Annotated in this window: 46 protein-coding genes, 2 rRNA genes, 1 other RNA gene and 1 pseudogene (1 of these 50 running past the window's edge); 34 read left to right on the forward strand and 16 right to left on the reverse strand. The window is 35.5% G+C overall.

Annotation, left to right across the window (positions count from 1 at the left end):
- The 10 genes from ABE34_RS14185 to ABE34_RS14225 all read left to right on the forward strand — a co-directional run.
- Window positions 1-2,477: ribosomal RNA gene (locus ABE34_RS14185) — 23S ribosomal RNA — on the forward strand; the annotation flags it as partial.
- Between the two features lie 182 nt (window positions 2,478-2,659).
- Window positions 2,660-2,775 (forward strand): 5S ribosomal RNA (rrf, locus tag ABE34_RS14190).
- Window positions 2,776-3,154: 379 nt separating this feature from the next.
- Window positions 3,155-3,277: a hypothetical protein gene (locus tag ABE34_RS25455; protein ID WP_263297453.1), complete on the forward strand. Its 123-nt coding sequence runs from the start codon at window positions 3,155-3,157 to the stop codon at window positions 3,275-3,277.
- A gap of 607 nt (window positions 3,278-3,884) precedes the next feature.
- Window positions 3,885-4,916, forward strand: coding sequence for a sugar-binding transcriptional regulator (locus ABE34_RS14195; protein WP_197143192.1), 1,032 nt, complete (start codon window positions 3,885-3,887; stop codon window positions 4,914-4,916).
- A 124-nt stretch (window positions 4,917-5,040) separates the two neighbouring features.
- Window positions 5,041-6,057, forward strand: coding sequence for a type I glyceraldehyde-3-phosphate dehydrogenase (gap, locus tag ABE34_RS14200; RefSeq protein ID WP_197143193.1), 1,017 nt, complete (start codon window positions 5,041-5,043; stop codon window positions 6,055-6,057).
- A gap of 482 nt (window positions 6,058-6,539) precedes the next feature.
- On the forward strand, window positions 6,540-7,724 hold the full coding sequence (locus tag ABE34_RS14205) for a phosphoglycerate kinase (RefSeq protein ID WP_197143194.1): 1,185 nt from the start codon (window positions 6,540-6,542) through the stop codon (window positions 7,722-7,724).
- Between the two features lie 31 nt (window positions 7,725-7,755).
- Window positions 7,756-8,517 carry a triose-phosphate isomerase gene (gene tpiA / locus ABE34_RS14210; RefSeq protein WP_197143195.1) on the forward strand — a complete coding sequence of 254 codons (762 nt, stop codon included), beginning with the start codon at window positions 7,756-7,758 and terminating at the stop codon, window positions 8,515-8,517.
- Window positions 8,510-10,051, forward strand: coding sequence for a 2,3-bisphosphoglycerate-independent phosphoglycerate mutase (gene gpmI / locus ABE34_RS14215; protein WP_197143196.1), 1,542 nt, complete (start codon window positions 8,510-8,512; stop codon window positions 10,049-10,051). The genes tpiA and gpmI overlap by 8 nt, the downstream gene beginning before the upstream one ends.
- 2 nt (window positions 10,052-10,053) lie before the next feature.
- Window positions 10,054-11,346: a phosphopyruvate hydratase gene (gene eno / locus ABE34_RS14220; RefSeq protein ID WP_197143197.1), complete on the forward strand. Its 1,293-nt coding sequence runs from the start codon at window positions 10,054-10,056 to the stop codon at window positions 11,344-11,346.
- Window positions 11,347-11,666: 320 nt separating this feature from the next.
- Window positions 11,667-12,203 (forward strand): DUF6241 domain-containing protein, encoded by a 537-nt coding sequence (locus tag ABE34_RS14225; RefSeq protein WP_197143198.1) that lies wholly within the window; start codon window positions 11,667-11,669, stop codon window positions 12,201-12,203.
- 244 nt (window positions 12,204-12,447) lie between these two features.
- Here ABE34_RS14225 and ABE34_RS14230 read toward each other — a convergent pair whose 3' ends face one another.
- Window positions 12,448-13,068: a hypothetical protein gene (locus ABE34_RS14230; RefSeq protein WP_197143199.1), complete on the reverse strand. Its 621-nt coding sequence runs from the start codon at window positions 13,066-13,068 to the stop codon at window positions 12,448-12,450.
- A 294-nt stretch (window positions 13,069-13,362) separates the two neighbouring features.
- Between ABE34_RS14230 and ABE34_RS14235 the strand changes: the two genes are divergently transcribed.
- Window positions 13,363-13,872, forward strand: coding sequence for a GNAT family N-acetyltransferase (locus ABE34_RS14235; RefSeq protein WP_197143234.1), 510 nt, complete (start codon window positions 13,363-13,365; stop codon window positions 13,870-13,872).
- A 556-nt stretch (window positions 13,873-14,428) separates the two neighbouring features.
- Here ABE34_RS14235 and dltD read toward each other — a convergent pair.
- From dltD to ABE34_RS14275, 7 genes are all read right to left on the reverse strand, one after another.
- Complete coding sequence (dltD, locus tag ABE34_RS14245) at window positions 14,429-15,604, reverse strand: D-alanyl-lipoteichoic acid biosynthesis protein DltD (protein WP_197143201.1); 1,176 nt, start codon at window positions 15,602-15,604, stop codon at window positions 14,429-14,431.
- Window positions 15,601-15,834 (reverse strand): D-alanine--poly(phosphoribitol) ligase subunit 2, encoded by a 234-nt coding sequence (gene dltC, locus ABE34_RS14250; RefSeq protein ID WP_079561390.1) that lies wholly within the window; start codon window positions 15,832-15,834, stop codon window positions 15,601-15,603. Before dltC ends, dltD begins: the two co-directional genes overlap by 4 nt.
- Before the next feature lie 44 nt (window positions 15,835-15,878).
- Window positions 15,879-17,042, reverse strand: coding sequence for a D-alanyl-lipoteichoic acid biosynthesis protein DltB (gene dltB, locus ABE34_RS14255; RefSeq protein WP_197143202.1), 1,164 nt, complete (start codon window positions 17,040-17,042; stop codon window positions 15,879-15,881).
- Complete coding sequence (gene dltA / locus ABE34_RS14260) at window positions 17,039-18,511, reverse strand: D-alanine--poly(phosphoribitol) ligase subunit DltA (protein ID WP_197143203.1); 1,473 nt, start codon at window positions 18,509-18,511, stop codon at window positions 17,039-17,041. Before dltA ends, dltB begins: the two co-directional genes overlap by 4 nt.
- Before the next feature lie 18 nt (window positions 18,512-18,529).
- Window positions 18,530-18,667 carry a teichoic acid D-Ala incorporation-associated protein DltX gene (locus ABE34_RS14265; RefSeq protein ID WP_079561393.1) on the reverse strand — a complete coding sequence of 46 codons (138 nt, stop codon included), beginning with the start codon at window positions 18,665-18,667 and terminating at the stop codon, window positions 18,530-18,532.
- A 1,238-nt stretch (window positions 18,668-19,905) separates the two neighbouring features.
- Complete coding sequence (locus ABE34_RS14270) at window positions 19,906-21,546, reverse strand: alkaline phosphatase (protein ID WP_197143204.1); 1,641 nt, start codon at window positions 21,544-21,546, stop codon at window positions 19,906-19,908.
- 175 nt (window positions 21,547-21,721) lie between these two features.
- The gene (locus tag ABE34_RS14275) at window positions 21,722-22,978 is read right to left on the reverse strand and encodes a transglutaminase domain-containing protein (RefSeq protein WP_197143205.1); all 1,257 of its coding nucleotides are present in this window, start codon (window positions 22,976-22,978) and stop codon (window positions 21,722-21,724) included.
- Window positions 22,979-23,372: 394 nt separating this feature from the next.
- Between ABE34_RS14275 and secG the strand changes: the two genes are divergently transcribed.
- From secG to ssrA, 6 genes are all read left to right on the forward strand, one after another.
- Entirely contained in the window at window positions 23,373-23,600 is a 228-nt protein-coding gene (gene secG, locus ABE34_RS14280; RefSeq protein ID WP_197143206.1) for a preprotein translocase subunit SecG, read from the forward strand.
- Window positions 23,601-24,049: 449 nt separating this feature from the next.
- Window positions 24,050-24,796, forward strand: a complete 747-nt coding sequence (locus ABE34_RS14285) for an alpha/beta hydrolase (RefSeq protein ID WP_197143207.1) — start codon at window positions 24,050-24,052, stop codon at window positions 24,794-24,796.
- Window positions 24,797-24,831: 35 nt separating this feature from the next.
- Window positions 24,832-27,330: a ribonuclease R gene (gene rnr / locus ABE34_RS14290; protein ID WP_197143208.1), complete on the forward strand. Its 2,499-nt coding sequence runs from the start codon at window positions 24,832-24,834 to the stop codon at window positions 27,328-27,330.
- Between the two features lie 101 nt (window positions 27,331-27,431).
- Window positions 27,432-27,896, forward strand: a complete 465-nt coding sequence (gene smpB, locus ABE34_RS14295) for an SsrA-binding protein SmpB (RefSeq protein ID WP_079561397.1) — start codon at window positions 27,432-27,434, stop codon at window positions 27,894-27,896.
- A 165-nt stretch (window positions 27,897-28,061) separates the two neighbouring features.
- Window positions 28,062-28,790 carry a hypothetical protein gene (locus ABE34_RS14300; protein WP_197143209.1) on the forward strand — a complete coding sequence of 243 codons (729 nt, stop codon included), beginning with the start codon at window positions 28,062-28,064 and terminating at the stop codon, window positions 28,788-28,790.
- A gap of 186 nt (window positions 28,791-28,976) precedes the next feature.
- Window positions 28,977-29,332: a transfer-messenger RNA gene (gene ssrA / locus ABE34_RS14305) on the forward strand.
- A 135-nt stretch (window positions 29,333-29,467) separates the two neighbouring features.
- Here the strand turns inward: ssrA and ABE34_RS14310 are convergent.
- Both ABE34_RS14310 and ABE34_RS14315 read right to left on the reverse strand, forming a co-directional pair.
- Window positions 29,468-30,631 carry a site-specific integrase gene (locus ABE34_RS14310; protein WP_197143210.1) on the reverse strand — a complete coding sequence of 388 codons (1,164 nt, stop codon included), beginning with the start codon at window positions 30,629-30,631 and terminating at the stop codon, window positions 29,468-29,470.
- A gap of 107 nt (window positions 30,632-30,738) precedes the next feature.
- A complete protein-coding gene (locus ABE34_RS14315; protein WP_197143211.1) occupies window positions 30,739-31,041 on the reverse strand; it encodes a helix-turn-helix domain-containing protein in 303 nt (100 codons plus the stop codon).
- A 341-nt stretch (window positions 31,042-31,382) separates the two neighbouring features.
- Here ABE34_RS14315 and ABE34_RS14320 point away from each other — a divergent pair, with 341 nt between their 5' ends.
- The 4 genes from ABE34_RS14320 to ABE34_RS14335 all read left to right on the forward strand — a co-directional run bounded on the left by ABE34_RS14320 (window position 31,383) and on the right by ABE34_RS14335 (window position 36,512).
- The gene (locus ABE34_RS14320) at window positions 31,383-32,873 is read left to right on the forward strand and encodes a CAP domain-containing protein (RefSeq protein WP_197143212.1); all 1,491 of its coding nucleotides are present in this window, start codon (window positions 31,383-31,385) and stop codon (window positions 32,871-32,873) included.
- 721 nt (window positions 32,874-33,594) lie between these two features.
- Window positions 33,595-34,362, forward strand: a complete 768-nt coding sequence (locus tag ABE34_RS14325; RefSeq protein WP_197143213.1) for a hypothetical protein — start codon at window positions 33,595-33,597, stop codon at window positions 34,360-34,362.
- The gene (locus tag ABE34_RS14330) at window positions 34,355-35,203 is read left to right on the forward strand and encodes a hypothetical protein (protein ID WP_197143214.1); all 849 of its coding nucleotides are present in this window, start codon (window positions 34,355-34,357) and stop codon (window positions 35,201-35,203) included. Before ABE34_RS14325 ends, ABE34_RS14330 begins: the two co-directional genes overlap by 8 nt.
- A gap of 499 nt (window positions 35,204-35,702) precedes the next feature.
- Window positions 35,703-36,512, forward strand: coding sequence for a hypothetical protein (locus ABE34_RS14335; RefSeq protein ID WP_197143215.1), 810 nt, complete (start codon window positions 35,703-35,705; stop codon window positions 36,510-36,512).
- Window positions 36,513-36,776: 264 nt separating this feature from the next.
- Here ABE34_RS14335 and ABE34_RS14340 read toward each other — a convergent pair whose 3' ends face one another.
- Window positions 36,777-37,748 carry a hypothetical protein gene (locus ABE34_RS14340; RefSeq protein ID WP_197143216.1) on the reverse strand — a complete coding sequence of 324 codons (972 nt, stop codon included), beginning with the start codon at window positions 37,746-37,748 and terminating at the stop codon, window positions 36,777-36,779.
- 714 nt (window positions 37,749-38,462) lie between these two features.
- Between ABE34_RS14340 and ABE34_RS14345 the strand changes: the two genes are divergently transcribed.
- The 4 genes from ABE34_RS14345 (at window position 38,463) to ABE34_RS14360 (ending at window position 42,698) form a co-directional block, all read left to right on the forward strand.
- Window positions 38,463-39,176: a hypothetical protein gene (locus tag ABE34_RS14345; protein ID WP_197143217.1), complete on the forward strand. Its 714-nt coding sequence runs from the start codon at window positions 38,463-38,465 to the stop codon at window positions 39,174-39,176.
- A 121-nt stretch (window positions 39,177-39,297) separates the two neighbouring features.
- Window positions 39,298-40,176, forward strand: coding sequence for a hypothetical protein (locus ABE34_RS14350; protein ID WP_197143218.1), 879 nt, complete (start codon window positions 39,298-39,300; stop codon window positions 40,174-40,176).
- A gap of 276 nt (window positions 40,177-40,452) precedes the next feature.
- Entirely contained in the window at window positions 40,453-41,052 is a 600-nt protein-coding gene (locus ABE34_RS14355) for a hypothetical protein (protein WP_197143219.1), read from the forward strand.
- A 410-nt stretch (window positions 41,053-41,462) separates the two neighbouring features.
- Window positions 41,463-42,698, forward strand: coding sequence for a DNA adenine methylase (locus tag ABE34_RS14360; protein ID WP_241747189.1), 1,236 nt, complete (start codon window positions 41,463-41,465; stop codon window positions 42,696-42,698).
- A gap of 127 nt (window positions 42,699-42,825) precedes the next feature.
- On the opposite strand, the gene ABE34_RS14365 is transcribed toward ABE34_RS14360, so the two are convergent.
- On the reverse strand, window positions 42,826-44,715 hold the full coding sequence (locus ABE34_RS14365) for a DUF2357 domain-containing protein (RefSeq protein WP_197143220.1): 1,890 nt from the start codon (window positions 44,713-44,715) through the stop codon (window positions 42,826-42,828).
- A 1-nt stretch (window position 44,716) separates the two neighbouring features.
- Entirely contained in the window at window positions 44,717-46,468 is a 1,752-nt protein-coding gene (locus ABE34_RS14370; protein ID WP_197143221.1) for an McrB family protein, read from the reverse strand.
- A 563-nt stretch (window positions 46,469-47,031) separates the two neighbouring features.
- On the opposite strand from ABE34_RS14370, the gene ABE34_RS14375 reads away from it, so the two are divergent.
- From ABE34_RS14375 to ABE34_RS14415, 8 genes are all read left to right on the forward strand, one after another.
- A complete protein-coding gene (locus ABE34_RS14375; protein ID WP_197143222.1) occupies window positions 47,032-47,658 on the forward strand; it encodes a recombinase family protein in 627 nt (208 codons plus the stop codon).
- Between the two features lie 30 nt (window positions 47,659-47,688).
- A complete protein-coding gene (locus ABE34_RS14380) occupies window positions 47,689-48,201 on the forward strand; it encodes a hypothetical protein (RefSeq protein WP_197143223.1) in 513 nt (170 codons plus the stop codon).
- Window positions 48,202-48,390: 189 nt separating this feature from the next.
- The gene (locus ABE34_RS14385; protein WP_197143224.1) at window positions 48,391-48,573 is read left to right on the forward strand and encodes a hypothetical protein; all 183 of its coding nucleotides are present in this window, start codon (window positions 48,391-48,393) and stop codon (window positions 48,571-48,573) included.
- A gap of 310 nt (window positions 48,574-48,883) precedes the next feature.
- On the forward strand, window positions 48,884-51,046 hold the full coding sequence (locus ABE34_RS14395) for a DEAD/DEAH box helicase (protein WP_197143226.1): 2,163 nt from the start codon (window positions 48,884-48,886) through the stop codon (window positions 51,044-51,046).
- Window positions 51,039-51,797 (forward strand): DUF2290 domain-containing protein, encoded by a 759-nt coding sequence (locus ABE34_RS14400; protein ID WP_197143227.1) that lies wholly within the window; start codon window positions 51,039-51,041, stop codon window positions 51,795-51,797. The genes ABE34_RS14395 and ABE34_RS14400 overlap by 8 nt, the downstream gene beginning before the upstream one ends.
- A gap of 330 nt (window positions 51,798-52,127) precedes the next feature.
- The gene (locus tag ABE34_RS14405; protein WP_197143228.1) at window positions 52,128-53,489 is read left to right on the forward strand and encodes a hypothetical protein; all 1,362 of its coding nucleotides are present in this window, start codon (window positions 52,128-52,130) and stop codon (window positions 53,487-53,489) included.
- Window positions 53,490-53,521: 32 nt separating this feature from the next.
- Window positions 53,522-54,181, forward strand: a complete 660-nt coding sequence (locus ABE34_RS14410) for a hypothetical protein (protein WP_197143229.1) — start codon at window positions 53,522-53,524, stop codon at window positions 54,179-54,181.
- Between the two features lie 9 nt (window positions 54,182-54,190).
- Window positions 54,191-55,288: a hypothetical protein gene (locus ABE34_RS14415; protein WP_197143230.1), complete on the forward strand. Its 1,098-nt coding sequence runs from the start codon at window positions 54,191-54,193 to the stop codon at window positions 55,286-55,288.
- 128 nt (window positions 55,289-55,416) lie between these two features.
- Here the strand turns inward: ABE34_RS14415 and ABE34_RS14420 are convergent, their stop codons facing one another.
- From ABE34_RS14420 to ABE34_RS14430, 3 genes are read right to left on the reverse strand one after another with little or no spacing between them, the layout of a single operon-like run.
- Window positions 55,417-55,908, reverse strand: a complete 492-nt coding sequence (locus tag ABE34_RS14420; protein ID WP_346655567.1) for a site-specific integrase — start codon at window positions 55,906-55,908, stop codon at window positions 55,417-55,419.
- A complete protein-coding gene (locus ABE34_RS14425; RefSeq protein WP_197143232.1) occupies window positions 55,908-56,105 on the reverse strand; it encodes a hypothetical protein in 198 nt (65 codons plus the stop codon). Before ABE34_RS14425 ends, ABE34_RS14420 begins: the two co-directional genes overlap by 1 nt.
- Before the next feature lie 34 nt (window positions 56,106-56,139).
- Window positions 56,140-56,430 (reverse strand): Arm DNA-binding domain-containing protein, encoded by a 291-nt coding sequence (locus ABE34_RS14430; protein ID WP_197143233.1) that lies wholly within the window; start codon window positions 56,428-56,430, stop codon window positions 56,140-56,142.
- A 910-nt stretch (window positions 56,431-57,340) separates the two neighbouring features.
- On the opposite strand from ABE34_RS14430, the pseudogene ABE34_RS14435 reads away from it, so the two are divergent.
- Window positions 57,341-57,671: pseudogene (locus ABE34_RS14435) on the forward strand (IS110 family transposase); it runs 945 nt beyond the window's last position.

Genomic DNA, 57,671 nt, shown 5'->3' on the forward strand with positions numbered 1-57,671 from the left:
GGGAGGACCATCTCCCAAGGCTAAATACTACCTAGTGACCGATAGTGAACCAGTACCGTGAGGGAAAGGTGAAAAGCACCCCGGAAGGGGAGTGAAAGAGATCCTGAAACCGTGTGCCTACAAGTAGTTAGAGCCCGTTAATGGGTGATAGCGTGCCTTTTGTAGAATGAACCGGCGAGTTACGATTACGTGCGAGGTTAAGCTTTAGAAGGCGGAGCCGCAGCGAAAGCGAGTCTGAATAGGGCGAATTAGTACGTGGTCGTAGACCCGAAACCAGGTGATCTACCCATGTCCAGGGTGAAGGTGAGGTAACACTTACTGGAGGCCCGAACCCACGCACGTTGAAAAGTGCGGGGATGAGGTGTGGGTAGCGGAGAAATTCCAATCGAACTTGGAGATAGCTGGTTCTCTCCGAAATAGCTTTAGGGCTAGCCTCGTGATGAGAATACTGGAGGTAGAGCACTGTTTGGACTAGGGGGCCATCCCGGTTTACCGAATTCAGACAAACTCCGAATGCCAGATATTTATACACGGGAGTCAGACTGCGAGTGATAAGATCCGTAGTCAAAAGGGAAACAGCCCAGACCACCAGCTAAGGTCCCAAAGTAATCGTTAAGTGGAAAAGGATGTGGCGTTGCACAGACAACCAGGATGTTGGCTTAGAAGCAGCCATCATTTAAAGAGTGCGTAATAGCTCACTGGTCGAGTGACGCTGCGCCGAAAATGTATCGGGGCTAAACGATTCACCGAAGCTGTGGATTGACATCTACGATGTCAGTGGTAGGAGAGCGTTCTAAGTGCGTTGAAGTCAGATCGGAAGGACTGGTGGAGCGCTTAGAAGTGAGAATGCCGGTATGAGTAGCGAAAGACGGGTGAGAATCCCGTCCACCGTATGACTAAGGTTTCCTGAGGAAGGCTCGTCCGCTCAGGGTTAGTCGGGACCTAAGCCGAGGCCGATAGGCGTAGGCGATGGACAACAGGTTGATATTCCTGTACCACCTCCTCACCGTTTGAGAAATGGGGGGACGCAGTAGGATAGGGTAAGCGCGCTGTTGGTTATGCGCGTCCAAGCAGTAAGGCGTGTGTGTAGGCAAATCCGCACACTGTAACGTTGAGCTGTGATGGCGAGTCCGTATGGACGAAGTTCCTGATTTCACACTGCCAAGAAAAGCCTCTATCGAGGTGAGAGGTGCCCGTACCGCAAACCGACACAGGTAGTCGAGGAGAGAATCCTAAGGTGTGCGAGAGAACTCTCGTTAAGGAACTCGGCAAAATGACCCCGTAACTTCGGGAGAAGGGGTGCTCTTGAGCGTGCAAGCGCATGAGAGCCGCAGTGAATAGGCCCAGGCGACTGTTTAGCAAAAACACAGGTCTCTGCAAAACCGTAAGGTGACGTATAGGGGCTGACGCCTGCCCGGTGCTGGAAGGTTAAGAGGAGTGGTTAGCGCAAGCGAAGCTGCGAATTGAAGCCCCAGTAAACGGCGGCCGTAACTATAACGGTCCTAAGGTAGCGAAATTCCTTGTCGGGTAAGTTCCGACCCGCACGAAAGGCGTAACGATCTGGGCACTGTCTCAACGAGAGACTCGGTGAAATTATAGTACCTGTGAAGATGCAGGTTACCCGCGACAGGACGGAAAGACCCCGTGGAGCTTTACTGTAGCCTGATATTGAATTTTGGTACAACTTGTACAGGATAGGTAGGAGCCAGAGATCTCGGAGCGCCAGCTTCGAAGGAGGCGTCGGTGGGATACTACCCTGGTTGTATTGAAATTCTAACCCATGCCCCTTAGCGGGGCAGGAGACAGTGTCAGGCGGACAGTTTGACTGGGGCGGTCGCCTCCTAAAAGGTAACGGAGGCGCCCAAAGGTTCCCTCAGAATGGTTGGAAATCATTCGTAGAGTGTAAAGGCACAAGGGAGCTTGACTGCGAGACCTACAAGTCGAGCAGGGTCGAAAGACGGGCTTAGTGATCCGGTGGTTCCGCATGGAAGGGCCATCGCTCAACGGATAAAAGCTACCCCGGGGATAACAGGCTTATCTCCCCCAAGAGTCCACATCGACGGGGAGGTTTGGCACCTCGATGTCGGCTCATCGCATCCTGGGGCTGTAGTCGGTCCCAAGGGTTGGGCTGTTCGCCCATTAAAGCGGTACGCGAGCTGGGTTCAGAACGTCGTGAGACAGTTCGGTCCCTATCCGTCGTGGGCGTAGGAAATTTGAGAGGAGCTGTCCTTAGTACGAGAGGACCGGGATGGACACACCGCTGGTGTACCAGTTGTCTTGCCAAAGGCATCGCTGGGTAGCTATGTGTGGACGGGATAAGTGCTGAAAGCATCTAAGCATGAAGCCCCCCTCAAGATGAGATTTCCCATTACGCAAGTAAGTAAGATCCCTCAAAGACGATGAGGTAGATAGGTTCGAGGTGGAAGTGTGGTGACACATGGAGCTGACGAATACTAATCGATCGAGGACTTAACCAAAATGTTTGAAACATTCAATGCACTGTTTATCCAGTTTTGAAAGAACAATTCTTTCAAGGGTTTCAAGATACGAGTAGTTCGAGGAAGCGATGAAGAGAGGGAAGGAGCGTACTCAAGTACGTGACTGACTTAGCGACAGAAGCTGACGAAGAAATACGATGTATATTGAAAGCCGACAATAGTCTAGTGATGATGGCAAAGAGGTCACACCCGTTCCCATACCGAACACGGAAGTTAAGCTCTTTAGCGCCGATGGTAGTTGGGGGCTTCCCCCTGTGAGAGTAGGACGTCGCTAGGCACCTTAAAAAGTCGAGGATTTATTCCTCGGCTTTTTTTTTGCAGTTTTTTAGTAAATGTTAACCCAAACGATACTATTATGGCTCCTGCCAATTTATGTAGTCTTCAGGCGATGAATGTGGGGGCGTAACACGTAAGGAGTAGATGAATTTTTACTTTACTCAAATTTTTAGCGGTAATAACCACAATTCACAATTTGTTCAATGAAAACGTTTAGAATTTGAACAGTTTGTGAAGACCTTCACATTAGGCTTTATTTTTTTAAAAAAAGGAGTAGAATAGGAATCAGTAAGAAGTTGTTATAAAACAGTTTATCAAAAGTATCACATTTTTAGTGGTTGTTATAATACAAAAACGTATATTTGAAGGGAGATTTTACAATGTGGGTTATTACAGTATTTGAGAAAAAGGACGTTCGTATTTTTGAATACACAAATAAAAATGAAGCAACAAAAGCTTTAGGCGGATTTAAGAAAAACGCAATTTTATCTTTCACAAAATAAGCTAACAAAAAAAACTCGTAACCATGACAAATTTGGTTACGGGTTTTTATTATGGTGAAAATGATTAAGAGATCTATGAAAACGTTGTGGCTCTTTAAATGAGGGTGATTTCCGTTCCAGGCTACTCGCTTTGTTGTTGCTGACGCTTCGCTTTCGCACAGATAAAACATTTGCTGCCGCTACGCTTTCGCACAAAGTAGAGCTTCCTGTTGGCGAGCGTCGAGCCACTTCCTCCGCTGTTGTTCTTGCTTTCGCTACGTTAGCACTACGCTTTCGCACTGAAAACATCTGATCGGTGCAGGGTCTCTCTTCTGTCTCGCTTACCCACGGGAGTCGAGTAGCCTTCCACTCCAATCAGTCCAATCAGCAATAGCGAAGAATTTTTATTAATTTATCCGCATAACAGAGCGGTAAGAACCCCACATTCCAATGAAGCCCAACACAGGCGTAATTAGGCCACTATGCTTAAAATAATTTTTAATGCCAATACATAGCATTTACTTGCTCTTTATTTTAAAGCGTATTATAATAAAGTTGTAAGTGGGACATAATTTTATATAGTGGGACAAAAAGTAACCCACAACTATTAAAAAGGGAGTAGGTTAATATGTTATCTGTACCTGAGGCACAGCAAAGGCTACTTCCAGAAATGTATCCGCTTCTACAATCGAGATATCGTATTTTGCAAACAGTTCAGCTTATGCAGCCAATTGGGCGTCGAACACTTGCAGATTCACTTAAAATGACCGAACGAGAAATTCGTAAAGAAACGGATATTTTACGTGAGCAAGGGTTATTAGATTCTCAAAAGTCGGGTATGGTATGTACAGACGAAGGTGAAGAAGTTATTGATAAGCTACGAGCACTAGTTTATGAATGGTCTGGTCTGACACAGTTAGCTAAATTACTGGAAAACCATTTTGGCTTACAGCATGTAATTGTTGTTCCAGGTGATTACAACGAAGACGATACGATATTAACATTGCTTGGAAAAGAGGCAGCACAACAATTTATGGCAACTAGCTTTGATGGTCAAACAGTAGCTGTTACAGGTGGAAAGTCGGTTGCATCACTTGCGCAATTTTTACATCCAACTGATACACACAACATCACATTTGTTGCTGCTCGTGGTGGAATTGGACATGAAATGCAAATGCAAGCCAATACACTTGTCTCAACATTTGCCATGCAAATGAATGCGCAGTATCGCACTTTGTTTTTACCGGAGCATTTAAGTGAGCAGGCTTATCAAGCAATGTTAACAGAGCCAATGGTAACTGAAATGATGAATTATTATGATCATGCAGATTGTGTCATCCACGGTATTGGCTCGGCAGAGGAAATGGCTGTTCGTCGAAATTCATCGCCTGAAGATTTACGGATACTCGAAGAAAAGGGTGCAGTTAGTGAAGCATTTGGCTATTATTTCAATGCAGAAGGTGAAATTGTACATCGAATTCGAACAATCGGTATTCAGTTTGAGCAAGTTCAAAGAAGTAAGCAAGTTATAGCAGTTGCTGCTGGTAAACAAAAAGTGAAGGCAATGCTATCGTACTTTAAGGTAGCGCCAAAGCAAACCATTTTTATAACGGATGAGGTAGCCGCAAAAGCGATCGCTGAAGGTTTACCATCTTTATAGATGACAATGGAACTCGTATTTAAGCGGGTGTTAAAAACCCTTGAATGAGAATAAAGCCAATTGCGGATATTATATATGTCCGAGGCAAAAATAAATTATTTAAACAATATTGGAGGAATTGACAATGGCATTAAAATTAGCGATTAACGGATTTGGACGTATTGGACGATTAGTATTTCGTGAAGCTATGAAACACGATGAAATCGAAGTGGTTGCAGTAAATGATCTAACAGATGCAGGTCAACTTGCACACTTATTAACTTATGATTCAGTACACGGTATCTACGATGCTGATGTTTATGCAGAAGGCGATTCTTTCGTAGTAAATGGAAAGAAAATTAACGTGTATGCAGAAAAAGATCCTGCTAATTTACCTTGGGGTGAACTAGGTGTTGATGTAGTACTTGAATGTACAGGTAGATTCCGTTCAATGGAAGAAGTAGGGAAACATGTTCAAGCAGGTGCAAAAAAAGCTATCCTTTCCGCTCCAGCGAAGGGCGAAATGCCAACGTTTGTAATGGGCGTTAACCATGAAGATTATAACCCTGAAACAGATGATGTTATTTCAAACGCTTCTTGTACAACAAACTGTCTAGCGCCAGTTGCAAAAATACTTGATGAAAAATTTGGTATTGAACGTGGTATGATGACGACAATTCACTCATATACAAACGATCAACGTATCCTTGACTTCCCGCACTCTGATCCACGTCGCGCACGTGCTGGTGCAGTGTCAATGATTCCAACAACAACAGGGGCAGCAGTAGCAGTTTCAAAAGTATTACCTCAATTAAAAGGCAAATTAGACGGCTTCTCTATGCGTGTACCAACACCAAACGTGTCATGTGTTGACTTAGTAGTGGAGCTAAAATCAGAAGTAACAAAAGAATCCATTAATGCTGCATTAAAAGAAGCTTCAGAAAAAGAGCTTAAAGATATTTTAGGATACAACGAGCTACCATTAGTGTCAATTGACTACAATGGTAACCATAACTCTTCAACTGTAGATGGTCTTTCTACAATGGTATTAGAAAATAGTATGGTAAAAGTTCTAGCATGGTATGATAACGAAATTGGTTACTCTACTCGTTTAATGGACTTAGCTTTATATATCGCAGAAAAAGGATTTAACAATAAATAAGTGTCATAATTCGATAACTAAAGTAAAAAGTGTGACATAATACTGCTTTTTGCGCACAAAAAGTATAGCCTTTATAATATCTAACAGATATAATATACAAGGGTAATGGAGTAAGGGAAATTTACCCTTACTCCTTTTTTATACGTAATATAAGATCGACGTGCAGGTTATGCAATTGCAAGACATAGAACGTTACTTTTGCTACTATAAAGGCAAGTAAAGGGTACTCTCCATAATATGGGGTGATGTCCGTTCCGACTGGGCGACTCCTTGAGTACATATTTTAACAAATGCCATGTCTAACTTTTGGTGATAAGTCAGAAAAAGAGTATTTCATTAAAGGTTTGGATGATACTAGCTGAAAAGGCTTGTTATAACTTTATGTGTTGATGGAACAATAAAACAGTTACGTGAATGATGTGAGGAGCCAAGATGGGTGAATCCAGGAATTTCATGACTAAAACTTTGAAGGGGGTTTCTTCATGTTAAATAAAAAGACGATGAAAGATATTGATGTAAAAGGGAAGCGCGTATTTGTACGTGTTGATTTTAATGTACCGATGGCAGATGGTGCAATTACTGACGAAACTCGTATCCGAGCAGCAATCCCGACAATTGAATATTTAGTGGAGCAAGGTGCCAAAGTCATTTTAGCCTCTCATTTAGGACGTCCAAAGGGTGAAGTAAAAGAGGATATGCGCTTAACTGCAGTAGGTGTACGTTTAGCGGAATTAATGGGTAAGCCTGTTACTAAATTAGATGAGTCAATTGGTAATAAAGTAGAAGAAGCTGTTGCAAACATGCAAAATGGTGACATGATGTTACTTGAAAATGTTCGCTTCCACGCTGGTGAAGAGAAAAATGATGCTGCATTAGCAGAGCAATTTGCAAAATTAGCGGACGTTTACGTTAATGATGCGTTCGGCGCAGCTCACCGTGCTCACGCGTCAACTGAAGGAATTGCTAAGCATGTACCTGCAGTATCTGGTTTCCTTATGCAAAAGGAATTAGATGTGCTAGGTAAAGCGTTATCTAAGCCTGAGCATCCATTTACAGCCATTATCGGTGGTGCCAAAGTAAAAGACAAAATTGGCGTAATTGAAAGTTTATTAGAAAAAGTAGATCACTTAATTATCGGTGGCGGTTTATCATTCACATTCATTAAAGCGCAAGGCTATGATATCGGTAAATCTTTATTAGAGGAAGATAAAATCGACTTAGCAAAATCCTTTATTGAAAAGGCAAAGGCAAAAGGCGTGCAATTACATATGCCAATCGATGCAGTTGTCGCAAACGAATTTTCAAAAGATGCTGAAACACAAATTGTTGATGTAGACGCTATTCCAGCAGATTGGATGGGCTTAGATATTGGTCCGAAAACAGCTGCTAAGTATGCAGAGGTTATTAAAGAATCTAAATTAATCATTTGGAATGGACCAATGGGTGTCTTTGAAATGGATAAATTTGCTAATGGTACAAAAACTGTAGCTGAAGCTATGGCAACAACAACTGGTTATACAGTAATCGGTGGCGGGGATTCTGCAGCAGCAGTAGAAAAATTTGAAGTTGCCGATAAAATGGACCATATTTCTACAGGTGGCGGTGCATCACTTGAGTTGATGGAAGGGAAAGAACTTCCGGGAATTGTGGCATTAAACGATAAGTAAAACGGAATAAAAAATATAGGAGGCAAAAACAATGCGTAAACCAATTATTGCAGGTAACTGGAAAATGTATAAAACATTTGAAGAGGCTATTCAGTTTGTCGATGCAGTACAGGACAAAATTCCTTCAAACGATAAAGTAGACGCTGTTGTTTGTGCACCAGCACTTTACCTACCTACGCTTGTGCAAGTTGCGAGTGAATCTGAGTTAGCCATTGGTGCACAAACGATGCACTATGAAAACGAAGGTGCATTTACTGGAGAAGTTAGTCCAGCTCAGTTAGCAAGTGTGGAAGTAGACTATGTTATTTTAGGACATTCTGAACGACGTGAATATTATAACGAGACAGATGAAGCCATCAATAAAAAGGTTGCTGCAGCACTTGCACATAATATCGTACCAATTATTTGCTGTGGAGAAACGCTTGAGGAACGTGAAGCGGGAACTACTGAGCAAAAGGTTGCTCATCAAATTACAGCTGCACTTGCTGGATTTGGGGCACAAGAAGTAGAGCATATGGTAATCGCCTACGAGCCTATTTGGGCAATTGGTACAGGTAAAACAGCTACAGCAGAAGATGCTAACCAAGTATGCGGTGCAATTCGCGCAGTCATTAAGGAATTATATAATGCTGAAACAGCCGCTGCTGTACGTATTCAATATGGTGGTAGCGTAAAACCTGAAAACATTCAGGAATTATTATCAAAAGAGCATATCGATGGCGCTTTAGTTGGCGGTGCAAGCTTACAACCAGACTCATATTTAAAATTATTGGAGGCGGCAGCAAATGCCTAAAAAGCCAGTAGCATTAATTATTTTAGACGGCTTTGCATTCCGCGATGAAACGTTCGGAAATGCAGTAGCTCAGGCAAACAAACCTAATTTCGATCGTTTTTGGAATGAGTTCCCGCACTCAACATTAACGGCAGCAGGTGAAGCGGTAGGGTTACCCGATGGTCAAATGGGGAACTCTGAAGTTGGACACCTGAATATCGGTGCTGGACGTATTGTCTATCAAAGCTTAACACGCTTAAACAAATCAATTCGTGAAGGAGATTTCTTTACGAATCAAGCATTCTTGGATGCAATGGCACATGTGAAAGCACATCAATCTAAGCTTCATATTATGGGCTTACTATCAGATGGTGGCGTACATAGTCACTATGAGCATATGTTTGCACTATTAAAGCTTGCAAAGCAACAAGGCTTAGACAAAGTCTTTGTACATGGTTTCTTAGATGGTCGTGATGTTGGACCGACAACAGCTTTAGACTATATTAAAGAAACTGAAAAACAAATGGAGGAAACTGGCGTAGGTCAATTCGCTTCCATTCATGGTCGTTATTACGCGATGGATCGTGATAAACGTTGGGATCGTGTAGCTCTTACGTACAATGTACTAGTTGATGGTGTTGGACAAACAGCCGATAGTGCAACAAGTGGTGTAGCTGAATCATATGAACGTGATGTAACAGATGAGTTTATTATTCCATTTAGCGTTCAAGAGCATGGTGAAGCAGTGGCAACGATTGACGATAATGACGCAGTTATTTTCTTCAATTTCCGCCCTGACCGTGCAATTCAACTATCTAAAGTGTTTACAAATGATGAATTTGATGGCTTTGCAATATCAGCTAAACATCCAAAGAATATAAAATTTGTATCCTTCACACATTACAGTGATGAAGTAAATGCACAAGTTGCGTATGAAAGCGACAACTTGAAAAATACGATTGGTGAAGTGTTAGCTACTAATGGTAAAACACAGCTTCGTATTGCAGAAACAGAAAAGTATCCGCATGTTACATTCTTTATGAGTGGTGGTCGTGAGGATAAATTTGCCGGTGAAGAACGTATTTTAATTGCATCACCAAAGGTTGCAACATACGATTTAAAACCTGAAATGAGTGCTTATGAGGTAACAGAAGCATTGCTTGCAGAGATTGCGGCCGATAAATTTGATGGCATTATTCTTAATTTCGCTAACCCTGACATGGTGGGGCATAGTGGAATGTTAGAGCCAACAATCAAGGCCATTGAAACAGTCGATGAATGTCTTGGGAAAGTAGTAGATGCACTCCTTGCAAAAGGTGGCACAGCTATTATTACAGCTGACCATGGGAACTCTGATGAAGTACTTACTTTAGAAGGGGCTCCGATGACAGCTCATACAACAAATCCTGTTCCAGTAATTGTGACAAAACCAAATTTAATGTTAAGAAATGGTGGCATTTTAGCCGATTTGGCGCCAACCATGTTAGAATTATTAGAGGTGTCACAACCTTCTGAAATGACAGGTCAATCATTAATTGAAAAAGAGGAGAATTAATTATGCCATTTATTACACAGATTTATGCGCGCGAAGTTTTAGACTCACGTGGGAACCCAACAGTAGAAGTTGAAGTATTTACAGAATCAGGCGCTTTTGGACGCTCTATCGTACCATCAGGTGCATCTACAGGTGAATATGAGGCAGTAGAATTACGCGATGGTGACAAATCACGTTACCTAGGCAAAGGTGTATTAAAAGCAGTTGAAAATGTAAACACAATTATTGCTCAAGAGCTAGAAGGTAACTACTCAGTTCTTGATCAAGTAGTCATCGACAAAGCTTTAATCGAGCTAGATGGCACAGAAAACAAAGGTAAGTTAGGTGCCAACGCTATTTTAGGTGTATCAATGGCAGTTGCACATGCTGCGGCAGATTATTTAGATGTACCTCTTTATCAATATCTTGGTGGATTTAACGCAAAACAACTACCAGTACCAATGATGAACATCATAAATGGTGGTGCTCACGCTGATAACAACGTAGACATTCAAGAATTCATGGTAATGCCTGTAGGAGCAGAATCATTCCGTCATGCATTACGTATGGGTGCTGAAATCTTCCACAACTTAAAAGCAGTACTTAAAGCGAAAGGCTATAATACAGCTGTAGGTGATGAAGGTGGTTTTGCACCAAACCTTGGTTCTAACGAAGAAGCAATTACTGTAATTTTAGAAGCAATCGAAAAAGCTGGCTATAAACCAGGTGAAGAAGTGAAACTTGCAATGGACGTTGCTTCATCTGAATTATTCAATAAAGAAGATGGCAAATATCACTTAGAGGGTGAAGGTGTTGTCAAAACTTCTGAAGAAATGGTTGACTGGTACGAAGAGTTAACTGCTAAATACCCAATCATCTCAATTGAAGATGGCTTAGACGAAAACGACTGGGCAGGACACAAATTATTAACAGACCGCATTGGCGCTCGCGTACAATTAGTAGGCGACGATCTATTCGTAACAAATACGAAAAAATTAGCGGCTGGTATTGAGCAAGGTGTTGGTAATGCAATCCTTATCAAAGTTAACCAAATCGGTACGTTAACAGAAACATTTGAAGCGATTGAAATGGCAAAACGCGCAGGTTACACAGCAGTTATCTCACACCGTTCTGGTGAATCTGAGGATGCAACAATTGCTGATATCGCAGTTGCTACAAACGCTGGCCAAATTAAAACAGGTGCTCCATCACGTACAGACCGCGTAGCTAAATACAACCAACTTCTTCGAATCGAAGATCAACTTGGTTCAACAGCTGAGTATCTTGGTTTAAACTCATTCTATAATTTAAAATAAGCTATCCCTTGAATGAAAAATGGCTTGAACTATGTCATACATTTAAGTGAATTTAGCAATACTTATGTATTGTTTCAACCTCTGATTTATGAGTGTGATAAACACTTGTAGATTGGAGGTTTTTTCGTGCTTATTCAAGATTTGTTGAAAGAATTTACATTCGTGAACTTTGGTTATGCACCATTAGCATGACTGAAACAATCGAGAGTGGAGGCGGTTAAATATATTTCCATTGAACTTAATCTGTTATTATTAAACTAATTACATAAAATAAACCAAATTGCATAATTACATACAAATTATAAGTGAGGTTTAATAATATGCAGAGAAAAACAAAATCGGCAATCATTATCATTGCAGTATTAGCCATCATCGCTGGAGCTTATGCTTACACTCAATTCACAAATCAAATAGAAAAACCTACTCCCGAAAAAGAAAAAGCAACTGTTGAACATGGGGGAGTAACGCTTGAAAATAAAATTGTTACAAAAGAAGAATTGCTTTATCCTGACAACTTAATAGAACATAAAGTGAACGAAGCCATTCATAGTATGTCTCACCAAAAAGTTGAAGCTAAAGTAAAATGGGGTCACACGCAAATAACACAGGCCAAAGTTGACCGATTGTTGAAAATTTCCAAAGAAAGCAATTATAAATTTAAAGAACTTTACATTGAGATATTGGAAAGATGGTCGAAAGGTGATTTTTCTCATGCTGTAGAAGATCATAACGCAATTTGGGAGATGCAAGGAGGCGACGAGTCAAGAAATTCAGGGAAAGCAATTCGTTTGTTGACTCAAGCTGAAGAGCAAGCTTATATTGAAAACAATTTAACATATGACTTATATGATAAATAGCACTCAGTAATGACACCATTTTTTATTTGTCCGCCACCGAGTACAAACGCAAGCTTTCGGAATCTCATATTAAAATAAGCTATTCTTTAGTAGCTTCACTAGTATCGCCTCAAAAGTATTTATTTACTTTAGGGGCGATTTTTAGTTGCTTAGGAGGGGTATTGAGAGTAGCTTTTGGGTCCCTAAGAAAACCGCTCAGGCAGGATAAAAATCCGGCTCTTAATGCCCTTGAAATGGGGTTAAATCAATTAGATTCATTATGAATTTTTAGTTTTAATAAATATACAACATGGACATCATCTATCATTTTTTTTACTTCATTCTCGTCCTGCAAGTCATATGTTCGTAAAGAGTTTCCTTTTGATTCACTGTAGACACCCAATACATAAGTTTCATTTAATTTTAATTTAACTGTTTCATCTCCAAATGCATAATACCATCCACTAACACTATTTTCAGTGGAAGGAATTTTGCCGATTTTTTGAGGAGTTGATTTCATACCCGGCCCATAAAGAAAGGCAAAAGATTCATCATCAGTATTGAGTATCCCAAATCCTATATGACCTTTTTCTACTTCGGTTGGACTTTGCCCATAGGATAGTTTAGTTAATGAATTAGAATCCAACTTTCCATCTTTGTAACGTTCAACCCAAAGATCAACCCAATTTTCATCGGCATTATTTAATTTGAAATTGTAGTCGAATAAGATGCCTAAATTTAAATCTTTGAAAGTATTAGCATATTTAGAATCAGTGTTAGTTGAAATAGTCGCTAATTCTGTGTCTTCTTTTTGATCAGTACAACCTGAAAGAAATAACAAGAATAATGTTGATAGGATACTAAAAATAAAATACTTATTTCTCAAACAAATACCTCCATTTTTAATGAATTTACCGCATTTAACAAAAATGGTGACTATCTTATAGATTATTATACGGCAAATATTGTAAAAAATAGTGTAATTCTTTTAATGGAATGAATACACATGTTGCGATTATTTGGATGAGCTCGAGAGATTGGATTTACTCTTTTCTCAGTATGAGAGCTATGCAAGTGCAGTTGTTAGTCCGTTATTGTATATTAAATTCATAAGTGAAGCATAAGTTACAAAAAAGCTTAGGCAGTGGAGAATAAAATGCTGAAAGGAAAGGGAATTACGATGACAATTATTGAAACAGAACGACTTACCCTTCGCCTACAAACAACAGATGATGCGAGTTTTATACTTGAGCTAATGAATGAACCTTCATGGCTAGAGTTCATTGGTGATCGCGGTGTGAGAACCGTAGAGGATGCGCATGAATATATAGTGAATGGAGCGATTCGCACATATGAACAATTTGGCTTTTGTTTTTATTTAGTTGAAAGAAAAGAAGATCAAAGCCCGATAGGAATTTGTGGTTTTGTTAAAAGAGAGTCGCTAGAAGATATGGATATAGGCTTCGCTTTTCTTCCTAAGTATTGGGGAAAAGGATACGCCTATGAAGCAGCATCAGCGACATTAGCATACGGTTTAAATACACTAGGTCTAAATCGTATAGTAGCCATCACAACTCAAGAAAATCACGCTTCAGCCAAACTACTCGAAAAAATAGGTTTGAAGTTTGAAAGAGTAGTCCAATTTTCCAATGATGCAGAAAAGCTTAGACTGTTTTCGTTTGATAAATGAACAGAGTAGGGAGCGGGGGCATTAATTTTAATATGGAGGAAGCTATTGCAATATACAGTTGATGCAACAACATAGAGTGAATACGTAGGCATATAAATAAAGAATTAAGTATTAATCCCATAACGCGAGGAACGAAAAGCGTCACATTCTGTGATAACGCCTTCGTGACCAACATCGTGCTGTTGCCGCTGCCGCTTCGCTTTCGCGCAGATAAAACCCTTTTGCTGTCGCTGCGCTTTCGCACAAACAAAACCAAAACCCTATGCTGCCGCTACGTTGCACTCACACTTTCGCGCAAAAGACATCTGTTGGCCCGAGACCCTGCAGCGAAGCGGAGCGGCTCATCGGACGCAGCCAGGACGCCCAGTCGGAACGGAAATCAACCTCCTCGTTTTGCCGAAGAGACGTACTTTAAACAATATATGAAACCTTTATTTCTTTTTTCGAGAATGAGCAAACATTAAACATTCATTTACCCTCAAAGATAATCCGCATAAAAAAAGAGACAGCCTAAAGTGAGCTACACTTTAGACTGCCTCTACGTTTGTAAAACGATCTATTTCTCCGCCCAGTATTTATCTAGCTCTTGATCCAGATATACCCAGCCTTTCCAAGCGATATGAATCGTATCCATAATGAAATAAGGATCATAGTCATGGTCTGAGAAATCAACAAAAGGAACTTCATTATCAGTCAAAATCTGCTCCATTTTATCGTAATACTTTTGTCGACGTTCCTCAGGATATTCCGTGTAGTCATACCAATGACCATTTACTGGAATTGAAACAAATAGTGGCTTTGCACCAGCGTCCTTTAAAACATCGATAACTAGCTGTAAATCCTCATATTCAGGTGAAGTTGTATAATCTTCGTTTTTGCGCATACCTTTAAACTTATTAATATTAGCGTTTTTAAGTCGCTTATAAAACTTGTTTTCAATCATTAAATCATTGGATACACGTTTCTCGCCGTATTTCTCGGCGTTTTCCAGTTGTTGCTCAAATGTTTGGTCAACAACTAGCTTGTCATTATTTTTTAATTTATGCGGCTCTCGAGGGAATAAAGAGTAATACAAATCTTTTTTCTCTAAAAGTGCCTTTTGGACATGGCCTGCAATCATGGCAAGTCGTCCAATGATTGGTTTTTCTTTACCGCCAGATATTTTATATTCGTAAATTGTTTTTAACAAATCATCACGATTGACAGTATCGAAGGCAAGAAGGCGTTCCATTCCTCGATTTCGAAGATCCTCGTCAATGTCCTTATTGTATGCTAAATCATAAGCATGCAACATCGAATAGTTAGGAGAAAAATGTAACTCATTCATTCCCTTTTTCGTAAACCATTGAGGCGAAATGATGAAGACAATTTTCTTATCCTTTAAATTCTCTTCCTGTGCAGCAAAGTTTAAAAAGTGTGTAATAGACTGCATTCCACCACGTCCGACCATAAATGTCGTATACGGAGCATTTGTAGCTCGAGCATAATTATAAGGGTGGAAAGGGTCAAAACGATTTAATTCAGAGGAGCCGTATAAAGGCATAGTACTAGGCTCCTGCAACATCCGCTCTTGGAAATACATTCCTTGGAATACTAACGGAGACATACTCGTCTTTGCCTGCTCTACATCTTCATCTGAAATCCAAGCTTCTATCCAAGAATTAGGGAAGAATATAACGCCAGCAAAAAGAACAAAAGCAATTAATAATGATAGAAAGCCTTTCTTAATCATTGTCTTTCAGCTAATTCCGCTACAATACGATTTGGCGTGTTCCATTCCTCACGGTTGAAATCAGTAATTGGTACTGAAATATTAAAGCGGTTTTCAATTTCCACTAATAAATTAATTGTACCGAATGAATCAAGAAGACCTTCTTCAAATAAATCGATATCTGGATTTTCTAAAACGATTTCATCCTCACATAACTCTACTAGCATTTCTAAAACTTGTTGTTTATCCATTGTATAAATCTCCTTTATTGTTTAGGCTACGTTAGAGCCGTTAATTAAAATAATGTTCCTGAGAAAATATAGAAACCAAAGCAAACGGCATTAAAAGTAATAAATACGCCAATTGCATGAGTCCATTTATTTTTCGGCCAAAGTTTACGCTTTTTATTCCAACGTTCAAATTTATCGAAGCTGATAATTAACAGGGCATGGTAGAGACCATAGACAACAAAGTGCAATTCTAATCCGTGCCAAATCCCCATTAAAAAGAACAGTAAAAAGAAGCCGATATAAGAAACTGTATATTTGTTTTTAATCCATTTTTTCTTTGTCATCCAAAGCACGAAACGCATATAAACATAATCCCTGAACCAGAAGGAAAGACTCATATGCCAACGGTTCCAAAAGTCTTTAATATTGCGACTCGAGAATGGACGGTTAAAGTTAATAGGCGTTTGAACACCCATAATGCGACTGACACCAACGGCAAACGCACTATAACCCGCAAAATCGAAAAATAAATAAAAACTATACATATACATATACGCTATTTGCCCTTGGAAAGGTGTCAAATAGTTATATGTTTGGCTTGGTAAATAAATAAGAGTGTAATTGTAGATTAAATAAGCCAAAATAAACTTATATAAAAAGCCTACAAATATATAATTGATCCCGCTTAACAGCAGCTTTTGATAGTCTTGCCCAGACGGCGCTGTGTGCATATCTTTATAAAAGCGTCTCCAACGATCAATAGGTCCTGATGATACCGTTGGGAAGAACAGTAAGAAATAAGCAAGCTCAACTGGTGAAATTTTATCCTTAATTAAGCCATCTCGCGTTTCTAAAATCATCTGTACTGATTTAAAGGTAATATAGGATACCCCTAAGAATCCAAATAAATTCTGAAGGCCAAGCATTGGCAGAACCTTCACAAGCACAAGTGGCAAAATGGACAGTAGTACAGCAATGACGAATACAGAAGTGTTATTCTTCTGGAAGCGATATTTTTGGTAACCGATAATTAATAATAACTGAAATACTGTAAACAGTATAAGAGAAATGGAACCGTTAAGGGAGTTACCAAAAATAAGAGCTAAAACGACGATCGAAATAACGATATTATAACCTTTAGCTGATTTCCCGCGTAGTCCTAAAATAATTGTTGGTAGCAACAAAATACCAATGATGATGAAAAAAACTATATTTCCATAAGGCGTCATACTGTTTCCATAACCGCCAATCCTTTACGATCAACTTTACCGTTTGTATTTAAAGGTAAAGTGTCAATGTATTTGAATGTTTTCGGAATCATATAGGATGGTAAATACTCCGATAACAATGCTTTAAGCTGCTTCGTCATTTTGAAAGCAGAGTCCGTCAACGGTTCTCGAAGAACAATATACGCACTTAATGATACAATCTCACCATTTTTTGAAACAGGTATAATAACACAGCTAGATACAGGTGGAAGATTGCCCATTTGTTTTTCAATTTCCTCAATCTCTAGACGATAACCGTGTAGCTTCACCTGGAAATCTTTTCGTCCAGAGAAGAACAGATAGCCATCTTTTTCATAACCAACGTCTCCAGTTTTATAAATACGTTGATCCCCTATTGTAGGAAATGCTTTAAGCGTTAAATCAGGCGCACCAAGATAACCTGCACTTACAGTCGGTCCAGAAATAATAATCTCGCTATCTTCTAATAAGGATAGATTAGGCTCAGATATAGGGGCGATTGGTAGTTGGTCAAACTGCTCCAAAAGCTCCTTTGTTACTTCTACATAAGAAACGGCAACAGTTGTTTCTGTAGGGCCGTATAAATTAAAAATAGAAGCTTGAGGGAAGCGCTGCATTAATTCCGAAGCTACAGATACTGGTAACACTTCTCCGCAGAATAAAAATGTATCTAAAGAAGGCATTAACGCTTGATCCCACTCCTTGTTCATTAAACAGATCTTCGCGAAGGAAGGTGTGGAAGTCCAAACGCGAACATTAGATGAAGCTAATGACTCAAATAACGCTTTTGGATTAGCAATTTGCTCTTGCTTAATCGCGTAAAGTGTTTGCCCGCTCACTAGTGCAGGATATAAATCCATTACAGATAAATCGAAGGAATAAGGCGCTTGATTTAGAAACACTCCAGATTCCTGTAAAGGGAAGTGTTCATGCATCCAAGCAACAAAATGCGCTAAATTATCAGCTGTAATTTGAACACCTTTTGGTTTACCAGTAGAACCAGATGTGTAAATAATATAATAAATTTCTTGATCTTTAACCCAAGTTGAAGGCTCAGTCGAAATGCTAGTAGGTTGAGCTACTAAATCACTTACCTCTACTACAGGGACATGTAAGTTTAAGCTTAACGTTTCAGTTTTTAGTAGCAAGCAAGCCTCAGAAGCTTCTATAATAATCTGTAACCTTTCAGACGGTGTAGAAGAGTCAACAGGCACGTACGGGTGACCCGCCTTTACAGCACCTAAAAAGGCAACGATTTGTAAAGGTGACATATGCCCATAGACGACGATAGGTTGTTGTCTTTTTAAATCAAGAGCCATTAAATATTGTGCTACACAATCAGACAGATGCCAAAGCTCACCAAACGTTAAGGAATCACTATCGGTTTGATAGGCAGTGCGATGTGGATGCTGTTGTGCCACTTTTTGAATAGCCTCTAAAATACTTAACATAGTTTATATCTCCTTTTCTTAAAATTCCGTATATATAAATGGTCCTGCGTTCATATCATGGAAGCCATGAATAAGAAACAAGAGCACTAAAATCATGAAATAAAATAACGTAAAGCCTATAAAACGAAAAAGCTCATTATTTTTAATGGATTGCATTAGTCCACCTCCAATTAAAAATGAAAAAAGATTATAACTTTGTAAATATACTAAATAAATTGATATTTTTTCAAGTTATTTCTAAATTATTTTTACCTTACTTAAATTTTTAACATTGATTTGACGGATTGTAGAGAAGATTGTTGCTAAATTTCTGTTTATTCATGAAATCATAAGATTAATTTAAGGTAAAATTAAGGTTTCGACAATCATGACTATTATTATGGTAAGAAAGTGATTTTTTTTGATTCACCGCAACTTGAATTTTTCTAAACGTGATCCTTATTCATTATCGCTGATTTTCCGCTTCATTTGTACTTAAGAAATCCTTAAATTTCGTGACAGAACATTCGAAAATATTTTCATCAATTTCCGACAGAAACCCCCAACTAATGAATAAGCCGGAGATGAATGTCGGTTGGCGACAATCAAAACGAGAGTGGAAGTTGATCATTTCGTTACATTAAGCATAATCAATGAAAGTAAAATCAAAGTAAATTTGAGGAAAAATGTTGGTATAAAATATGAAGAGATACTAAGGGATTAATGAAAAAAGAAGCCACAAGCCAAACATACGAAGGATTAAGAATCTTAGGAGACTGTTGTAAAGGATATTTGAGCAAAAAGAAAAGCGCCATTATCAGTTGATTATCTCAACTATGATAGCACCTTTGTTGTCCCGCTTTAACGGGCAGTAATTTATTTGTATCCAAAGCGAAGTAAGATACAAAGGGTTTCGCCTCATAATTATAGAGAGAAACTGCCCGTAGAAGCCCAGTAATTTTATCTGTATTAAAGTGAAGCAAGATCAAAGTGCTTTGCCTCAAAATATATATAGAAACTGCCCGTAGAAGCCCGATTGGTGAAAGCTAATAATCAGTGGTGGAAAAGAACCCACCACTGATTAAGTTTCACTTTATCCCGCTTTAACGGGCAGTAATTTTATCTGTATTAAAGTGAAGCAAGATCAAAGTGCTTTGCCTCAAAATATAGAGAGAAACTGCCCGTAGAAGCCCGATTGGTGAAAGCTAATAATCAGTGGTGGAAAAGAACCCACCACTGATTAAGTTTCACTTTATCCCGCTTTAACGGGCAGTAATTTATTTTGTACCTAAAGCGAAGCAAGATTAAAGCGTTACGCCTCAAAATATATAGAGAGAAACTGCCCGTAAAAGCCCGATTGGTGAAACTAATAATCAGCGAGGATGAAGAGACTCCTCGCTGATTAAAGTTTCACTTTATTTGAGAAGCTTTAATACTTTATTGGAAACGTAAAAGTCAGTGCCGTTGTAGACATTGATTGTGTCAAACGTATGTGTTTTTGCGGTTTTGTCTTGTTCGTATACTACTGTGTTCTTATTAACTGGGATTGTGATGGTTACATTCTTTTTTTGTGCAATAAACTTAGGGTTTTCTTTATCACTTAAGTCAATTTTAGAAGTGTAGCCTTTTTCTGTGAACGCTTTTGTTGCGGGTATATATAAATCATCTGAAAGCGTATTTAAATCAAAGCCCATAAACTTTGCCATCGTATGTGCTAAATCCGTATTTTCGACAAGGCCTGTAATTTTAGATGGTCCGAATGAGTATAAGAATACATCTTCACCCGTGTGCCCACCAGTTGTATAACCGATATTGGCGCGATTCGCGAGCATTTTTACCATTTCTTTGCCCAGATCTTTAGTCGATTTTAACGTTGCAAGCTCATTCTCAGATAGATTATCTAAGCCATAAAGTGCAGCAACTTCTACAATATTTGATTTATCTTCTTTTAATTGGCTTAATGCACCTTCAATTGTCATTTTAGCCTTCTTCAGAGGATCAATATAAGCAGATACAGGTGTGTAGGAATAAGTACTTGTCGTGTTAACATTACCCATTGTAATCCCACTATTGCCGTGGTCTGTAACAGCAATGACCATTGTATTGCCATCTTTTTTTGCAAAATCAACGGCTTCTTTGACTGCAGCATCAAACGATAAAATATCGCTAATGATGCCAATCGTGTCATTTGCGTGTGCCGCCCAGTCTACCTTACTGCCTTCTACAAATAAGAAGAAACCATCTTCATCCTTTTTAAGCGTATTAATCGCTTTATTTGTCATCTCAGCGAGTGTAGGCTCAGATGCTCTTGTTGTAGCACGATCTAAATCGTAGGCAAGATCACTTGGAGCAAAGCTTCCCCAAATTTTTGACGATTTACTTTTGAAGAGCTCATCACGCGTCTTAACAAGGTCATAATTTTTTTCTTTTAAGACATCCACTAAATGCTCGCCATCTTTACGAGCATTTTTAGTAGTGCCCGGAGCCAAAGACTCTAAGCCGCCACCTAACACGACATCTATGTTTTGATAAACTTGCTGCTCAGCAATGTCATCGTATTGGCTTCTATTTTTCACATGAGCAGAAAAGCCAGCTGGAGTAGCATGCTGAATTTCTGAAGTAGAAATCAATCCAGTTGCCTTGCCTTGTTGCTTAGCTCCTTCCAACACATTAGCTACAGGTCTGTAAGCATCTTCTTTAGCAATTGGATCTAATCCTGGCGAATTAATAACGGCTGGTAGCACACCTACAAATTTATCGTTTGATTTATGACCAGTTGCTAACGCAGTAGCGGCAGGGGCTGAGTCAGTAATGGCTGAATCGGCAGAGTATGTACGTACTGCCCCTGATAAAATTTCATCCATAGCCAAGCTTTCCCCTTTGTACCAACGAGAAAGGGTAACAGCATTATTACTACTACCATCCATCACGAGCATTATTACATTTGTTGGCTTCTTCACTTGAGCTGCTTGTACTTGCGGCTGAGCGATACTAATCGACGATAAAGCAATAGCACTTGCTAAAAATAATGAACTCCATTTTTTTGAGACTTTCATGATTTTCCTCCTTTTGGTCAATTCACAAGTAAGTGTAAAGGAAGTTTGTAAAGCTAGGATGAAATTATTGTTATAAATTGTGGGGGATTGTTAAATATATGATGAGCACTTAAGGGGAAAATAGAATCTGCTTACGATCCATTGATTGATGGAAGCTTGCAGATTCTAGAATTCGCTATAAAGTTTGTGAATGTTTTTCACCGTCAATGGTTTCGTAAAATAATACCCCTTTGTCATCAACGAACAAGTTTAAAACCTCTTCCTCTACTAACACTTCTTCTGAACCATCGTTTATAAATATTTTCGTTAAAAAGCCTGCATTATCATAATCACTGCAATAAATAGCATCTTCAAAAGCCGCCAAGTAATAGCAGGCTGTTTCTGTAACTTGCCTATTTTGATTTGTTGCTAAGTCGTAGGCGTATACCTTGTCATCGTCCAAGCTATTATAATAAATAACATTTCCAATAGTATCTGCGTACCACATATCATGCATGAAATCGTACGTGTTGCTTGTAGCAGCAAAATAGTTTTCATTTGCCCATATATGGTCTTCACTTAGTTTCTCGTCATTCACTAAAAAATATGCGTAGGAAATAGCATAAGGTTCACTAGGAGTGATATCATTCCAAGTCGTATCAATATGATACCAATCACCATTAACACTGACTAAATTCCATGCGTGAAGCTGATTATCGCTATAACCATATACATATTTAGCATCAAGACCTGCAGCTAAAAATAAACGATAGGCTAATAGTGTATAAGCTTGGCAAACGCCAGTTTCTTTACTAATTAATTCATAAACCGCTTGCCCTTTTGAATCACCTTTTTCAGTATAAGTGGCTAGTTGTACGACAAAGTCATTAACGGCTTTAGCACGATGAAAATCATCCATATCATCTGTAATAAACTTCTTAACAAAGTCCTGAACATAAGCATCAACTTTCTTTTCCTTCTTGGCATCTGTTATATATGTAAAGTCAAACTCTACCTCGAAACCATTATCTACTTCCCATGCTTCCCAGTTGCAATCTTGGATATAGCCAGTTGTATAAGGATTAACAAAATTAAGTATGTTATACAGATCATTAATTTGTTCTTCAAATGTATCCCAATCTAATTTTCCACTATACATAACTGTAAAGTTTGGGTCGAACGATGAAATATGTTTTTCAATTTTTTTTGAAAACTGCAGCATAGCAGGATCTTCCTTGAATAATGTTGTTGAAAAAAGGTCTTCCGAAGAAAACTCGGCTGATGGGGCTTTATTAGCAAGCTCCTTTGGGTCCATAGAGATCTCTTCTTCTTCTTCTTCTTGTGATTCAAGTTCGTCTTGTAATAGAACTTCGGCGGCCTTGATAGCAGCTGAGCAAGCACTAAGCATGCTTAAAAGAATAAGTAAAAAAATCAGCAATATACTCTTTTTCATATTTCCTCCCATTATTATTGTATTTTTAACTATTATAGGATAATGAGTCGGGAGGGAGGTATACTATTTTGGCACAGTACTAGATTAGACCTGATATTTAATGATTTTTTTGAAAGATATAAATAGGTTGATTGTAGTGGAGACTGGGCGACTCCTTGGGGATCAGCGTCGTAGATGAGACCCTGGAGCGAGCAAAGCGAGTGAAGCGGCTCATCGGACGCCCCCAGGAAAGCGCCCAGTCGGAACGGAAATCAACCTCACGCTTTGGTAAAGACCCCTAAAATTAATTGATATGGAAGAATTGAGGGCAATTATTAATCTCAGTTTGTCAAGAGAACCTTTTTTTGTTATAATGTGATATGTTGTGATGTTCGAAGTTCGGGAGGTGCAGTGAATGCATACAGTAGTATTAGTTTCATTAGTTATCGTTTCAATAGCGTTGATCGTTGCAGTATTACTTCAATCTAGTAAAAGTGCAGGCTTGTCAGGTGCCATCTCGGGTGGAGCTGAACAACTATTCGGAAAGCAAAAAGCACGCGGTATGGATCTAATCCTTCACCGTACAACAATTGTGTTAGCAATATTATTCTTTGTTTTAGCAATTGCTATTACAAAAATCTAATAGTTGAAGATATTTCGCCTAACCTTACTGGTTGGGCGTTTTCTTTTATAGTTCAAATTATTTGAACGTCGATACATTGTTAGGATAGTAAAGTGAATACTCGCGCGGAAGCAGGGCAAATACCCGCGAAAGCAGGGCAAATACCCGCGGAAGCAAGGCGAATATCCGCGGAAGCAAGGCGAATACCCGCGGAAGCAAGGCGGATACCCGCGGAAGCAAAGCGGATACCCGCGAAAGCAAGGCGGATACCCGCGAAAGCAGGGCGAATACCCGCGGAAGCAAGGTGAATACCCGCGAAGTAAAGCAATACCCGTGATTCATGAAATCCTCCGCACGTTTGCCGAGGATTCCCATATAGCAACTTGAAGAAACAGACCCCAAAACTTTTGAGGAAGCTTCGGTATGGCTATAATAGGTATAGTATGTATTTGGATGAAGGAGAGCTCGACATGAAAAAATCGTTATCACAGCCTTTTTTCTTTCAAGCAGGACCTCGAGCAGTTTTATTATTGCATGGGTTTACGGGAAGCTCGGCGGATGTGCGCATGCTTGGTAGATTTTTAGAGAAAAAAGGGTATACTACATTAGCGCCTCATTATAAAGGTCACGGTGTGGAACCTGAGGAACTTATTACAACAGGTCCTGCTGATTGGTGGCAGGATGTCGTAGCCGCGTACAAACAGTTACAGGAAGCGGGCTATCAGGAAATTGCGGTTGCTGGCCTGTCATTGGGTGGAGTCATGGCATTAAACGTTGCACTTAATAACCCAGTTAAAGGTATTGTGACAATGTGTGCTCCAATGACGATGCGTACAACAGATGTTATGTTTCAAGGTGTACTGAAATATGCAAGGGACTATAAAAAGTTTCAAGGTAAAGACGAAGAGCAAATCGAAGCTGAGGTTGCCTTAATTGCAGAGAAGGGCATGCCATCTTTACAAGAATTACGAGAGTTTATTGCTCAGACACGTCAGGAAATTGACATGATTTATGCACCAATTTTTGTCGTGCAAGCGACAAATGATGAGGTAATTGAGACAGAATCTGCCAACATTATATATAATCAAACTGAGTCACTTGAAAAACGGATCAAGTGGTATGAAAACTCAAAACATGTTATTACGTTAGATCAAGAAAAAGATCAGTTACATGAAGATATTTATTGCTTTTTAGAAAGCCTAAATTGGGCACAATAAAACATATAAGGATTTTCTCATGAAGGAGGGAAATTATGAAAGACCAGAAAGATACACTACAAAGTCGTTTACTCGATTTCTTCGGTGGAGAAGAATATAAACCATTAACAGTTGGCGAAATTGAGGACTTGTTCGGCTTTGAGGATGCTGAAGAATTTAAAGAGTTAGTAAAAACGTTAGTACGTATGGAGGGGCAAGGCTTAGTTGTGCGTTCTCGCTCTAATCGATATGGCCTGCCAGAGCGTATGAATTTACTTCGAGGTAAATTTATCGGACACGCGAAAGGCTTTGGCTTTGTGACACCTGATGTTGAGGGAATGGACGATGTTTTCATTCCACCACATGAAATAAATGGTGCGATTAATGGCGATACGGTGTTAATCCGTGTGTTAAAGGAATCATTCGGTGATCGCCGAGAAGGAACTGTAACAAAGGTAGTAGAACGTGGGCAAACGAGCTTTGTTGGAACGTTCCAAGCAAACCGAGGCTTCGGCTTTGTTGTGTTAGATGATAAAAAACTACCGATGGATATTTTCATTGCTAAAGGTGATACGTTAGGAGCTGTCGACGGACATAAGGTTGTCGTTGAGGTAGCTACTTGGCCAGAAGATTTAAAATCAGCAACAGGCTATATTACGAAAATTTTAGGGCACAAAAATGATCCAGGTGTGGATATTCTATCTATTTTATATAAGCATGACATTCCACCTGAATTCCCAGAAGAAGTGGTTGATGCTGCGCAACGCGTGCCAGATGAAATTACAGAGGCAGATTTAGAAGGTCGCCGTGATTTACGCCACGAAACGATTGTGACAATCGATGGAGCGGATGCGAAGGACTTGGACGATGCTGTAACCGTAACGAAAAATGTAGACGGTACTTATAAACTTGGCGTACATATTGCAGATGTTAGTTATTATGTAACACAAGGCTCTGTAATAGATGTTGAAGCTTATGATCGTGCGACAAGTGTATATTTAACAGACCGCGTGATCCCAATGATTCCGCACCGATTATCGAATGGGATTTGTTCATTAAATCCACAAGTTGACCGTCTAGTGCTATCTTGTGAAATGATTATTGATGCAAATGGTAATGTAGTATCACATGAAATATTCCAAAGTGTCATTAAAACAACTGAGCGTATGACGTATAAAGACGTTTACAAAATTTTAGAAGAGCAAGACGCAGAGCTAATTGCCCGCTACGAGCCACTAGTGCCAATGTTTAAACATATGGCTGAGCTATCTAATATTTTACGTACTAAACGTCAAATGCGTGGTGCCATTGACTTTGACTTTAAAGAATCTAAAGTGATTGTGGACGAAGATGGCTGGCCAGTAGATATCGAATTACGTGAACGTACAGTAGCTGAGAAATTAATTGAAGATTTCATGCTAGCGGCCAATGAAACAGTAGCCGAGCATTTCCATTGGATGAATATACCGTTCCTTTACCGTATTCACGAAGATCCAAAACCAGAAAAGCTGCAACGCTTCTTTGAATTTGTTACGAACTTCGGTATTTTAATCAAAGGTACAGGAAACACAGTCCATCCGAAAGCTTTACAGGATGTATTAAAAGCGATCGAAGGCATGCCAGAGGAGCCTGTTATTTCTACGATGCTTCTACGCTCAATGCAACAGGCAAAATATTATCCTGAAAGCTTAGGCCACTTTGGATTATCAACTGATTTCTATACACACTTTACGTCACCAATTCGACGTTATCCGGACTTAATCGTCCATCGTTTAATTCGAACGTATTTAATTAATAAAGATACATCGAAAGAAACAGTGGCACAGTGGAGTATGGCGATGGATGAAATCGCAGATCATACGTCAGAACGTGAACGCCGTGCTGTTGATGCAGAACGTGATACAGACGCACTGAAAAAAGCACAATACATGTCCGATAAAATTGGTGAAGAGTTTGAAGGAATCGTTTCGTCAATTACAAACTTCGGGATTTTCGTAGAGCTTCCGAATACCATCGAAGGACTTGTCCATATTAGCAATATGACAGATGACTACTATCGTTTTGACGACCGTCAAATGATTATGATCGGTGAGCGTACAAATCGTCAATTCCGCATTGGTGATGAAGTTACAGTCCGTGTAGCAAATGTTATTATTGAGGAGTCATCCGTTGACTTTGAAATCGTCGGAATGGTAACGTCGTATGGACGAACACGAAAAGCAGCACCTACTGTCATCCACGCACGTAAAAATTATAGCGACAACAAAGGTGGCCGTAATAGCCGCAAAGGTGGTCGCGAAGAAGAAAGAAGCGGACGTGGTAGCCGCAGTGGTCGCAACGAAGAAGAACGTGGTGGACGTGGCAGCCGTAGTGGTCGCAATGAAGAAGGACGAAGCGGACAAGGAGAACGACGTGAAAACGACCGTGATCCCCGAGGACGCCGCAAAGATGGCTCAAACTCAAGCCCAGGCCCTAAAAAAGGCGTGAAGCAAAAGCAAAAGTTCTACGAGGGCGTTGCCAAGAAAAACAAAAAGAAAAAATCAAAACGTAAATAAAAGCAAAGACGAAAGCACCAATTATCACTTTACTGGTGCTTTCGTTTAATCAATAATAAAGCAGATGATCTGCATAACCTTTAAGAAGAGGGTGAATTTATATGGCAAAAGGTACTGGGAAAGTATTAGCACAAAACAAAAAAGCCGGGCACGACTACTTCATTGAAGAGACAATCGAAGCGGGCATGGTGCTCACAGGCACAGAAATTAAATCCATCCGTGCAGGAAGGGTTCAACTAAAAGAATCCTATGTACAAATCCGTAGCGGTGAAGCATGGATTAACAATATGCATGTTAGCTCATTCGAACAGGGCAACCGCTTTAACCATGACCCACTGCGCGCCCGCAAATTACTGCTTCACAAAAAGCAAATCGGCGAGCTAGTCGGTGCTGTAAAACGTGACGGCTACACAATTGTTCCGTTAAAAATGTACATTAAAGACGGCTATGCCAAACTATTAATCGGTGTCGGCAAAGGTAAAAAAGATTACGACAAACGTAACGACATGCGCAAAAAAGAAGCGAAACGCGATATGGAACGCGCCTTCAAATCTAAAAATCAATAGTCATAGATTGTTAGAGAGCTCACTATATTTACATAGTGAGCTTTTTGTATGTGGACAGATAGAATGCTAAGAGCAAGTTCTAAAAGACGTCGAGTTAAAAATATAATAAAGAACTACCGAATATAATAGGAGGGAATCAGCATTCTTACAATAGGACGAAAATTTATGTTTATAAATATAGAGCACATTTATTTTGCCGAGGAACGTAACAATGTCAGCGAAAGAAAAAAGCTAGTTTGCTACCACCAAACAAAGCGACCAGCACAATCACTCCAAACCAAAAAAACACTGCAAATCATGCTACAGCAAGATGAAGACATCCTATTAGCGAATCTCTCCAAAATGAATCGCTATATGCTTCGCCGCGCTAAAAAAGAGCCTTACGAAGTCATCGTAAAAGAAAATCCATCCGATCAAGAGCTAGTAGAATTTCAGCAATTTTACAACGCCTTCGCCAAAATAAAAAACACTGCTCGCGTTCGAAAATTTCATCTGCAAACGTTAAAGCTCCTGCGCGAAAAAGGCGCACTCGTTTATACAAAGCTTCAAAACGACAAAGGTGAAGCACTATGCTATCGACTGTACATTGCCGACGAAGATATCGTTTTTAATTTATATACAGGTACGGCTGTCTGGGTCAAAGATAGACCAGATTTAAAGCAACAAATCCGCTTCGCCAATCGCTATTTACTTTGGGAAAATATTATAATGTTCCGAAGCAAAGGATACGCACACTATGATTTCGGCGCAGTCACGAACAAAGAGGAAATTAATGAATTCAAGCTCGGCTTTGGCGCACAAGAGGTAGAAGTCTATTACGGCTATCTTACAGAATCCAAATTAGGAAAGGTCATTTTACGATTAAGAGAATGGAAATTTAAGATGATGAAATAAGAAAATCATTGTGAGCTAGCCAATTTTTTCTACTATGGCAGGACACTTGAACTATAGCAAGATTTGTTTTATAATAAGTTTACTGAATGCCAGATTACATGGAAGCGTACTTTTAGCTCCCACCGTACTAGAAGAAATTCTAGCTCCTTTGCTTGAACGAAGCTACGTGCTTCGATTCATATTCAAGGGGACGTTACGGATTCGACAGGGATGGTTCAAGCTTTGGTCGCGCGTCGGAGGTCTCGGCTCCGTCATCAACGGAAGTTATATAATAACTGGCAAACAACAAAACTTAGCTTTCGCAGCGTAAGCTCTTAAGCGCTCTGCCTCTCTATCGCCCATGTAGAGAACGTAGGGCCCAACTTTAGTGGGATACGGTCGATGGTGCCACCTGAGTCACCGACAAGAGATTTCCAGGTTAGCGTACAGGACGCCTGTTTGTCGGCATAATGCTACGTGAATCGTAAATAGGCAAACTACACGCGTAGAAGCTGAAGTATTGGAGTTTCTGGACGCGGGTTCGACTCCCGCCGTCTCCATTTTAAGAAATCAATGGATTTCAATAGATGTCAAAACCCTTATATATCAAGGGTTTTGACATTTTTTCATTTTCATCTAATTTCAAATGATTGTATTCAAACGTAGTCAAAAACGTAGTCAAAATGTATTCAAGAATTTTAAATCTCAAGATAGGAATCAAACTTTTGAATTGCACCTTCTTGAGCTTTTTTCGTAACATGTGTATAGATATCCATTGTGGTTTTCACATCTGTATGGCCAAGACGATCTTGCACTTCTTTAATCGATGCTCCAGCTTCAAAGAGAAGTGAACAATGAGTGTGTCTTAATCCGTGAGGCGTGATTTTTACCAATGAATGTTTCTTTTGCACACTATACATCCATTTTTGGACTTGAACAGGTTGAATGTATTCATTATTTGTATTACTAAAAATTAGCTGATTTGCCTTCGTTGTATTATGACCAAGTACAAGATACTCTTGCTTTTGAATCCTTTTCCACTCTTTTAAAATTGTGATGGTTCTATCAACAAGTTTAATTACTCGTGATGATCCAGTTTTCGGTGGTTTTAAATAAAGCCTCGCACTTTTCCCTCTGCCTATTGCTTTTGTGATGGAAAGCTCTTTTTCTATAAGATTTAAATCATTCCAAGTAAGAGCTAAGGCTTCACTTTTACGCATCCCTGTAAAAGCTAATAAATGCAGTAAAGTAAATGCTTTATAGTGTAACGATTGTTCACAATGACTTAAAAACTTATTCAGTTGCTCGCGAGTATAAAAATTCTCGTTCTTTTTCTCAATCGCAATCGTCTTTTTAGGTTTAATTCTTGTTTCTACATATGTGAATGGATTTGTTTGGATATAGCCACGCTTTATCGCAAAATCTAATACTTTCGCTGCATATGCTTTGACCATACGAAATTTCTTTAATTTTTCTGCCCACTCATTTACATGCTTTTGACATATATCTACTGTGATTTTTTCAATTTTATAAGCACTCATTGCTGGTAAAATATGATTTTTAAAAATGCCAATGGTTTTTACAAACGTACTTTCCTCAACATTTTTTTCATATTGCTTTACCCATATATTGTAGAGTTCTTGGTAGGTTTCAGCACGCTCTTGTTTATATGTGCCTTTTGCAACTTCTAACTTAATACGAGCTAATGCTAGTTCTGCTTCCTTGCGTTTTTTAAAGCCACGTTTCATTGTACGCTTCTGCTTACCAGTCAACGGGTCAACACCTAAATAAACCGGAAACTCATAGCGTGTTTCACCATTCTTTAGCTTGTAACTTTTAATGGGGGATACTTTTTTCTTCATTATCATACTTCCTCCTATTCGATACTTGCGGGGGCAAAATTAAAGAAAAGAGGATTAATCCCTTAGTCATTATATAATTTTACTAATAGGAAATCCTCCCAAGTAAATTAATAACTGTGACTTTCTAAAAAGTTGTCAATTTCTTTACAGGAGACACGCTTGATACCTTCTATTTCACATACTTTAAGACCCATATGTCGAAATGTTATAAAGGTATTGTATGAGACCCCTGCATATTTAGCGGCTTCTTTTAAGGAAAGCCATTCACCATGCACTCGGCTTTCATTTTTTGGATTATTTACTTTTAGCACTTCAATTAAATGCTCTAGTTTTACTAAAATTTCATTGAAATACTCAACATGGCATTCCTTATCTGTAATGTTATTTAGTTTTTCATTTTTAATAGACATGAATATTTCACTCCGAACTAAGGTATTTGGAGAAGTACTCCATGTCTAAATAAGTAATCTCTTGATGAAACTCTTAAATTACATCATGCTCTAGGCTAATTTGTTTTGTATCGCTTAATATTTTTTAAAACACCCCTTCACAAATAAAAAAATTACACTTATTTTTTGGCTTACCTAAAAATACTCGGTGTATCCAATGTAAGTGTGATTTTTATATATTATCAGAGGAATATTTATGTATAATTTTTTTATTTCTAGTATATTCACATTCCTATAAACATTCGCTAAAATATAGTTATAATTGTATATATAACCAATTAAGGGAATAGGAGAAATTCAGTATGTCAAAGAAGTTTTTGAAGGCATTTGCTATTGCGACAGCGTTTGCGGCAGGGGTATCATCAATTAATTACATCGCACCAACGCCAGTGGCAGAAGCACAACAAACGGTAGCCAACTACACGTATTCGGCACAGGTAACACAGTACCTCAAGGAATTAAACGCAGTTCGTAAGGCATCGGGAGCACCTGAACTGACAATCGACGCTCGTTTATCTGAGTCAGCACAAAACCATGCAGTATATGCTAATACACATGGTATTACAGTGTCTAATGGACACACGGAGGATAAAAATAAATCAGGTTATACAGGTGCAACACCTGAGGAAAGATTCCTTGCAGTTGGTGGTAGTATGCAAAACTACGGTACTTTATCTGAAGCTGTAGCAACATCAGGACTGGGTTTAAAAAATGCATTTGAGAATTTATTGGAGTCTACAGGACACAGAAGTGTTCTTCTAGCGGGTTACTCTAATACAGTAGGTGTAGGTATCAGTGGTAACGCTATTGTATTTGTAACAGCAACTAACGAGTCAGGTGTAAGCGCTGATTATACTTCAGTCAAGTACCCTTATAACGGACAAACAAATGTGGATACAGCTTATGATTTAACGAACGTATCTTCAAGTCCTCTAACTCAGTACGGGGTATCAAAAGCGGGGTATGTAGTTTCTTTCTCACCTGTTAGTATTAAACGTAGTTCTGCATTCAATATTGAACTATACGATAGTAAAAATGTACGTGTAGAAACGCTTAACCCTAAGAGTCAATCAGATGGTAACAGATTCTTCTTCTACACAATACCTAAGAATGTATTAAAAGGTGGAGAAAAGTACACAGCAAAGGCAACATGGACTGATGATAATGGTAACCCACAGTCAGAAACATGGACGTTCACAACTGCGGGAAAGTCAACAACTGACCCATCGAACCCCACAAATCCTTCTAAACCGCCAGTAGGTAGCATTGACGTATCAAAATTTGCTGACTACAGAGCAGACCAATATTGGGCAGAAGATTTTCAATGGGCAGTTAACAGGGGTATCATTAACGGGTATCAAAATGTGTACAATCCAGTCACAAAGAAGTATGAAAACCTGTTAAAACCAAACACTAATTTAACGGAAAACCAAATGCTGTCAGTGTTACTACGCTACTTCAAACCTGATGAATTAACTTCAACAAAGCCAAAGACATCATGGGTAGCTGACGTAAACTATCAACTAGCAAGTAAATATGGTTTACCAGTTAATGGTGCAAATACAGTATCTAAACAGGCATTAGCAAACAAGGATATCACACGTGGTAACTTTGCCCACATCCTAGCATCCATGCACTATGGGAAAACGGTAACTCAGCCAGTAGCCATTCAATTCTTGCGTGACTACGGCTTAACAACAGCTAAAACGGATAAAGACTTCATGCCAACGTCATCCTTAACACGAGCACACGCAGTGGCGTTCTTCCACCGCTATGAGCAAACATTCAAATAAACAATCGTCACACATAAAAGAAAAGGTGATTATTAAAGTCAGCTTTTCTTTTATGTGTTAAAATAGAGATAATTTGATTAATAAGATAGAAATAGTAGTATTTGATATCTCGAAGATTATAGAATAAAATGTGATAACAAAATAACTTTGGAGTATATATGTCAGCTAAAATATATTAAACAGAGAGAGTCTGTTAATATAGTAATTATCCACATCTACCAAAATAGATAGACTCTTGTAATCACTATTACGATAGATAAATTGGGAAATAAATCCTTCCTTGACACTCCATGCTTTCCTCATATCCTTAAAAGACCCGCAGACCCGCGATATAAATCACGAATTTTGAGAATAAATTAATAAACAGTTTATTAGGCATCGTAAATATTAAAAGTAGACAACTCCAACATAATCTACAAATGAATCCCCATATGGAAATTTCACCCCACATCAGTTAAATTGAAGTAACCTGTATCGAAATTCATCTTGAAACCACCCATCATCATCTCAACATTTTCATCTATCTGTTCTTCTATTCATTCAAGCACTCACCCAAACGTTTCTTAAATAACTACTCCATGTTCAGAGATATAGCGATAGAGATTTTATAAGTACGATATTCTATTAAAAACCTGTGAGACGAGAAAATCTGTAGAGATTTTCAAGAGGCATTTTATCTCAATTAGAAAACAAATTTTTTCTAAAGAGAGGAATGACTTTGATGAGTAAAAATAGATCTGTAAAAAAACAAGTAATAGTAAAGAATGGTGTATTACCACCTAAGGAAATTGAATTTCAAGGAGATATCCAAGAGCGAGTAGAGGAATATTGGAAGGTTGAACTACTACTTGAGTGGCATCCGGAGTACGATGAAAAAATATACGTTGTGAAGATGACAAGCAAATTGGGGGGAACTAATTCTATATTCTGTCTTTGTTCAGACCTTTATGACACGAAGATACAAAAGGAATTAACAAAAGAATTAGTGAATAAGGGGGTATTTTATCCAGATGAACTTCCAGCGTTCAGAATGTATATAGATTCCCTGAAAGCAGCTAAACAATATACATCAAATGATGAGGGGTATAAACACTATATCCTAAAAGTCTCTGGAGCCAATAACGATGAAGCTGAAAAAGCTTACCGAACTATCGTTGAACATGCAATTGAAAACGAGTCAGTTTTCCCTGATAAGGGACAATATAATGAAAAAAACGATGGAATTCGTTTTATAGATGAAAAAGATAAGGCTAGATATGGAGATCATGCTATTGCATTTGAAGCAAAGAAATTAGGTGAACTTCTGGAGATTAACAACACTAAAAAATTGCATGCAATTTTAGGTGTTTTAAAAGAGAAAGGAGTATTTTTCCCAGGAGCTTATGAAAATAGAAGGAAAGTAGTTCTTAGAGAAGGATACTCTAGACATACTTACATCTTCAAAATTGATAAGTCAATATTAACACAGGGGGTATGTAAAAATGTTTAATTTTAGATATATTAAATCACTCAAAACAATAGGGGGTAAAATCCGCTTATTGAAAACTCTACTTCGTATTATAAAGTATGTAATTAAACATCAAGAGATTAATGGCTTTCTAGATTTATTTGGTGGAGGTAATAAATTTGTACCTTACATAAACAGAAAAATTGTACCTTTTAGACTCTATAATGAGTTAGATACTGGTATTTCAAATGTTATGGCTTGTTTAACAAATTGGGAAAATGCCAGTGAATTAGTAAATTTGACTTGGCATCTTCAAAAGACTATTAAGACAAAGGAAGACTTTCAGAATGCTATTACAAGAAAGCATTCCTCTGATACATCTATGGTAGAATCAGCTGCTCTTGCAATAATTATTGCAGAGTATAGCAGAGCTGGAGATAGAGTGAGTTTTTGTAAGAAAAATGTAGGGAAGGGTATTAGTTATAATAACTTAGTTAGATATAAAGAACTTGTTCCATTATTGCATGATGTTGTAATAACCCAGGCAGATTACAAGTTTTTCATAGAAGAGTATGGTCATAGGAGTGACTTCTTAGCAATACTAGATCCTCCGTATGTAAATTCTGACATTTATGAAAATCCCTTTCCACGTGAACGTCATCAAGAGTTAGTTAGGCTGATAGAAAAAGTTCAGATGAAAATTATCCTTTGTGGAACGGATAATGATATTTATGATTACTTAAATGAAGAAAAAGGGTGGAATAAGTATTTTGTAGGTAATATTCCTAAGAGTAGTTCAATTAAAATTGGCGATAAACAACCCGAGTTTATATGGACAAATATGGTCATCCCTTTAGATCTACTTCCAAGACAGATAAAATAATAAACACCCACTCACCCACTCACCCACTCACCCACTCACATTCATAGAAAAAACTTTTGAAGATAACAGTATAGAAGGTTATTTAATATTTTACAATTATTTCTAGTTAGGGGTATTTGGCTCTATTCGATTAAGGCTCTAATTCTCCTCACAAATTGTTTTTAACGAATAGGTATAATTTACCCTGTGGTTTGTTTTAGTCCGTTAATTCGGTGCTTAAAATCGCTACAGGGGTATTTCTATTTCTTTGGGTTTCTTGTTATTAAAAAAGGAAGGAATTTCAATTAAGTAGTCTTACAAATGAACTATAATTTAGGATAAAACTTAAAATTTGATTGATAATTTGATTAAGCCACCAGAGCAAGAATTATATTGTTGTACCAGATAATATGTCACTAATTAATATCGATTTCATAGTAAAAGTGTGATGAGTATATGTACGACTTACAAAAGTTAGTGATGCAGATGGCTGGATTCTATATAAAAAGGAGCTATTGATATGGTTAAGAATTTATCTAGTGAACATTACTACAGTACAGAGAAGGGGAGAGGTAATAAAGTAAAGTTTAAAATTTATGATAGAGACACAGGTAGCTATCACGACATAATTGTTATTATTGAGGATAATGAAATTGATAAAATTTGGGATAAAAGAAAACCAATTGTCGATATAGAAAGTACGGAAGTTGAAATAAAATCTTATTGGGATATTAAGCAAAAAGTTGTTGCAGAATTTCGAAAAAATAAGGTCAAAGTTTTCGAAGGAGTTTTTTACACAGTATATCAAAAGTATTCATTATTAATTGATTATAGATGTGGACAGCCCTATCATTTCAATAATCATAGGTATAAGCTAGAGGTAAATGGACAAGATGGCCAAGAGATTTATTTGTCGAAATACGATTCTTTTGAAAGGATATGCATATATAAAAACGGTGTGTTCTGTCCAGAAAAGAATAAATCGCTCATTAAAAGTAGTCAGGCATTATCAAAGGGGAAATGTAGTGGTATTAAAATATTCAGCGACTTTCATGGGGAAATTGATATTAAAGATCATCATATTATTGCTGCAATGTTTATAGGTCAAGAAGCAATTGAACTTACTATGGGTGGAAATGAAGAATTTGTAATAAATCATAGAAACCTAAATAACAGTGAAAATAGAATTTCTAACTTAGAGATTATACTAAGCAGTCAAAATAAAGTACATTATGATATTCTAAAAAAACTTCAAGAAAGTAAGCTAGCTGAGAAACTAAAAGAAATAGGAGTAACAAATTACGAAATCAAAGAAAAAACAAATTTATAGATTCTATTATATAGAAAGAAAATGAAAGTATAAGCGAGGATAGAATAAACACTCGCTTATATTTTTATTGTATCTAACAAATAAAATCAGTGTTATACCATGGAAACAGGATATTGATAATGATGTTCTGATAAAACAGTGAATTTTAGTTAATTTTTGTCGTGTTCTTAAGAAATTAAATAATGTAGACGCTTAGTTGTTATTATCATTAAAAAACGCACCATAAATAGTACATCCTTTAAAGATAATCCCCTTTTCTGAATCTTAAGGGGTATTATAGAGATCGACTTCTACACCATTTACAAAGTAACGTTTGTAACTTCCAAATGGGATGAAGGATAATGTTTCTGCTTTTTGAGTAGGCGCAAATTTGATGAAGTCTCCTTTGTAAACACTATCTTTATTAAATAAAGCTAATTCTGATTCATGGCTAAACCATTTACCATCTAACTCAATAATAAGATAATCATGATTAGCTTTTGGAGAGTGAACTACTGCAGTATTGTACCCCAAGGTATCGTACAGCGCTTGAATCGCATATGCACTTGAAGTACAGTCTACTTCATTCTTAATAAAAAAGTCGTATGCACTCTCAGGTGGTCCCCATGCTGTACTTGCTCCTCCAGTGAAACCATCTACATATGCTGATGCTGCTTTAAATTTAGCTAATGTGCTGAAAGATACTCCTTGATTTATAGCCGCTTCATACGCAATACTATAACGTTTAGCTGTCATATTTTCTTTTGAACGGTACGCAGGGTCTGTACGGTCATTAATTACCTGTATCTCTCCGTTCATTAAACGCTCTAAAATCCGTAAGTCATAGTCAAGGTCTGGATGAGGTAATCCAAAATCACTTAAAGTTTTATAAACATCATTTAAAGTTTTACCTTTAATTCTATTATTAATATAATTCATTACTTGGTCGTACTCAGCTTGAGACTTCGTGTTGTAAGTATGGTTCTGATATGATACCTTGATTCCGTTATATTTGAACTTCTTAGATGTGTCAAATTTACCGTATAGGTTTAAGTAGTCGTATTTTGTGTGCTCGAATGAAGGTGGTGCAGGGTTTGAACCACTGTTTACTACTGGCGGTGTAAGTGTTTCGATACCCCCACCTTCCTCGAATACAGCCTTAGCTACCTTCTCATCCATTTGTAAAAATGAACCTACTACTAACGAACCCATCATTATACCCTTTAGACTATAGTTAATATATTTTTTGTAAGACATCACTACACCTCCAATAATTTCATTTTATAGAATATTGTTGGTAAAGTAAATGTGTATTTAAATATTATGTGACAGACAAATTTTAACTCATGTAGGCATAAGGTTTTAATCCTTTAAGTAATAAATATGAATATATTCCTTAGGTATAACGTGATTATTTATAATATCGCTAGAAACTTTATAAAAGAAAAGAACAAAGTATAAAAAAGAGGAAGATGCTTTTATAAAAATCATGTAATTATTTATAAAACGTACAGCTTTTACTTTTGATTATTTCTAATAAATGTTTATTTTTAACACCTATTCCTCTTGTAATCATGCCATATAAAATGCTTCTTCTATATTTCCGTTAATATATAGTTACTTCCACTAATTTATCCCAAGTTTTTAATTTACTTACCGAGAATATCAACGGCTTTTTTGCTTATACTTGAGTGTTCACCCCTTTTAATTTTAGTAGTGAAAGTTTATATATTTAACAGTTTCCATCTAACCAAAATTATTAAATAGGGGAAACTTAATAATCTACTTAGTAAAAATCTCACTAATTTTCTACTAGTCATTATCTTGACGGCTTTATCTCTTGAGGCTCTAGGGGATTTTGACACAGAAAAATTTCAAAAAACAAATAGCATTCGAATGATTAAGTAGTTTTCCTACATTTTATTAAGTTTTTCAGAAGCATCAGCTAATCACAGAGAGGATTGGAGCGAAATGGCTAAACTGATTTTTAGAAAGTTTATGGAAGCGGAAGAGAGAGTAGAGGCATCACTGAGAAGAAAAGAATTATCTAGCGAAGATTTTTCATTAGAAACTAAACAATTATGCGCCTTGAGAGAAATACTTCATTACGTGAAGAATGAACGCTGGATAAGTCAGGAGAGATCTAAAAGAAAAGCATTAGTTTTCTTAAAAAATCACTGTAGCTATGAAAAAACTAGAGATGAATTAAATACATCGAGTAAAAACAGTCTCGAAGTCTCACTGAGCTATATATCAAAGAAGTTAGAGTCTAAAATCGGTAAAAATACCATAGAATTGATCATGGAGGGGAGATTGGATGAAGCCAGAATTCAATTTGAAACAGGAACTGGAAAATTGAATCCAAGGGATTATTTAATAGAGGGATTTTTCAACTTATTACCTCCTCCAGTTCATTCACACACTTCATTATCAACTTGTGAAAAGGAGCTAAAGTTCTTGTTAGTTTTCACAATAAACCACTTAACGGAGCTAGCTGCTAAATATAATCAGGAAAACTTGTCCTACTTAATGTATGTTCTTACATCAACGGATAGAGGGATAGCTAATGATCGGAGAGTTTTGTATCAACTACTAAAGGGAGAATATAGTCGAGACGCTAGCGGTGAATCTCTAAATTTAAACTCTCAAATAGCAATGGCACTTGAAGAGTATGCCCTCTTATAGGGGTAGACCTATTCTTTATTTAGCGGTTCTTAGTCACCATTTTGGATAAGGAATGAAATGGGGATGTTGTCAATGATTATTGCTCCTTGATAAGATAGAGGAAAAAGGGAGCTAATCTATAATGAGTAAATATGACATAGGGAAATCAAGTATACCAGTAGATAATTTATCAAATCAAAAGAGCAAGAAAAAAAGAAGTGAGCCAACAGTTAAATCAACAACGGAAAATAAAGTAGGAGATACGTACTATAAAATAACAACAGCAAATACCCTATTAATAGACGAGGGTAACAGATTGATAAAAGAAATGACCGAGGAAGAAAAAGCTAATCTGGGTAGCAAGTCAGATACTTTACTTTTTATATGCCAACTTGGCTTGGCATCAAAACAAAAATCCCGAAAAATAGCAAATTATTATGGGGTCGAAGTTACAAAAATATCAACTCCGATAGGGGTAAAATTAAAAACGGATATTGATATTAAAGTACCTTATTTGAAGGATGTGACTAAAAATAATAAGACGGGTATTGACCTAATAGAAGACTTTGACTATAGAATAGTGAAGGCAGGGGAAGAATTTAACCTAACTCTTTACGAGTTCATGTATTTAATCATTAGAGAAGAATATAATGGTAGATTAAGAGTTAATAGAAATGGAAAAGATTTTTATGCCTATCTCTCAGTAAAGGCTAATGCGTATGGAGAAGTTTATAAGTTGAAAGACAATGAAGAACATGAAATAAATTCCGAAACACATTCATCCAAACGTAAAGATGCCAAGCTACCTACCCCTACTATTATATTTGAAAAAGGTAATGGTTCATCTAGAGAAAACATAGTTGACATTGATGTACGAACTGAAGATGGGGAATGGGTAATTAAAAAAGAAGAATACAAACGGTTTGAGCCGTTACTTAATAGAAGAAAGAAAAGAAATAGAACTATAGCAGTTAGAAAAGATACTAAGGATAAAGCATTAGATAAAGATAAGAGAAAATGATTGAGCCCCTTACTTAATTTGAGTGATATGTGAATTTCAAAGTATGTTCATTTAATATTTTAAACACACTTTTAGAGAGTCAGAATAAATCTGTACTCTCTTTTTTATTATTTTGGAAACTTCTACAGAGTTACATTATAAATCAAAGCAGGATATAGGTTTGGTAAGCTATATCTTTCGCTTTTATAAATTAAATCAGAGTTAACATTTTTTTTAGATTGTTTATGGGTTTTACATTTGGTAACTTTAAATATTTTTTCTAAAGGAGTGGACGCAATGTTTGAAGTAAAATCACATAGCTTTGTTGCCGGGGGTATCCAACATCTATCGAAGGGATTTTTGCACTATTATATTGAACAGCCTTATATGGAGCATAGATGGACATTGATAGCCTATAATATTCTTTCAAAATATATATCAGATGGTCATAACCCTAAATTTCAAAAACCTAACAATGTTTATTTAAACGGAAAAGCTCCAAATGAAATAAAGATTCAATGTAACGTGTTCCCAAGCATGGGTAAAATAAATGAGATTATTGATGCTACTCATGAATTCGAATTTTATAAAGGGAATGAAAAAATAGAAGAAGTGATGTTTTACACTGTGTTTTTACAGACGGCTTTTACGGATGATATTCGTACCATAATTATAAAAAATCTAATGCCAGAAATTATAACAGGTAATAAAATGAGAACGATTTTGTTGGCAATTGTCACACCAGGAATGGAGTGGCACATTGGAATAATTAAAATAGAAGAAACTATTAGGGTTTTTAAGTTTTTAGCAACCAGCATTGGAATTCAAGTAGATGTTTTCCAAAATCGTGAAGATATATTAGATTTAATTAAAAATAAAAGTAGTGACGTTTTTTGATAGCTATAAAATTAAAAATAAGAAGTCAATTAGTAGTTTAACTAATCCATAAAAGTGGTTTCCCTAAAAACAAAATCATTCCATAACCAAATAAAATAATAAAATAATGATCTATAAGTAAAGTTAGATTATCATTTACACAAAAATCTTGACAGTCTCCACTAATACAGTTATTATTTCACAAAGCTTCGAATGTAATTTTACATTCAATAAAGAGCCAGCGATTTACTGTAATTTACTAAAATAATTATGTACCATTATATTAAAACTTTTAAGCTTTTATTTCTAGTTATGTTAACATAACACAATACTGTTATTTTTCTTCTCTAAAAGAGGGGAATCGTATTGCAAAATAAACATAACACTTATGATATAATATCTTATTGAGTTTTTTAAGGGAGAGAAAGATCTTGACACAAAGAATAGTAACAAATGAAATAGTTAATCCACTCCCTCAATATCAGATAATTATGAATGAGAATATCCCTCATATAACTAAGTATATGGGTTCCAAAAGGAGCATATTGGATTTTGTAATTGAAGGTATCAATGAAAGTTATTTAGGCGGGTATGTATGTGATTTATTTGGGGGGACAAGTATTCTTTCAGGTGCGTTAAGAGAATCAGCTCCTATAATTGCTAACGATATTCAACGATATTCTTCTGTTTTGGCTAACTTATATTTAAGTGGATATAATTGGGATGATTACCCTGATAACATTATTGAGGTAATTGTTGGGAGAGCAACTGAACGAGTAAATATTTTCAAAAGTACGTATCCAATCGAGGACTTTCAATATACAGAGGAAATGGATTTAGCTACATTTAATCAGCTTGAAGAACTACAAAAAAGTTTAATAAACAGTGATTTCTCAAATATAGATTATCACTTATTTACTAAGAATTATTCCGGCACATATTGGTCTTATGAACAGTGTCTTTGGATTGATGCTTTTCGTGCTGTCGCTGATGAATATAAAGGCGACCCCATTTATTATGTGATATTATCCAGTTTGATGTTTGCGATGTCTTATAATTCACAAAGTACAGGGCATTATGCGCAATATAGAGATGCAACAAATGAGAAGTCGATGAGAGATATACTTATCTATCGAATGAAGGAAATTACTCCATATTTCATAAGAAAATTTGAAGAGTTACAACATTCATTAAGACAAAATAATCTCCCTCATAGGGTTGTTTCGATGGATTATATAGATTGTTTAGATTCTCTTGACCGAAATACCACTGTTTATGCAGACCCTCCTTATGGATTTGTGCACTATTCAAGATTTTATCATGCTCTTGAGACTTTAGTTAGATATGACTATCCAGAAGTTAATTTTAAAGGAAGATACAGAACAGATAGACACCAGTCGCCTTTTTGTATCCGTACAAAAGTAAGAGCGGCTTTTGAGCAATTGTTTTCAAAGGTTAAAGAAAAGGAATCTAACCTTGTACTTAGTTATAGCGATAATGGAATGATTACCCTCGATGAAATAGAACAAATAGCAATTGAAAAATTTGGTGAAAATTATTCTGTTGAAGTTCGTACTCAGACCCATCTTCATAGTACGATGGGAAGAAGAGAAGATAAAAGTAGAAATGTCCAAGAAGCATTAATATTAGCGAAGAAGAGTTTTTAACGGGGCTAGGAAAAAACTGCTCAAAACCTTAAAAAGCGCGAGAAATCAATTTTAGAAACTTTGATTTCTCGCGCTTTTCTAATATGAAATTTATTAATTTTATTTTAAAAAATACTTTATCCCCGCCTCATTTTTCAAAGCCAGTTTCCTCTTGATAATATTCATTTGTATCGAATATATCAAATATGTTTAATAGGAAATCTTTAAGTTCTTTCATTTGGTGATCACTCTGAGAGCTTGGCTTTAAAGGGAACGCACCAATTGAAGGTATACTAAAAGTTTGCTTATACTTTATATTAGGATGTCTAATAAAAATAGTTGCTTCTTCAGTGATGTCTGGGTATAAGATAAATACACCGCGAGTTCCCAAGATAGCATCTCTATAAGCATGTGCTGTATGAATATCATTTCTTAAGTAATTGCCTTCTTGTACGTTTTCTCCAAGAAGCATTTTCTGTAATTTATTATTATCCAATTTATATTTCGAATCAAAGTGAATCCAATGGCTTTGGATGTTGTTGATTATTTTTATACTGAAGTCTGGATGTAATACCCCTCGGTCATATGTTCCTTCCCAGATTTCACCGTTTTGATTAATAAAATCACGATTATAATAGAATTCAATGACCAAATTTTTATACTTGAAAATTAAACAACTTTTATCTTTTTGTTTAAGATTTAATTTGTATCCCTTTTCGGTTCTATAAAGAAGACTGGATAGACTTTCTAGCTCTACCAAGCAAATATCCTTTAAAATGAAATATAATTTGAAATAACACCAAATTTCATATAATGAAGATATAGGGCGTAAATCTCCATTGGTCGTATCGAATTCGCTTACATCTGTATTTAGTTGAATACCTAATTCAAATAATTGTATAGCCTGAAGGAATTCTTTATAACCATTTCTTCTCTGAAGGACTATTGAGTTAGTAAAGTTAGTTAATGGACCGATTTGTTGAAAAAGTGGATTTTGAAGATATTCTTCAATTATAATTAAACAATTATTTAAGAACCATCTACTATTGCTATATTTATTTGGAAGTTTATTTAATAATTCTAAAACAAGCTTTTCTATCTCTTCGAGTGAAAATTTTATAAATTGGTTTTCCTTGGTATCATAGGTATTTTCTATATCCTCTGAAAATAACTCTAAAGGTGAATAACCTTTAAAATGTTTTTTTAACAACCCTTCTTTCTTCCACTCTAAATCGATTGGATTAGAAATCAGTTCAATAATATCAGGGGTAGTTATAAAACTCACACTATCCTTATCATTAATATAGTTTAGTTTTTTGTGTGGGTTTGATAAGATCGTTTCAATAGCTAAAGGTAATCTCTCCTCGCTAAAGAGCTTTTTCAAATGTAAAATAAGTACGTGGGGTGATACATTATTTATTATCTCTTCAGAAATTAAATTTATTTCTGTAGGATCGTCTAAAGATAAAATAAGCTCTGAATGAAAATTTGCTAAATCATTTAAAAGGTTTTTAAAATCAGTTTCGTAAGTTATTTTATAACTGACTACTTCCATTTGGAAACAGTCATTAGACAATTCAGAATCGCAATAAAATGATATAACCCCAATAAAATTCTTAAAATTAAATCTACCCGAAATTGTTGTAACCCCTTCTTTTTCAAACCAACTATCTGAACTATTTAGTGACACATAATTTCTAAGTTTTAAATTTCCAATAGGGTAGATAGGGTTTTGTTTTAGTAATTGTCCTTGTTTAATCTCTTTTTTTGAGATAGGAACACTTAATAAAAAGTTATATTCTGTTTGTTCCCTTAAGTTTAAATCCCTAAAGGTGTCTGACTTTTCCTTCCTTACAGATAAAGGAGGAATAGGAAAAGAGGGGATGTTGTCTAGTGTCTTAAATACTTCTATATTTGATGGTAGGTGGTCAATATATATTTTTTCACCAATTTCATCTGTGACACTAACAGTAAGCGTAATCGGAGTTGTATTTAACTTACTATTAAAATGACAATTAATTTTACTTAAATTTATCATTTTATACCACAAACCCACTGTAACCAGTGATAAGAAGATTTTTTTGCATTGATTCTAATTTCTTATGAGATTTTGGATATTTAACATTCCCGTTGCTATCTAGACAAAAAGATATGAGTGATTTTAAAATATTAGTTAATTGCTTTCTATTTCCGTGTATTTTTGGTAATATCTTTTGCATCAAAATTTCATCATAGATGCTATTTTCATCCTCTATCCAGGTTGGAATTGAATTTCTAAATTCTTCTACAACGGCTGAAAATTTATTACATTCGGACACAACTCTAAAACCAAAAGGAAAATCATTTTCCAATATTTCATAAACTTCATCTAAAAATTTTATAAGATGTGGATTTGTTGTATCTGAATATTCATTTAATAAAATATTGTAAGCAGATTCTCTTGTCATTTGTTCGTATTGTATACTACTATTCACCAAAAGTTTTGAAGGTTTTTTTGTATTTATTTCTATTACGAAGGCTCTATCAAGAACCTTTGGTGAAAACATATATGTAGTTTCATCAATATTAACTGTTCCAACAAAAAAAACATTACTTGAGACGAAGAGACCACCATTGTTGATAGCTTCATTGATTAGTTTTGTATAGCTAAAGTTATTTTTAAAGTTCTTTTTAAGTAGTTCTAATTCACTGACGGTTAACAAAGGTTCTCTAGAAAGGTCAGTATGATTAGTTGTTTCAATTAAGGATAAAAATTTTGCAAAATACATCTCCACATGAGAAAGGTTCATTTCGTCTAAGATTGCAAAAAAAGGTATGTTTTCATAATAAATAGAATTTGCTCTTAAAAGAAGGTCAATTAATGGAGTTATCTCGTATACATTGCCGTTTTCAGAGAATGGATTTTGATATCCGATCAGATGACGGCCATCTTTCCAACCAGCTTCTACAGGAATGAATGTAATATTAAAATGCTTGTCAATTTCATAAAATGGATTTAATTGTTTTGCTAACTTTCTGATTCCATAAGTTTTACCTGTCCCACTGGGTCCTGTAATTATCATAAATGGTTTAGCAGCTAAAGATGTCAGTAGGAGAGTGTCTACTTCAATCTTTTCTTCGTAATTGATAGATTCACTACTAAATTCCGCTGATAAATCTAAGGGCTGACCTTCTAACCAAGTTCTATATTGTTCTTTAGTTAAATTTAGGACTCTATGGAATTTATACCAATAGCATTGTTCATAAAAATCGCGACTAAATTCTTCGGTAATTGAAGGTTCCTGCCAACCAATTGTTAAGAGTCTGTTTAATATCAACTTCTTAACTAATGAGCCAACCTCTCCGTTTAAAAAGAAATTTGAAAAATCGTAAGGGACTTCTTCAGAGTGTTTGTATGTTTGGTCTGTTGAGCCGGATTCAATTAAAATGCCACGTATGTTAGTAAAGGTTTTTTGAGAGTTAAAGTCTGTCCTATGAATTACGCCTTTCATCTCTTCATTTGATGAAGCTGAATTTTTAAATATTTCTATGTAATTATGGTGACTAAAGATAATAGCTATTAAGCAAAAATAACCTACACTATCAGGATATTCAGCAATATCCATCCAGAAATCAGGGATAGGGTCGGTTAAATTTTCCACACCTAATGTACCCCGTAATTGAGGCTCATCTATTGTTCTAGATATTGTGTAGTTACCTGTTATATAGTCTTCCAAATGCCCATTTCTAACTAAGTTAATTAAGTGTATAATTCCGTATTTAGTTTGTGACGCATTAAGTTGGTTTAGCATTAATATGTCCTCCATTGATATTGAGTTTTATTAATAATTAAATCATTTTGAAGTGAAATGATTCTCTATTAAGCTGAATGGATGCATTCAAATATATTGGTTATATATTACCATATAGTAGGACGTTTCCAAAAATATATCTGATTTTTATAGAGCATTTAGTAAAACTAAGGCAACCTAAATAAGGTGAGGGATCAATGGAAGTTTGGTTATGCCAGAAAAATAAATATGCGAAAAGGATGAGTTTATGGGATGGGTTCAATTTCTTTATAAACTCTTAAACTCAGGCATAGCTGGATTTTGTGTTCTAGTGAAATTAATTTATAATAAACTTGCCTAAAAATTGCTTTTTTATTGTATGGTTAATTATTTAATTTCCATTTACTAGTCTTTCTAAAAAAATAAGAAGTTCTCAAAAGGTATACCTTTTGGGACTTCTTATTTTTTTATAATACAAGGTCTAAAAAAATCTTAATATAAAACTTTTTGAACGTCTAAAAAAGATTTGTACTTTTTGCATTAGTACGCTAACATACGAACACTTATAAGAAAGGGGTGCTAGTATGGGTTTGAATTTTTGCTATATGAGGGTTAGTACGACAGCTCAAAATCAAGATAGGCAAGAGGATATTTTGATGAAATTCGTATCTTTAGATGAAAGTGGTAAACCTTACTTGTATTGTGATAAAGCTAGTGGGAAAGACATGCAGCGTAAGGGGTTTCAAGAAATGTTTCGTGCTATGAGACCTGGGGATACTTTATACGTAAAGTCAATTGATAGGATTGGTCGTAATAAGCATCAAATTAAACAGTATCTTGAAAAGTTAAGAAACAAACAAATTCGAATAAAGATAATTGATATTCCGACAACTATGCATGACTTTCCACCGGAACAAGATTGGGTTGCTGATATGGTTAATAATATACTAATCGAGGTCTATACTTCTATCGCTGAACAAGAAAGAAATACAATCCTACAGCGCCAGCGTGAAGGAATTGAAGCAGCAAAAGCAAAGGGTAGGCATTTAGGAAGACCTATTATTGAATATCCTCCTGATTGGAGCCATCTGTATAAACTATGGGTAAAGGGCGTTATCACTTCAAAAGAATTCATGATAAAAGTTGAAATGAAAAAATCAACATTCTATACAAAGGTTAAAAAATACCGAGAACAACAAAAAACATCGTAGTCTAAATACAGGATTAGAAAGGAGTATTGTATGGAAGAGAGTAACACAGGTAGTGTATTACCATTAGAAAATTTAAGAGCTGTACAATGTATGCGTAGACTATCACTCTCACGTAGCATCATTGACACATATAAATATCAAAATAGGGTATTGAAAACCTATTATTATAACTTAAATCATATTGAGGAAACAGAGATGGATGCTCAAGATCGATTGATAGTTGATGGTTTAGCAATGCTAGGGAGAACAGTATTTCACATCTTCCACTCACGGGGTATGGTCAAGTATGCTCAAAATAAAAAGTATTGGATGATGAGGCGAGCGTATGTATTTATAAACAGAGTAAGAAATGACCCTAACATAAATTCAATTAGCCATGATGAAATAGGACAAGGGGTATTAGATGCCTTTGTAATTTGTGAACCCATTAATACAGAAACATCTGAAGTATTAGCAGAAGGCGTTTTCTCTTCTATTAGCTTATCAAAGATTAAAAATTTGGATGGCGAAAAAAAAGTCATTTGGTCTTTTGAAGAAATGTGATGATAAATTTGATGTCTAAAAGCACTTTACAGAAGCAACTTCGTATTTTAAGTCGAGATTCTAAAGCGTTAATAATACGCGTTTGTAAGGTGTTTTATGAGTGATTTTGTGTCACCCTCAACAACTCTAATTCAAAAAAAAAAGACTCTCTTTGATTCACACTATTTGAATGAAAGGGAGTCTTTTTTTGTGACGAAAATCTTGGAGCTGATAGATGATTTTAAACTCAATCAACAAATACAAGGACGAAAACTGAAGCATGTAGAGATGTGTATTTGGCGGCTTACAAGGTGGGCGGAGCTTATAAAAGATGAGCTACGCAGATTGGAAGTAGAAGATTTTCAACCAATAAACATTAAGAATACAGCATAGACAGCAACTAGGAAACGAAAAGTCTATAACCACCAATAACAATATCGCAACGTTAAAGGTGTTCTTCAACTATTTAATAGATGAAGAGTTCATTGATGAAATGGCAAATCCACTTAGACGAATAAAGAGCTTGGAGGAAGAAAAGAAACTCATCTTGACATTTAATGATAAAGAAGTGAAACGGATTATTATTGATATGAAGGAAGAAACGTATTCTAACATACGAAACAAATTTTAAATATGAATTGATAACTTATGACAAATATGGTTAAGATATTTGTAAAAGAGTTTATTAATAAGGAGATAATAAATGGAGATAAAAATATATGATAAAGTGGAATATAGGAACGATGCTGTCGCACAACAAGTTAAAATCCGTCTAGAAGAGATATTTGAAGATGAGGAGATACTAGGATACTACAAAGAGCCCGATTATTGGACAACATCAAACACTTTACCTACATTTACGCTTTGTTCTAAGAAATATGGAGTAATAATAATTAAGGTATACGATTATAATAATGATAATTTGTTCGAAATTAATGATAAGTTCTGGATAAAAAATGGTAAGAAGGTAAGGAATGAATTATTAGGTTTTGAAGATTATTGCTATAAATTTAAAAATGATATTGATTTACCAACTAACGAAATATATTCAGAAATTCCTTTTACTCGTATTGCTATCATGCCATTTGTTGACAAGGAAATCTTGAAAAATGAGATAAAACGTAGCAAAACTATTTTATTGTTTTCCGAATATAGAACATATGATTTGAAAGGTAGTTTGCCTGAAGCTGAATTTGAAGAAGAAGACTGGCAGAAACTAATAAGTGTAATTCAAAAGTCAAATATTCTAAATAAGGAAAATAATTACATAGTAGAAACCCCTTTAGAGAACTTAAGAGATGCAATTGCTTACAACAATCAAAGTATAAATTTATTTGATGAAGATCAATTGGATGCAAGTATGACAATCACGGAAGGTGCTCAGAGAATAAGAGGATTAGCCGGTAGTGGCAAAACGGTTATTCTGTCAATTAAGGCAGCTAGGTTGCACAGAAAAAATAGAAAACAAAAGATAGCTTACGTTTTTTCTACACATAGCTTATATAAGCAAGTTACAGAGTTAGTGAATAAATATTATGGGAAATTAACTGGAGAAAGATTAGACCCCGATTATTTAGAGATAATTCATGCTTGGGGTGGTAAGACCACTGGTCCTGGGTTTTATTACAATATATGTTTATCAAATGGGATTACCCCTTTAACTGTTTGGGATTTAAAGTTTGAAAAAGAAAAATTTGATGAAGCATGTAAAAGGTTATTAAGATTTAACTTAAAAGAGGAATATGACCATGTATTAATTGATGAGGCGCAAGATTTACCTTTAAGCTTCTTTAAATTGGTAGAAAAGGTAACGAAAAAACCAAAGAATATTATATGGGCATATGATGATTTACAAACTACTAATGAAGTAAAAATTCCAAACGCTCAAGAATTGTTTGGACAAAATGGAGATGGGACGGATAAGGTAGAGCTGAATAAAGAGAATGACTATATATTAAAGAAATCTTATCGAAATCATAAAGATGTTTTACTTACAGCTTTGGCGTTTGGCTTTGGTTTATATGCGGAAGATGGAATTGTTCAGATGATAAAAGAAGAAAAAACTTGGAATGCTTTAGGATTTAAGGTGCAGGGAGATTTAAACTATGAAAAAAGAGTGAAAATTATCCGACCAATAGAAAATAGTCCGAACAATCCTGTAAAAGAATATAGTAAATATCCCATTTTAAATGTTAACACTTTTAATTCATACCAAGAAGAGATAGAGACTGTAGCTGCAAAAATAAAAGAGCTAATTGAAGTCGAGAAAGTAAGACCAGAAGATATAATGGTTGTTGATATTTATAACTATGCAAAAGCAAGGTTATCAGATTTACAAGGAATACTTTATAGAAATGAAATATTAAGTACAATTCCAGGAATAGTAGATGGAGCTAGAGATTTCTTTAAAGAAGAAAGTGTTACTTTAACAACTGTAAGAAGAGCTAAAGGAAATGAAGTACCAGTGGTTTTTGTCATAGGATGTGAGAAAGCATTAAATGAAAAAAATTTATATGAAAAAAGGATTCTTCGGAATATGCTTTTCATATCAATTACAAGATCTAAGGGTTGGATATTCATTTCTAGCAATAAAGAGACTGGGGTAGATTTTAGTATTGAATTTAACAAAATGTATAATGATATTTTAAGAGGCGAGTTTAATTTTATTTTCCCAGACCGTAAACAATTCGATGACATTAAAGAGTTGAATTTGTTAGCAATTGATAATAAGAAAGTTGAAAAATTACAAAATAGAGCAGATATAATTAACGAATTAATAGAAAATGGGGATTTGTCAGCGTTTAAAATGTTTTTAAGTAAGGAAAGCATAGAAAAGTTGAAGGAGTTATCTGAAGAAGATGACTAACTTATATGACTTAATAAAAGCTGATATAAAGAGTACCATTGCAATGCTTATGGAACATTCGTTGATATATAATCCTACATTTTCAGATAGATGTTGTAAACAATACAGTATTTCGAGTAAATTAGAAGGACCTAAAATTCAAAAAGATAAGACTTATGTTGAAAACTTTTTGAAATTTTACAATAACAATGAATACTTATTTTTATTTAAAGATCATAGCTTTATTCAAGTGAAATATGATTTTATAAAAAGTGAAAAAGATAGACAAATATACGTTAATAAAGCGAATTTAAATTTCTATCCTAATCCTGGTCTATATGATGCAGATATTCTAGAAGCTTTAAAAGCGGATAAATTATCTGAGGAAGAACAACTTGATTTGTGGGGGCAACTGAGAATAGATTTAGAACAAGATTTTGCTTATCACTCAAATTATATGCGTTTAGATTATTCTGCTAGTCCCACTGATTTTACTGAACTAACTCATCCAAGATGTCATATTCATATTGGTTTAAATAATGATTTTAGGTTAGCGGCAAATAAATTACCCTATTTATCAGATTTCGTCGATTTAGTTTTGTTTTCTAATTACAATAAAGATTGGCAGACTCTCCATCAAGAAAAAATGCAGGACTTGACCTCATATTTAAGGTATAGAAAACAAAAACAACAATCATATACTCAGCTAACAGAATTTGAAGATGTTTTAACTGAAGTAGAGATGAATAGTTATTTATTAAAGTTAATTTAAGAATTAAATATAAATGGTTTAAGTAACTCATCTATTACCTGCTACAATTGAATGAACAAATGGTGTGATAATTTAGAGTCACCATATATTTATAACCATATTACTACGCAATCGGTGCCACCAGCAACAATTGAGTGGGAATAGTTAAATAACAATGTAAAAAGCTTGGTAGAGCCTTATTTAATAAGGTTTCTGCTGAGTTTTTTGTTTAATAATACCTTATTTGATACCATGAGTTACTTTTTGAAGGATTTAGTAGTAAAAATATACCTGTTGATTTAAAATGAAGATAGTACTAAGTATTCTATTAATTAAAAAGGGTGATTTAAGATGAGGGATAGCAAAACCATTTTAAAAGGAGTTTTTGACAAGGGCAATATAGAAACTAATATTGCTACAATTAAAAAGTATTTCCCTGATTGGACACCTACAAAAAAACAGCTAAGATCAAAAAAAGCATTAGAAGATAAATTTATGGAAATTGAAAATCTTCTAGATCAGGCTCTGACTATTCAAGATTTACTCGAAACTGCTGCAATAGTTAGAACACAAGGTTTTCCTGTCTATACGTACAGTTTAAAAGTAAATAGTATTAATAAATGGGAAGATACTCAGAAATACTTACCTGTAAATTGTAAAAACTACACTTACAAAAACAAATATCAAATGACTATTCAAGATATACAAGAATTAGATACTAGCATTAAATTTGAATTGGAAGTGAAAGAATATAATGAAGCATGGAAATACGGTGCTTTAAACGTTGACGGACTTTCAGGTCTTTTAAAAATAAAAGTTAGCTTTGATAAAACAAGAGAAAAGTTGTCTATACATGCTGGAAATGAGATCATCAATGATGTTTGTAAAGAGTTTATTAAAGAATATTTAAAATGGCCATTAGAAACATATTTATTAAAACCAAAGTTTTCGCAGGCTTCTCAAATTGATAACGCAGACTTTATAACGGCTCTAGTGTTAGATTTTGTATATAATAGATTATCTAATGACGGATTCGAAGCAAAATTTGAGGAAATAAAATTTAAGAATAATAGTAAAGCCGTAAGCGCACAAAATGCGGGAATTAAAAACGTTACTTTAAATGGTAAAGATATCATTTCATCACAATTAGCATGTGAATATGTTACTATGGGGAGCTCTATTGAAAGATTTAAGTTAGAAGTTGTTTATAAACAAACTAGTTTTAAAGCTGATTTTACATTTAAAGGTAAAGAAAATAATCATTTAAAAATAGTTATTTATGAAACAGGTGACTTGAGTTCAGAAATTATGGATAATCTACAGGCTCAATATATTGATATGTGTATAAATGGTATCAAAGATTTAAAAGAAACTAATGAGCTATTAGCAAAAATAAGAGAGACTTTTATAAAGGCGAATACATTTGTTTATGAGTTAGTGGAAGAACTAATGTCTATTAATAATGAACTGCTGGCAAATTTAGTTGGTGAAATATCCGAAGATTTAGATGATAATTCTCTTGAAAAGGTATATAATATAGCATATAATAATGAAGTTTTGCTTCAAGCTATAGGTATTAGTGAACAGGATTCAAACTTGAAGAAAATTTATGAAATTACTGGTGCTGATTTTGAAGAAACTGAAGAGTCTAATCAAACTGAAGAGCTAGAAAAAAATATACAAACAGAAGGAAAATCATCAAAAAATGAGTAATTAGCTGTCGGGAAATTTAGGAGGTGTTCTAATTGAAATTATTTAATAGCTTTTTAATATATAGCACAATTTCAAATGATCTTGAAATTAAATTAAATAATCAATTATCAGCGAAGAAGAGACCTTCTGAATTTTTCGAGAGGTTTGAAATAGAAATAATTCAAGAAGGTATCTATTTACTAACATATAACTGGATTGACCGTTTGAAAATATCTGAAAAATATTCAAAACCTATTTTTAATGAAGTTAAATCTTTATACTTTAGTAAATATCAGCGTTTAGCTATTTTCAGCGACTCTGAAAGTTGTATTACGTATTTTAGCAATAAATTCAGAGGGAAATACGACGCAGAGATAGAGAAGATATCCTATTATGATTTATGGAAGAAGGAAGTTTTAAATAATAAGTTGCTTGATAATGTATTGGCAGTTGAAATTAGGAATTTTGCATTATCTGATAGTCCGGAGAACGTAAAAAAAATCTCAGGGGAAAAGCTAAATGTTGAATATTTGAAGTATATAATACAGAGTGAAAATGAGTATGAAGAATTAGTATCTGTTACATTAAAGTCTGTTATGTTTGATCTAACATATTATCTAGATACGTCTTCAGTTATATCTTTACCAGATAATATTAAAAGTAAAAATATAATAAACTTTATATGTGATTTATCTAAAAAAACGCAAAGCTAAAGGCTAAATATGAAAATTTTAAAAGTTATTTATTTAATTATTGTTATTTTTCTTCCTCTAATATTTTTTATATTCATTCAAGAGGAATCGATAGATTCAGAAAAAATTGTTTCGAAAGTCAATACTCAATTATCATATCTGAGCTGGGTTGTAACAGCTATAACGAGCATATTAGCGTTTGGTGTACTTTACTTAACAATATTATTTGATAAGAAAATATTTAAAAATGTACAATCTACAAAACAATTTTATAGACCGTATAGTTGGGATAAGCAAGAAATAAAACATTATATATATGATGTTGTTACTAATAAATGGAAGTATAGTTTAGAAGTATTTTTTTTGGTTTTTTCTATAACCACTCTATTCATAAATTTATTTTGGGTGCTATCTTTAAGTCATTATAGTAATTATAAATTATGGTCATTTAAGGAAATATTTTCTTTTGAATGGTTCGTTGATATTAATGTTATGACAGATATTTTATCTCTCTTTTTACCAGTGATGTTTTGGGTAATAACATCAGGTATTAGTATTATTATAGCGTATATTACAGAATCAAAAGGAGTTTCAGGTAAGATGATTCTTCCTGAAAGTAAACAGAAAATAGATGTACCTTTTCTACATTCACAGAATGCAGATTTAAGTGAACTTTTTTTAAAAACAGGACCTATTTTAACTCTTTATACGAAATATGATGATGATAAAGAAATGAAAGATTTGTATTTAGAGCAAGAAATCCCATGGAAAAATTATTATGCAATTTATAAATTTTATAATAAAGGCAGTCTAGACTATAAATTATATTTTAAATGTGAGCATGAGATAGAAGATATTCAACCTCAAACTTCAACAGTAGATATCATTGGACATTCAGAATTTAGTAGCTATTTAAACTCTGATTGTAATATGGCAGATGTAACGTTTTACACTGCTGATAAAAATGTGTTTGCAAAATTTAAGTTGAGTATTGAGATACAAAACGATCTAAAATCTTTTATGCCTTTCAGAAAAATTATATTTGATAAAGAAAAGCCAGATATAGAAATGAATAGATTAGAACAAATGAATGAAGATTTTGATTTAGAAAAACTTAATATTAAATAAAAAAGACAATCTTAGAAATACTAAGATTGTCTTTTTTATTTAATATTTAAAAGATTGATTCCTATGAAATTTCGTTGTTTTAACTCTTGAAGTCTTATAATTGATTGCCCCACTCAGATTATTAGCAATTAAAAGTTAATATTAGGGTATAAGTGTGAATAAGTGCTTAGAGTTGTTTTTATATCTTCGTGTCCTAAACGATCTTTAATAATTAATGGATTAGCATTATATTCATTAATTAAAAATGAAGCATGAGAATGTCTTAAGCCTTTTGCTTGTATAGGTTTAACACCTGCTAATTTTGCATGACGACTTATTATTCTTGCGATAGTTGATTTCCATGTAGGAGACCCATCGTAAGAAAGTACAAGTTCAATATTTGTTATGTCTTCCTGACGTTTTTTCCATGCCCTAAGAATAGAAATAGTGTCAGAATCAATTGCAATTGTACGTAATGCTGCTTTTGTTTTCGTAGGCCCTAAGCTCCAATCATTTCTATTTTTAAGACGTAAAGAATGATTTATTGTAATAGTGCCTTTTTCTAAATCAACTTCTTCTTTCCATCTTAAAGCAGTAGCCTCATTTACTCGTAGTCCTGTCATAAAATATAACCAAACAATTACGAATGAATAATGCTCATAATGGTCAGGTCATCTAAGTTAAAAGTAGATAAAACTTTTTCGAATTCTTCTTTTGTCCAAAACTCCACTTTAACTTTTTCTTTTGGTACCGTTCCAACTTGTTTAGCACGATTTTGTTTAATCATACCAATATTTATAGACTTTTCAAGTGTTTGAGGAAAGATACCATAAACCATCCTAGAATAATTTTGAGAATGTTGTTCAGTTAAACTATTCAGGCATTCGATTTTCAAATGTTGTTATTTGTACTTTGGATTTATATTCTGGAATGAAAAGTTGCTCCAAAAACGTATTATAATCCATATTACTATTTGAAATTTGCCCCATGTCCTGAGCATCTTTTAATTCGGCAGTTTTTGCCTCATAATCCTCTTTTTGAGAATTATATCCTCTGCGTACTTTTCGAATGCGTTTACCTGTCACGGCATCAAAGCCGAGGGAAACGGAGTAGTACCATTTCCTCGAATTTTTATCTTTATAGACACCAGTGATTTTTGCCATATCACATCAATCCTTTATGTCATACCAATCGAAATGGATTTAATATTATTTTATGTATAAAGTAAACATTAGATAAATAGAGTTTAATCAGTATCTCATTGTTTTATCTTTTGATTAGTTTATTATAGTTGGAATAGTAAAATAAAAAGCTTAGACGTTGATTTTCCAGCGTTTCTAGGCTTTTTTATTTTTGTAACCGTATTGATAACTATCATAGAAGTAACTTATTTTAAGATAAAAATGTTGAAATCTAACAGAAGGATCTTAGAAACTTTCTTTTGATATAATTTTTGAAAAAAGAGATGTAAATTAAAATATGTTAAATGCCCCCACAACTTATATTTTTAATTAAACGTAGTCAAATACGTAATCAAACATTTAAAATAGCAGTTATAAACCTTTAAAAACGTTGGTATTATAGCATTTTATGAGGCAGTCGGTTCGACTCCCGCCGTCTCCATACATAAAGAGGCTACAAACGTAGTCATATCAATGATTTTTGAGATTGGGGATATTGAACGGGAGTTGAACTCTTGGGCAATATCCCTTTTCTTATCCCTATGGAAAAATAACATAATTGAACTGTTCGTAGACCTTCTAATAATACAATTAGGAGGCTTTTTTATGTCAAGTAGGAAGCGTAAGCATGCATTTTTGCTGTTGAAGGTGAAGTGATAGAAATGATGGAAATACAGGAAGTTCAGCGAAAAAGCAAAGGTATGCCGATAGATGAAGCACTTGAAACGGTATTCAGCCAAATGCGAATAGTAGGGAATAGATTTTAAGAAAAACAAAAGGAGCATTCCTGTTAGAAGGATTTTCAGGGGCTTGAAAAAGAAAAAGTCCTCTTGTATGATGCATGAGTGTCAACGCCTAAATTGACCCATTATCACACAGGAGAACCCCATTTATGAATTCTATTACGAACCAAAAGATTAATCAAGTTACTGAAAAAACGCTCGTCATTGGTATCGACATTGCCAAGCGTACACATTACGCATGCGCGGTTGATGAGAGAGGACGCGTGCTCCAAAAATCGTTCCCTTTCTCTCAATCAAGGGAAGGTTTCGATGCTTTTTATGAAAGATTACTTGTTTTACGTGCTGCACATGAAAAAAGCGAAGTGTTAGTCGGTTTCGAGCCGACTGGTCATTATTGGATGAATCTCGCTGCTTATCTTAGTGCACACGGGATTCCATTTGTCATGGTTAATCCTCATCATGTCAATCGTTCAAAAGAAT

It is taken from the genome of Lysinibacillus sphaericus (genome assembly GCF_015844675.1).
Classification (GTDB): domain Bacteria; phylum Bacillota; class Bacilli; order Bacillales_A; family Planococcaceae; genus Lysinibacillus; species Lysinibacillus sphaericus_E.

What these genes read in the sequence shown, in the direction of transcription:
- ABE34_RS14405 (WP_197143228.1), top strand. Translation starts at nt 52,128, where the DNA reads ATGAGGGATAGCAAAACCATTTTAAAAGGAGTTTTTGACAAGGGCAAT.
- dltB (WP_197143202.1), bottom strand. Translation starts at nt 17,042, where the DNA reads ATGACGCCTTATGGAAATATAGTTTTTTTCATCATCATTGGTATTTTG.
- eno (WP_197143197.1), top strand. Translation starts at nt 10,054, where the DNA reads ATGCCATTTATTACACAGATTTATGCGCGCGAAGTTTTAGACTCACGT.
- ABE34_RS14355 (WP_197143219.1), top strand. Translation starts at nt 40,453, where the DNA reads ATGTTTGAAGTAAAATCACATAGCTTTGTTGCCGGGGGTATCCAACAT.
- ABE34_RS14285 (WP_197143207.1), top strand. Translation starts at nt 24,050, where the DNA reads ATGAAAAAATCGTTATCACAGCCTTTTTTCTTTCAAGCAGGACCTCGA.
- dltC (WP_079561390.1), bottom strand. Translation starts at nt 15,834, where the DNA reads ATGGATAAACAACAAGTTTTAGAAATGCTAGTAGAGTTATGTGAGGAT.
- gpmI (WP_197143196.1), top strand. Translation starts at nt 8,510, where the DNA reads ATGCCTAAAAAGCCAGTAGCATTAATTATTTTAGACGGCTTTGCATTC.
- ABE34_RS14395 (WP_197143226.1), top strand. Translation starts at nt 48,884, where the DNA reads ATGGAGATAAAAATATATGATAAAGTGGAATATAGGAACGATGCTGTC.
- rnr (WP_197143208.1), top strand. Translation starts at nt 24,832, where the DNA reads ATGAAAGACCAGAAAGATACACTACAAAGTCGTTTACTCGATTTCTTC.
- tpiA (WP_197143195.1), top strand. Translation starts at nt 7,756, where the DNA reads ATGCGTAAACCAATTATTGCAGGTAACTGGAAAATGTATAAAACATTT.
- gap (WP_197143193.1), top strand. Translation starts at nt 5,041, where the DNA reads ATGGCATTAAAATTAGCGATTAACGGATTTGGACGTATTGGACGATTA.
- ABE34_RS14300 (WP_197143209.1), top strand. Translation starts at nt 28,062, where the DNA reads ATGTTTATAAATATAGAGCACATTTATTTTGCCGAGGAACGTAACAAT.
- ABE34_RS14195 (WP_197143192.1), top strand. Translation starts at nt 3,885, where the DNA reads ATGTTATCTGTACCTGAGGCACAGCAAAGGCTACTTCCAGAAATGTAT.
- ABE34_RS14375 (WP_197143222.1), top strand. Translation starts at nt 47,032, where the DNA reads ATGGGTTTGAATTTTTGCTATATGAGGGTTAGTACGACAGCTCAAAAT.
- ABE34_RS14270 (WP_197143204.1), bottom strand. Translation starts at nt 21,546, where the DNA reads ATGAAAGTCTCAAAAAAATGGAGTTCATTATTTTTAGCAAGTGCTATT.
- ABE34_RS14320 (WP_197143212.1), top strand. Translation starts at nt 31,383, where the DNA reads ATGTCAAAGAAGTTTTTGAAGGCATTTGCTATTGCGACAGCGTTTGCG.
- ABE34_RS14330 (WP_197143214.1), top strand. Translation starts at nt 34,355, where the DNA reads ATGTTTAATTTTAGATATATTAAATCACTCAAAACAATAGGGGGTAAA.
- ABE34_RS14400 (WP_197143227.1), top strand. Translation starts at nt 51,039, where the DNA reads ATGACTAACTTATATGACTTAATAAAAGCTGATATAAAGAGTACCATT.
- ABE34_RS14265 (WP_079561393.1), bottom strand. Translation starts at nt 18,667, where the DNA reads ATGCAATCCATTAAAAATAATGAGCTTTTTCGTTTTATAGGCTTTACG.
- ABE34_RS25455 (WP_263297453.1), top strand. Translation starts at nt 3,155, where the DNA reads ATGTGGGTTATTACAGTATTTGAGAAAAAGGACGTTCGTATTTTTGAA.
- ABE34_RS14205 (WP_197143194.1), top strand. Translation starts at nt 6,540, where the DNA reads ATGTTAAATAAAAAGACGATGAAAGATATTGATGTAAAAGGGAAGCGC.
- smpB (WP_079561397.1), top strand. Translation starts at nt 27,432, where the DNA reads ATGGCAAAAGGTACTGGGAAAGTATTAGCACAAAACAAAAAAGCCGGG.
- ABE34_RS14415 (WP_197143230.1), top strand. Translation starts at nt 54,191, where the DNA reads ATGAAAATTTTAAAAGTTATTTATTTAATTATTGTTATTTTTCTTCCT.
- ABE34_RS14430 (WP_197143233.1), bottom strand. Translation starts at nt 56,430, where the DNA reads ATGGCAAAAATCACTGGTGTCTATAAAGATAAAAATTCGAGGAAATGG.
- secG (WP_197143206.1), top strand. Translation starts at nt 23,373, where the DNA reads ATGCATACAGTAGTATTAGTTTCATTAGTTATCGTTTCAATAGCGTTG.
- dltD (WP_197143201.1), bottom strand. Translation starts at nt 15,604, where the DNA reads ATGATTAAGAAAGGCTTTCTATCATTATTAATTGCTTTTGTTCTTTTT.
- ABE34_RS14365 (WP_197143220.1), bottom strand. Translation starts at nt 44,715, where the DNA reads ATGATAAATTTAAGTAAAATTAATTGTCATTTTAATAGTAAGTTAAAT.
- ABE34_RS14235 (WP_197143234.1), top strand. Translation starts at nt 13,363, where the DNA reads ATGACAATTATTGAAACAGAACGACTTACCCTTCGCCTACAAACAACA.
- ABE34_RS14380 (WP_197143223.1), top strand. Translation starts at nt 47,689, where the DNA reads ATGGAAGAGAGTAACACAGGTAGTGTATTACCATTAGAAAATTTAAGA.
- ABE34_RS14310 (WP_197143210.1), bottom strand. Translation starts at nt 30,631, where the DNA reads ATGAAGAAAAAAGTATCCCCCATTAAAAGTTACAAGCTAAAGAATGGT.
- ABE34_RS14350 (WP_197143218.1), top strand. Translation starts at nt 39,298, where the DNA reads ATGAGTAAATATGACATAGGGAAATCAAGTATACCAGTAGATAATTTA.
- ABE34_RS14370 (WP_197143221.1), bottom strand. Translation starts at nt 46,468, where the DNA reads ATGCTAAACCAACTTAATGCGTCACAAACTAAATACGGAATTATACAC.
- ABE34_RS14315 (WP_197143211.1), bottom strand. Translation starts at nt 31,041, where the DNA reads ATGTCTATTAAAAATGAAAAACTAAATAACATTACAGATAAGGAATGC.
- ABE34_RS14275 (WP_197143205.1), bottom strand. Translation starts at nt 22,978, where the DNA reads ATGAAAAAGAGTATATTGCTGATTTTTTTACTTATTCTTTTAAGCATG.
- dltA (WP_197143203.1), bottom strand. Translation starts at nt 18,511, where the DNA reads ATGTTAAGTATTTTAGAGGCTATTCAAAAAGTGGCACAACAGCATCCA.
- ABE34_RS14425 (WP_197143232.1), bottom strand. Translation starts at nt 56,105, where the DNA reads ATGGTTTATGGTATCTTTCCTCAAACACTTGAAAAGTCTATAAATATT.
- ABE34_RS14325 (WP_197143213.1), top strand. Translation starts at nt 33,595, where the DNA reads ATGAGTAAAAATAGATCTGTAAAAAAACAAGTAATAGTAAAGAATGGT.
- ABE34_RS14335 (WP_197143215.1), top strand. Translation starts at nt 35,703, where the DNA reads ATGGTTAAGAATTTATCTAGTGAACATTACTACAGTACAGAGAAGGGG.
- ABE34_RS14340 (WP_197143216.1), bottom strand. Translation starts at nt 37,748, where the DNA reads ATGTCTTACAAAAAATATATTAACTATAGTCTAAAGGGTATAATGATG.
- ABE34_RS14225 (WP_197143198.1), top strand. Translation starts at nt 11,667, where the DNA reads ATGCAGAGAAAAACAAAATCGGCAATCATTATCATTGCAGTATTAGCC.
- ABE34_RS14345 (WP_197143217.1), top strand. Translation starts at nt 38,463, where the DNA reads ATGGCTAAACTGATTTTTAGAAAGTTTATGGAAGCGGAAGAGAGAGTA.